Annotated in this window: 44 protein-coding genes, 3 pseudogenes and 1 riboswitch; of the genes and pseudogenes, 24 read left to right on the top strand and 23 right to left on the bottom strand. The window is 68.5% G+C overall.

The annotated features are described in order from the left end of the window. The 4 genes from A5787_RS07870 to A5787_RS07855 form a co-directional block, all read right to left on the bottom strand. Window positions 1-496: transglycosylase family protein (locus A5787_RS07870; RefSeq protein WP_197506984.1), on the bottom strand; the 496-nt coding region annotated here is incomplete at its 3' end. Between the two features lie 11 nt (window positions 497-507). Continuing rightward, a riboswitch (cyclic di-AMP (ydaO/yuaA leader) is annotated at window positions 508-722 on the bottom strand. Window positions 723-927: 205 nt separating this feature from the next. Continuing rightward, complete coding sequence (locus tag A5787_RS07865) at window positions 928-1,203, bottom strand: MoaD/ThiS family protein (RefSeq protein ID WP_066964162.1); 276 nt, start codon at window positions 1,201-1,203, stop codon at window positions 928-930. 4 nt (window positions 1,204-1,207) lie between these two features. Beyond that, on the bottom strand, window positions 1,208-2,287 hold the full coding sequence (gene moaA, locus A5787_RS07860) for a GTP 3',8-cyclase MoaA (RefSeq protein WP_066964159.1): 1,080 nt from the start codon (window positions 2,285-2,287) through the stop codon (window positions 1,208-1,210). Then, window positions 2,284-2,676 (bottom strand): YccF domain-containing protein, encoded by a 393-nt coding sequence (locus A5787_RS07855; protein WP_066964156.1) that lies wholly within the window; start codon window positions 2,674-2,676, stop codon window positions 2,284-2,286. Before A5787_RS07855 ends, moaA begins: the two co-directional genes overlap by 4 nt. Before the next feature lie 161 nt (window positions 2,677-2,837). Here A5787_RS07855 and A5787_RS07850 point away from each other — a divergent pair, with 161 nt between their 5' ends. The 3 genes from A5787_RS07850 to A5787_RS07840 all read left to right on the top strand — a co-directional run bounded on the left by A5787_RS07850 (window position 2,838) and on the right by A5787_RS07840 (window position 6,330). Continuing rightward, window positions 2,838-3,245, top strand: coding sequence for a cold-shock protein (locus A5787_RS07850; protein WP_066964153.1), 408 nt, complete (start codon window positions 2,838-2,840; stop codon window positions 3,243-3,245). A gap of 132 nt (window positions 3,246-3,377) precedes the next feature. Next, window positions 3,378-5,303, top strand: coding sequence for an acyl-CoA dehydrogenase family protein (locus A5787_RS07845; protein WP_066964150.1), 1,926 nt, complete (start codon window positions 3,378-3,380; stop codon window positions 5,301-5,303). Window positions 5,304-5,325: 22 nt separating this feature from the next. Beyond that, complete coding sequence (locus tag A5787_RS07840) at window positions 5,326-6,330, top strand: glutathione S-transferase family protein (protein ID WP_066964147.1); 1,005 nt, start codon at window positions 5,326-5,328, stop codon at window positions 6,328-6,330. Window positions 6,331-6,405: 75 nt separating this feature from the next. Here the strand turns inward: A5787_RS07840 and A5787_RS07835 are convergent, their stop codons facing one another. From A5787_RS07835 to A5787_RS07825, 3 genes are all read right to left on the bottom strand, one after another. Further along, entirely contained in the window at window positions 6,406-7,272 is an 867-nt protein-coding gene (locus tag A5787_RS07835) for an endonuclease domain-containing protein (RefSeq protein WP_066964144.1), read from the bottom strand. Between the two features lie 105 nt (window positions 7,273-7,377). Beyond that, a complete protein-coding gene (locus A5787_RS07830) occupies window positions 7,378-7,881 on the bottom strand; it encodes a DUF2771 domain-containing protein (protein ID WP_369829091.1) in 504 nt (167 codons plus the stop codon). Then, window positions 7,878-9,545: an MFS transporter gene (locus A5787_RS07825; protein ID WP_066964141.1), complete on the bottom strand. Its 1,668-nt coding sequence runs from the start codon at window positions 9,543-9,545 to the stop codon at window positions 7,878-7,880. Before A5787_RS07825 ends, A5787_RS07830 begins: the two co-directional genes overlap by 4 nt. Before the next feature lie 119 nt (window positions 9,546-9,664). Here A5787_RS07825 and A5787_RS07820 point away from each other — a divergent pair, with 119 nt between their 5' ends. Continuing rightward, a complete protein-coding gene (locus tag A5787_RS07820) occupies window positions 9,665-10,558 on the top strand; it encodes a DUF3027 domain-containing protein (RefSeq protein ID WP_066964139.1) in 894 nt (297 codons plus the stop codon). Here A5787_RS07820 and A5787_RS07815 read toward each other — a convergent pair. Next, the gene (locus A5787_RS07815) at window positions 10,555-11,010 is read right to left on the bottom strand and encodes an SRPBCC family protein (protein WP_066964136.1); all 456 of its coding nucleotides are present in this window, start codon (window positions 11,008-11,010) and stop codon (window positions 10,555-10,557) included. The two genes, A5787_RS07820 and A5787_RS07815, sit on opposite strands and share 4 nt — an antisense overlap. A gap of 23 nt (window positions 11,011-11,033) precedes the next feature. Continuing rightward, entirely contained in the window at window positions 11,034-11,309 is a 276-nt protein-coding gene (locus A5787_RS07810) for a DUF2530 domain-containing protein (protein WP_066964167.1), read from the bottom strand. Window positions 11,310-11,430: 121 nt separating this feature from the next. Between A5787_RS07810 and A5787_RS07805 the strand changes: the two genes are divergently transcribed. The 3 genes from A5787_RS07805 to A5787_RS07795 are packed head-to-tail and all read left to right on the top strand — an operon-like array spanning window position 11,431 to window position 12,949. Further along, complete coding sequence (locus A5787_RS07805) at window positions 11,431-11,862, top strand: MarR family transcriptional regulator (RefSeq protein WP_066964133.1); 432 nt, start codon at window positions 11,431-11,433, stop codon at window positions 11,860-11,862. Beyond that, window positions 11,859-12,683 (top strand): RNA methyltransferase, encoded by an 825-nt coding sequence (locus A5787_RS07800; RefSeq protein ID WP_066964130.1) that lies wholly within the window; start codon window positions 11,859-11,861, stop codon window positions 12,681-12,683. The genes A5787_RS07805 and A5787_RS07800 overlap by 4 nt, the downstream gene beginning before the upstream one ends. Further along, window positions 12,680-12,949, top strand: coding sequence for a DUF2537 domain-containing protein (locus A5787_RS07795; RefSeq protein ID WP_066964164.1), 270 nt, complete (start codon window positions 12,680-12,682; stop codon window positions 12,947-12,949). The genes A5787_RS07800 and A5787_RS07795 overlap by 4 nt, the downstream gene beginning before the upstream one ends. A gap of 4 nt (window positions 12,950-12,953) precedes the next feature. On the opposite strand, the gene sepH is transcribed toward A5787_RS07795, so the two are convergent. Beyond that, window positions 12,954-13,739: a septation protein SepH gene (gene sepH / locus A5787_RS07790; protein ID WP_066964127.1), complete on the bottom strand. Its 786-nt coding sequence runs from the start codon at window positions 13,737-13,739 to the stop codon at window positions 12,954-12,956. 121 nt (window positions 13,740-13,860) lie between these two features. Then, window positions 13,861-14,979: a phosphoserine transaminase gene (gene serC / locus A5787_RS07785; protein ID WP_066964125.1), complete on the bottom strand. Its 1,119-nt coding sequence runs from the start codon at window positions 14,977-14,979 to the stop codon at window positions 13,861-13,863. 199 nt (window positions 14,980-15,178) lie between these two features. On the opposite strand from serC, the gene A5787_RS07780 reads away from it, so the two are divergent. Further along, the gene (locus A5787_RS07780; RefSeq protein ID WP_066964122.1) at window positions 15,179-16,204 is read left to right on the top strand and encodes a diiron oxygenase; all 1,026 of its coding nucleotides are present in this window, start codon (window positions 15,179-15,181) and stop codon (window positions 16,202-16,204) included. An 18-nt stretch (window positions 16,205-16,222) separates the two neighbouring features. Next, the gene (locus tag A5787_RS07775; RefSeq protein ID WP_066964120.1) at window positions 16,223-17,911 is read left to right on the top strand and encodes an FAD-dependent oxidoreductase; all 1,689 of its coding nucleotides are present in this window, start codon (window positions 16,223-16,225) and stop codon (window positions 17,909-17,911) included. Here the strand turns inward: A5787_RS07775 and A5787_RS07770 are convergent. Beyond that, window positions 17,908-18,363 carry a VOC family protein gene (locus A5787_RS07770; protein ID WP_066964117.1) on the bottom strand — a complete coding sequence of 152 codons (456 nt, stop codon included), beginning with the start codon at window positions 18,361-18,363 and terminating at the stop codon, window positions 17,908-17,910. The genes A5787_RS07775 and A5787_RS07770 overlap by 4 nt on opposite strands. 190 nt (window positions 18,364-18,553) lie before the next feature. After that, a complete protein-coding gene (locus tag A5787_RS07765; protein WP_066964114.1) occupies window positions 18,554-19,672 on the bottom strand; it encodes a citrate synthase 2 in 1,119 nt (372 codons plus the stop codon). A gap of 116 nt (window positions 19,673-19,788) precedes the next feature. On the opposite strand from A5787_RS07765, the gene pdxH reads away from it, so the two are divergent. Both pdxH and A5787_RS07755 read left to right on the top strand, forming a co-directional pair. Beyond that, window positions 19,789-20,415: a pyridoxamine 5'-phosphate oxidase gene (gene pdxH / locus A5787_RS07760; RefSeq protein WP_066964112.1), complete on the top strand. Its 627-nt coding sequence runs from the start codon at window positions 19,789-19,791 to the stop codon at window positions 20,413-20,415. Window positions 20,416-20,613: 198 nt separating this feature from the next. Beyond that, a complete protein-coding gene (locus tag A5787_RS07755; protein ID WP_066964110.1) occupies window positions 20,614-21,909 on the top strand; it encodes a citrate synthase in 1,296 nt (431 codons plus the stop codon). Here the strand turns inward: A5787_RS07755 and A5787_RS07750 are convergent. Further along, the gene (locus A5787_RS07750; RefSeq protein ID WP_156763815.1) at window positions 21,896-23,464 is read right to left on the bottom strand and encodes an NAD(P)/FAD-dependent oxidoreductase; all 1,569 of its coding nucleotides are present in this window, start codon (window positions 23,462-23,464) and stop codon (window positions 21,896-21,898) included. The two genes, A5787_RS07755 and A5787_RS07750, sit on opposite strands and share 14 nt — an antisense overlap. Further along, on the bottom strand, window positions 23,461-23,724 hold the full coding sequence (locus A5787_RS07745) for a DUF2630 family protein (RefSeq protein WP_066964104.1): 264 nt from the start codon (window positions 23,722-23,724) through the stop codon (window positions 23,461-23,463). Before A5787_RS07745 ends, A5787_RS07750 begins: the two co-directional genes overlap by 4 nt. Before the next feature lie 104 nt (window positions 23,725-23,828). On the opposite strand from A5787_RS07745, the gene A5787_RS07740 reads away from it, so the two are divergent. The 3 genes and pseudogenes from A5787_RS07740 to A5787_RS26480 form a co-directional block, all read left to right on the top strand. Further along, the gene (locus A5787_RS07740) at window positions 23,829-24,800 is read left to right on the top strand and encodes an OmpA family protein (RefSeq protein ID WP_369829092.1); all 972 of its coding nucleotides are present in this window, start codon (window positions 23,829-23,831) and stop codon (window positions 24,798-24,800) included. A 10-nt stretch (window positions 24,801-24,810) separates the two neighbouring features. Next, entirely contained in the window at window positions 24,811-24,960 is a 150-nt protein-coding gene (locus tag A5787_RS27655) for a hypothetical protein (RefSeq protein ID WP_197506983.1), read from the top strand. Between the two features lie 1,508 nt (window positions 24,961-26,468). Then, window positions 26,469-26,690, top strand: a pseudogene (locus A5787_RS26480) (hypothetical protein); the annotation flags it as partial. A gap of 73 nt (window positions 26,691-26,763) precedes the next feature. On the opposite strand, the gene A5787_RS07730 reads toward A5787_RS26480, so the two are convergent. From A5787_RS07730 to A5787_RS07720, 3 genes are all read right to left on the bottom strand, one after another. After that, a complete protein-coding gene (locus A5787_RS07730) occupies window positions 26,764-28,104 on the bottom strand; it encodes a HAMP domain-containing sensor histidine kinase (RefSeq protein ID WP_066964095.1) in 1,341 nt (446 codons plus the stop codon). Between the two features lie 26 nt (window positions 28,105-28,130). After that, window positions 28,131-28,841: a two-component system response regulator PrrA gene (gene prrA / locus A5787_RS07725; RefSeq protein ID WP_156763814.1), complete on the bottom strand. Its 711-nt coding sequence runs from the start codon at window positions 28,839-28,841 to the stop codon at window positions 28,131-28,133. Between the two features lie 108 nt (window positions 28,842-28,949). Beyond that, a complete protein-coding gene (locus A5787_RS07720) occupies window positions 28,950-30,089 on the bottom strand; it encodes an NAD(P)/FAD-dependent oxidoreductase (protein WP_066964089.1) in 1,140 nt (379 codons plus the stop codon). Between the two features lie 99 nt (window positions 30,090-30,188). Here A5787_RS07720 and A5787_RS07715 point away from each other — a divergent pair, with 99 nt between their 5' ends. Next, the gene (locus tag A5787_RS07715) at window positions 30,189-30,755 is read left to right on the top strand and encodes a TetR/AcrR family transcriptional regulator (protein WP_066964085.1); all 567 of its coding nucleotides are present in this window, start codon (window positions 30,189-30,191) and stop codon (window positions 30,753-30,755) included. Window positions 30,756-30,816: 61 nt separating this feature from the next. Here A5787_RS07715 and A5787_RS07710 read toward each other — a convergent pair whose 3' ends face one another. Beyond that, entirely contained in the window at window positions 30,817-32,289 is a 1,473-nt protein-coding gene (locus A5787_RS07710) for a carboxyl transferase domain-containing protein (RefSeq protein WP_066964082.1), read from the bottom strand. A gap of 26 nt (window positions 32,290-32,315) precedes the next feature. Here A5787_RS07710 and A5787_RS07705 point away from each other — a divergent pair, with 26 nt between their 5' ends. Beyond that, on the top strand, window positions 32,316-33,050 hold the full coding sequence (locus A5787_RS07705) for an enoyl-CoA hydratase (RefSeq protein WP_066964079.1): 735 nt from the start codon (window positions 32,316-32,318) through the stop codon (window positions 33,048-33,050). 5 nt (window positions 33,051-33,055) lie between these two features. Then, window positions 33,056-34,174: an MBL fold metallo-hydrolase gene (locus tag A5787_RS07700; protein WP_066964076.1), complete on the top strand. Its 1,119-nt coding sequence runs from the start codon at window positions 33,056-33,058 to the stop codon at window positions 34,172-34,174. Here A5787_RS07700 and A5787_RS07695 read toward each other — a convergent pair. Further along, window positions 34,152-34,724, bottom strand: a complete 573-nt coding sequence (locus A5787_RS07695; protein ID WP_066964073.1) for a hypothetical protein — start codon at window positions 34,722-34,724, stop codon at window positions 34,152-34,154. The two genes, A5787_RS07700 and A5787_RS07695, sit on opposite strands and share 23 nt — an antisense overlap. 236 nt (window positions 34,725-34,960) lie before the next feature. Between A5787_RS07695 and A5787_RS07690 the strand changes: the two genes are divergently transcribed. The 6 genes from A5787_RS07690 to A5787_RS07665 all read left to right on the top strand — a co-directional run bounded on the left by A5787_RS07690 (window position 34,961) and on the right by A5787_RS07665 (window position 40,993). Then, window positions 34,961-36,544, top strand: coding sequence for a serine hydrolase (locus tag A5787_RS07690; protein ID WP_066964070.1), 1,584 nt, complete (start codon window positions 34,961-34,963; stop codon window positions 36,542-36,544). Then, entirely contained in the window at window positions 36,541-38,934 is a 2,394-nt protein-coding gene (locus A5787_RS07685; RefSeq protein ID WP_066964066.1) for a cation-translocating P-type ATPase, read from the top strand. The genes A5787_RS07690 and A5787_RS07685 overlap by 4 nt, the downstream gene beginning before the upstream one ends. 35 nt (window positions 38,935-38,969) lie before the next feature. After that, complete coding sequence (locus tag A5787_RS07680; RefSeq protein WP_066964063.1) at window positions 38,970-39,158, top strand: antitoxin; 189 nt, start codon at window positions 38,970-38,972, stop codon at window positions 39,156-39,158. 4 nt (window positions 39,159-39,162) lie between these two features. After that, window positions 39,163-39,636 (top strand): SRPBCC family protein, encoded by a 474-nt coding sequence (locus A5787_RS07675; protein ID WP_066964060.1) that lies wholly within the window; start codon window positions 39,163-39,165, stop codon window positions 39,634-39,636. A gap of 93 nt (window positions 39,637-39,729) precedes the next feature. Beyond that, window positions 39,730-40,503 carry a VOC family protein gene (locus A5787_RS07670; protein WP_066964057.1) on the top strand — a complete coding sequence of 258 codons (774 nt, stop codon included), beginning with the start codon at window positions 39,730-39,732 and terminating at the stop codon, window positions 40,501-40,503. A 55-nt stretch (window positions 40,504-40,558) separates the two neighbouring features. Beyond that, window positions 40,559-40,993: a hypothetical protein gene (locus A5787_RS07665; protein ID WP_066964053.1), complete on the top strand. Its 435-nt coding sequence runs from the start codon at window positions 40,559-40,561 to the stop codon at window positions 40,991-40,993. Between the two features lie 4 nt (window positions 40,994-40,997). Here the strand turns inward: A5787_RS07665 and A5787_RS07660 are convergent, their stop codons facing one another. The 3 genes and pseudogenes from A5787_RS07660 to A5787_RS07650 all read right to left on the bottom strand — a co-directional run bounded on the left by A5787_RS07660 (window position 40,998) and on the right by A5787_RS07650 (window position 44,227). Then, on the bottom strand, window positions 40,998-41,480 hold the full coding sequence (locus A5787_RS07660) for a VOC family protein (protein WP_066964050.1): 483 nt from the start codon (window positions 41,478-41,480) through the stop codon (window positions 40,998-41,000). 2 nt (window positions 41,481-41,482) lie between these two features. After that, entirely contained in the window at window positions 41,483-42,997 is a 1,515-nt protein-coding gene (locus A5787_RS07655; protein WP_066964047.1) for a carotenoid oxygenase family protein, read from the bottom strand. Between the two features lie 2 nt (window positions 42,998-42,999). Then, window positions 43,000-44,227, bottom strand: a pseudogene (locus A5787_RS07650) (acetyl-CoA acetyltransferase). Between the two features lie 191 nt (window positions 44,228-44,418). Between A5787_RS07650 and A5787_RS07645 the strand changes: the two are divergent. Beyond that, a pseudogene (locus A5787_RS07645) lies at window positions 44,419-44,730 on the top strand (MFS transporter); the annotation flags it as partial. Between the last annotated feature and the right edge of the window lie 97 nt (window positions 44,731-44,827).

The raw sequence follows: 44,827 nt of genomic DNA, 5'->3' as shown, positions 1-44,827 counted from the left end.
GCGGAGGAGCGTCCGGCGGGGGCGCATCCGCGGGCGGCGGCGGTGCCAGCGGCCCAGGACCACCGTTGAGCCACGGCGCGTCCAGCGGGGCGTCCATGCCCGCCGGCGTGGGGGCGGGCACCTCGCGCGGTGTGGCGCCCGACAGGGGGCCGCCGCACACGGGCCAGGCGCCCTTACCCTGGGTCGCCAGGACCCGCTCGGCGACCGCGATCTGCTGGTCCTTGGTGGCCAGTTCGGCCGACGGGGCGTACTGGCCACCGCCGTGCGCGGCCCAGGTGCTTGAGCTGAATTGCACACCGCCGTGGTAGCCGTTGCCGGTGTTGATGCCCCAGTTGCCGCCCGACTCGCAACGGGCTACTTGATCCCACTCGCCGTCGGTGGCCGCGGCCGCCTGCCCGGCAAGGGCGATGCTGCCGCCACCAAGTACCGCCCCCGTGAAGGCGATCTTGGCGACGCTGATGCTGGATGTGGTGGGCTTACGATGACGTCCACTCATACGCGCCGAAATATTCCTCTCGTGTGACGCGCCTGCGAGGTCAGCTGTCGGGTTCGGGTTGGAGAGGCTACCCGGCCAACGCCGTACTCCCGTGGGAGCCGGCGCCGGCTTCACCCCAAGGAGCCGCAAGCGGCTCCAGTCCGATCACGGTGGACCGGTGGGTCCCCCGCCTCCATCCACTTTCGGTTTCGCCCGCCTACTGGATGGAGCTCGGCGCGGTAGGCGGGAGGGAACGCCACTCGGTGGATTGACGAACCGTCGGAGACGCTAGCGGGTTCTGTTCGTCCCGTCACGTCTAGTGAAACCCGGCGTTTCCCTCACGGCCATCTGCGAAAAGCCCAGGAGCGAAAGGGATTTGCGCAGGTCATTCCACCCGAGATCGGAGCGTGATTGTGTCGTTATCGTTTCGTTACGTGAGCTATCTCACAGTTTCATCCGCCCGCGAAGGGCGGCAGAACATCGACCGTGTCACCGGGCCGTAACTCCGCGGTCTCGTCGCGAACGGCCATTCCGTCGCGCAGATACGAGCATCGGTTCAGCACGGTGGCGAGGCGGGATCCGCGAACGGCGAGCCGCTCAACCAGCCCGGCGACCGTGGTCCCGGGGCGCACCACCACCGTCTCCGCCTCGACCCCGGCAGCCGCGCGCGCGGCGGCGAAGTAGCGGACGGTCACCTGGATTCCCTCCGCTTCGGCCGGAGCTTCCATCGGCCTAGCCACCGATCGCGCTCATCGGGCGATCGGGCTGGACGAAGTCGGGATCGTTGATGCCGTGGCCGGCGGGCTTGCTCCACATCGCGCCGCGCCACGCCGCCTCGATCGCGTCGTCGTGCGCGCCGCCACGCAACAGGCCCCGGAGGTCGGTTTCGTCAGCGGAGAACAAGCAGCTGCGGATCTGGCCGTCGGCCGTGAGCCGGGTGCGATCACACGTCGAGCAGAAAGCGTGCGACACGGACGCGACGATGCCGAACTTTCCGCTCGGGGTGTTCGGCCCGGTGTCGACGAGCCAGAGCTCGGCCGGAGCCGAACCGCGCGGAGCCGGATCCGGCCGCAGCCGGAAGTGTGGCCGCAGCGTCGCCATGACATCGTCGGCGGTCATTGCGGCGCCACGGCGCCACTGATGCCCGGCGTCCAGCGGCATCTGCTCGATGACGCGCAGCTGATAGCCGCGCTCGAGGCAGAAGCGCAACAGCCCGACAATGTCGTCGCGTCCGGTCGCGGGGTCGAGCACCGCGTTGACCTTGACCGGCGTCAGGCCCGCCTCCTTGGCGGCCTCCAGGCCGTCCAGCACGTCGGCGAGCCGGTCCCGCCGGGTGATCGCCGCGAAGTGGTCCCGGTCCACGCTGTCCATCGACACGTTGACCCGATCCAGGCCCGCCTCGGCGAGCGCGGCCGCCCGCCGCGCCAGCCCCACCCCATTGGTGGTCAGCGAGATCTCGGGGCGGGGTTGCAGGCCTGCCGCCGCGGCGACGACCTCTTCGAGGTGGCGTGACAGCAAGGGCTCGCCACCGGTGAACCGCACGCTGGTGATGCCGAGCCGGGTGACGGCGATGTGCAACAGCCGCGCCAGTTCGTCGGGCCGCAGCAGTTGCTCTCCGGGCAGCCAGTCCAGGCCCTCGGCGGGCATGCAGTAGCTGCACCGCAGGTTGCAGCGATCGGTCAGCGAGACCCGCAGGTCGGTGGCGGCGCGCCCGTAGGTGTCCACCAGTGGGCCACTGGCCGGAACGTGTCGCGCCGCGGCGCCGCTGGTGCGGCCCGGCATCGTCGGTAGACCCAACGCCGTCAGCGTCATGCGGGCACCGCCCCGAAGCGGGCCGGAACGATCTCCTTGCCCAGCGGCATCAACGACACGGGGATCATCTTGAGGTTGGCCAGCGCCAGCGGAATACCGACGAGCGTGATCGCCATCGCCGCCGCGCTCGCCAGGTGACCGATCGCCAGCCACAGCCCAAAGAGCACTATCCAGACGACATTTCCGATGAGGGCGCCCGTCCCGGCGGTCGGCTTGTCGACGATCGTCCGGCCGAAAGGCCACAACGCGTACGACGCGATGCGCAGCGAGGCGAAGCCGAAGGGGATGGTGACGATGAGCAGGAAGCTGACAAGCGCCGCCAGCACGTATCCGGCGGCCATCCACAGGCCGCCGAACACGAGCCAGATGACGTTCAGGATCAGGCGCATATTTCCTCCAGCGGTACTGCCAGGGTACCGAGTGCCGGGTAACGGGGGTGCTCGGCAGGCGACCACCCGAGTAAGATCAGAATCCAACATGCGTCCTGCGCAGGCGGGACGCTTCTTGCGTTGCCCAACGTAGTGATCCGTCAGACAAGCAGGTGAGACCAGTGCCGACCGGCAAGGTTAAGTGGTACGACGCCGACAAGGGGTTTGGCTTTCTGTCGCAGGAGGACGGCGAGGACGTGTACGTCCGCTCGTCGGCGTTGCCCGAGGGGGTCGAGGGGCTCAAGGCCGGACAACGGGTGGAATTCGGCGTGGCGTCGGGCCGGCGCGGACCACAGGCGTTGACCCTCAAGCTGATCGATCCCCCGCCCAGCCTTTCCAAGACGCGGCGCGAGGCGCCGGTCGAGCACAAGCACAGCCCCGACGAGCTGCACGGGATGGTCGAAGACATGATCACGCTGCTGGAGGGCGCCGTGCAGCCGGAGTTGCGCAAAGGCCGCTACCCGGATCGCAAGACCGCCCGTCGGGTCTCCGAGGTGGTCAAGGCGGTGGCCCGGGAGCTCGACTCCTAACTGGGCGGTCGCCCGGAACGTACCCCTACGCGGCGAAGCTACCGGGTGGTAACTTCGACATTCATAGGCCACGGTATTCGGGCCGGCGCCGGGTACTCAAGCCTCGATGTGGGTCGTAGCGAGGAGGCGGCGATGGCACAGCAAGCGCAGGTCACCGAGGAGCAAGCCAGGGCCCTCGCCGAGGAATCTCGCGAAAGTGGTTGGGAAAAACCGTCGTTCGCCAAAGAACTCTTTCTTGGCCACTTTCCGCTCGAGCTCATTCATCCGTTTCCCAAGCCATCCCAGGCCGACGAAGAGCGCATCGGGGCCTTCCTCGGCCGGCTGCGCGAGTTGCTCGACGGCGTCGACGGCAGCGTCATCGAACGCGACGCGCAGATCCCGGATGAATACGTCAAGGGCCTGGCCCAACTGGGCTGCTTCGGGATGAAGATCCCCACCGAGTACGGCGGACTGGGCCTGTCGCAGGTCGCCTACAACCGGGCACTGGTGATGGTTTCGTCGGTGCACCCCAGCCTCGGAGCGCTGTTGTCGGCCCATCAGTCGATCGGAGTGCCCGAGCCGCTCAAACTCGCCGGGACCACCGAACAAAAGCAGAAGTTCCTGCCGCGCTGCGCCGCCGGTGCCGTCTCGGCGTTTCTGCTCACCGAGCCCGACGTCGGTTCCGACCCCGCGCGCCTGGCGTCGACGGCGACACCGGTCGAGGACGGGAAGGCGTACGAACTCGAGGGCGTGAAGCTGTGGACGACCAACGGTGTGGTCGCCGAGTTGCTGGTCGTCATGGCCCGCGTGCCCAAGAGCGACGGGCATCGCGGCGGCATCAGCGCGTTCGTCGTCGAGGCCGATTCGCCCGGGATCACCGTCGAGCGGCGCAACAAGTTCATGGGATTGCGCGGCATCGAGAACGGTGTGACCAGGCTGCACGGAGTCCGGGTTCCCGCCGAGAACCTGATCGGCCGGGAAGGCGACGGCCTGAAGATCGCACTGACCACGCTCAACGCCGGGCGGCTGTCGATCCCGGCCAGCGCGACGGGCTCGTCGAAGTGGGCGCTGAAGATAGCCCGCGAATGGTCCGGCGAGCGCGTGCAGTGGGGCAAGCCGCTCGCCAAACACGAAGCGGTGGCGAGCAAGATCTCGTTCATCGCCGCCACCACTTACGCGCTCGACGCGGTGCTCGAGCTGTCCGCCCAAATGTCCGACGAAGACCGCAACGACATCCGGATCGAGGCGGCGCTGGCCAAGTTGTGGTCCAGCGAAATGGCGTGTCGCATCGCCGACGAGCTCTTGCAGATCCGCGGCGGACGGGGCTACGAGACCGCGGAGTCCCTGGCCGCGCGCGGGGAGCGCGCGGTGCCCGCCGAGCAGGTGGTGCGCGACCTGCGGATCAACCGCATCTTCGAGGGATCCAGCGAGATCATGCGGCTGCTCATCGCGCGGGAGGCGGTCGATGCCCACCTGACCGCGGCGGGTGACCTCGCCAAGGCCGACACAGGCCTGCGGCAGAAGGCCGCCGCGGCCGTCGGCGCAAGCGGATTCTACGCAAAGTGGTTGCCACAGCTGGTGTTCGGCGAAGGCCAGCGGCCCACCGCGTACAGCGAGTTCGGGCCATTGGCGTCGCACCTGCGGTTCGTCGAACGCTCGACGCGCAAGCTGGCCCGCAACACCTTTTACGGGATGGCGCGCTGGCAGGCAAGGCTCGAGCAACGGCAGGGGTTCCTGGGCCGGATCGTCGACATCGGCGCGGAGCTGTTCGCGATGTCCGCGGCGTGCGTGCGCGCCGAGGGGCAACGGGCCGCGGACCCGATCGTCGGCCGACAGGCGTACGAGTTGGCCGAAACGTTCTGTGAGCAAGCGACGTTACGGGTGGAGGCGTTGTTCCAGGCCTTGTGGTCGAACACCGACAGCAGCGATGTCCGGCTGACCCACGACGTGCAGGAAGGCCACTACACCTGGCTGGAGGACGGCATCATCGATCAGTCGGAGGGCACCGGACCGTGGATCGCGAACTGGGAACCCGCCGCGTCGACCGAGGCGAATCTGGCCCGCCGATTCGTGACCTGAGTTCCCGGGCAGAATTGTCGCCATGGCCCCCTATGTAGCCCCGGCGGGCGAATTCACCCGCGACACCAACTACATCACCACCCGGATCACCGCCGACGGACGTGACGGCTACCCGGTGGAGCCCGGCCGGTATCGGCTTGTCGTGGCCCGCGCCTGCCCGTGGGCCAACCGCGCGATCATCGTGCGGCGGTTGCTGGGCCTGGAAAACGCTCTCTCCATTGGCTTTTGCGGCCCTACGCACGACGAACGCAGCTGGACGTTCGACTTGGACCCGGGTGGCGTCGACCCGGTGCTGCAGATCCCGCGGCTGCAGGACGCGTACTTCAAGCGCTTCCCCGACTACCCGAAGGGGATCACGGTCCCCGCGATCGTCGACGTGTCGACCGGCGCGGTGGTCACCAACGACTTCGCGCAAATGACCCTGGATCTCTCGACGGAGTGGACCGCCTACCATCGCGACGGCGCGCCCCAGCTATACCCCGAACCGCTGCGGGCCGAAATCGACGAGGTGAGCAAGAGGATCTACACCGAGATCAACAACGGCGTCTACCGTTGCGGCTTCGCCGGCTCGCAGCAGGCGTACGAGGCGGCGTACGACCGGCTGTTCACTGCGCTGGATTGGGTGAGCGATCGCCTCGCCGACCAGCGATACCTGGTGGGCGACACCATTACCGAGGCGGACGTGCGGCTGTTCACCACCCTGGCCCGGTTCGACCCGGTCTACCAGGGGCACTTCAAGTGCAATCGAAGCAAACTGTCCGAGATGCCGGTGCTATGGGCCTACGCGCGCGACCTGTTCCAGACGCCGGGCTTCGGCGACACCGTCGACTTCGTACAGATCAAGCAGCACTACTACATCGTGCACGCCGACATCAACCCCACGCGCATCGTGCCCAAGGGCCCGGACCTGTCCGGCTGGCTGACCCCGCACGGGCGAGAGGCTTTGGGCGGCAGGCCTTTCGGGGATGGCAGCCCGCCGGGGCGCCCCGTCGACGGCGAGCGGGTGCCCGCCGGCCACGGCGCTTGAGCTCTTTTTGTGCCGAGCGTCGACTTGTGGCGAGAAATCACGCGGTTTCGGCGCAACAACTCCACGTTCGGTCCGTCATACCGGGCCGCCCGCCGCGAGCAAGGCGCGATGGACGCGCGCAACGACGACGTCGGGTCGGTTACGGATCATCTCGGCGCTGACGCGGACCATCGCCCAGCTATGCGCCTCGAGGTCGGCCATTCGATCGATGTCCCGGCTTCGCTGCGCGGGATCGGTCCAATGGTGCGCGCCGTCGAATTCGACGCCGACCTTCCACTCCTCCCATCCCATATCAATGCGGGCCATCACCCAACCCCACTCGTTGAGCACCTCGATCTGGGTCTGGGGCCGTGGCAACCCGGCGCCTACGAGGGCTAGGCGGGTCTTCGTCTCGTACGGGGACTCCGAGCCCGCGTCGGCTAGGTGCAACGCTCGTCGTAACTGAATCAACCCGCGCGCGCCGCGATGCCGGTCGGCGACCAGCTCGATGTCAGCCGCCTTCACCCCGGTCGCATGCATGAGCGCGTCCAGCCTATTCACGGCCGCAGTCAGGCCTTTTCGTCTTCCGAGGTCGAATGCCGTGCGGGCCGGCGTGGTCATGCGAATGCCGTCGCGCACAGACGTTTCGTCGTCGTCCAGGGTGTCGCTGTGCACAATGATGCCGCGCGCTGTATCGCGGCTGGGACGGTTCAGCTCGGCCGGCAGCCAGTCGTCGATCCAAGCCGTGCGGTGCAACGCCGCAGCGGATAGCCCCGCCATGGCCGCGGTCCGCGCAGACCACAGCCAGGCGGCCACCGCGCGGGTTACGGGCGTCAACTTCTGGCCGCGACGGATGTAGACGTTGCGATGGACCATCTCGAAATCGGTCCGCAACCGATGCCGGTTGAGGACTCCGGCCGCGAGCGCGTCGGTGCCTCTGAATGGCCACTCCAAGATCTCCATGCGCACACGGTGCCGGTCGCCACCGACATCCGCGGTCCAACGTCGACTTGTGGCGAGAAATCACGCGGTTTCAGCGCAACAACTCCACGTTCGGCCGGCAATAAGTCAGGACGTCAGGCGCACTGACCATTCCGCGTGCGGGACGGCGCGGACCATGCTGGTGTCATTCGATTGGCCTTCGTCGACCACCAACGTCAGCAACTGCACGACGATCCCGGTCAGCCGCCCGCGCTGCGGGTCGACCGTAGGAATGGTCACCGCGAAGCGGCTGCCCGGCCGGAAAATGGTCATGGCGGTGTTGGCGGGATCCTCGTAAACCTGCAACAGCCGCCACGGCGCGCGCGCGATGGCCTCGGGGACCGAAAGTTGCACCGGGTAGCGCTCATTGAACGGGAGCTCGCCCTGGGTCTGCGGGGTCTGGCAGTCGTTGAGGTTGAGCACATTGCAGTACAGGTACGGCCCGACCCGGGTCAGGTGTCCGTGCGAGTAGGCGCTGATCTCGGGCTGCTGCGCGCCATGCTGCCGTACCAGCAGCCACGCTCCGACCCCGGCCCCGACGCACGCCAGCGCCACCAAGGCCGCGACGAGCATGACCGCACCGCGTTTCACTCAGGCACCGCCGCCGGCCTTCCGGAGCCCTGGCGCATGCCCTCCTGTTCGACCATGACGGGCCGATTGCCGCCGAGGCCGGGGATCAACGAGTTGCCGCGGAAGCTGACCAGAGTCTGCGCCAGGCCGAGGATGAGCAGGGCGCTGACGGCGGTGAAGCCGACCCACAGTTCGGTGTAGACAAGCACACCCAGCGCCCCGCCCAGCACCCACGCCAGCTGCAGCGTGGATTCGGATCTCCCGAATCCCGATGCGCGCGATTCCTCGGGCAGATCGTGTTGCAGCGAGGCATCGAGCGAGGCCTTGGCGATCGCACTGGACCCGGACGTGACCAGGGTGGCGATCACGGCCGCCATCAGGGTGCCCGCCACCGAAGCCGCCAGCGCGACCGCGCTCACCGCGACCGTGCAGCGCACCACCAGCACGGCCGGCCTGCCCAGCTTCAGGCGGGCGCTGGTGAAATTGCCCGCGAAGTTGCCGATCGCCGCTGCGGCGCCGATCACGCCCAGCATGGCCAGTTGTGCCCACCCGTTGGATTGATGCGCCTTGGCCACAAACGCGGGATACAAGAACAGGAAGCCGACCATCACCTTGATGGTGCAATTGCCCCAGAGCGAGGTGATGATGTTGCGGCCCAACGGTTGCCGAAGCGTCCCGCCCACCTTCTTGACCTCTTCGGGCCAGCCTCGCCGCGTCGGGCCGCTGTCGTTGCGATAGCTCAGGGTGGCCGGCACCTCACCGGCGGTCACCTCGACCCAGCGCGGGATCCGCATCGACAGCAGGGCGCCGGCGATGGTGACGGCGATGACGACGAACAACGCGCCGGGCAGCTTGAACAAATGGGTGCAGACGAATTCGACGCCGCCCGCGATCGCGCCGCCCGCGATCGTGCCGCCGAGGAGGCCGAACACGGTCAGCCGGGAGTTCACCCGCACCAGGTCGATGGTCGGCGGCATCACCCTCGGTGTCACCGCGCTGCGCAGCACGCTGAAGGACTTGGAGAGCACCATCATGGCCAGCGCGCACGGGTAGAGCACCATCGACGGGTAGCTGCCGGTGGTGCTGTCGTAGTTCGTGATCAGCAACACCGCCAGCGCGGTGCGCAGCGCGAAGGACAGCGCGAGGGCGACGCGCCGGCCGTGCTGGAGCCGGTCCAGCGCCGGACCGATGAGCGGCGCGATCACCGCGAACGGCGCGATGGTGATCAACAGGTACAGCGCCACCTTGGACTTGCTCTCCCCGCTGGCCGCGGCGAAGAACAGCGTGTTCGCCAGCGCGACGGCCATCGCGGCATCCACCGCGAAGTTGGCGACCACCGGCCACGTCAGGGCGGTCAGGCCGGACTTGTCGGCGCCGTCGGCGGTGGCGGCGCGCTGCACCATCCAGTACATGCGAGAACCCATTTCGCGGCTCCGCATCGCCGCGGCGCGGGTGACCGTGATGCGTTCACCGGCGGCGGGACCACGCGGGGGTGCGCCGCCACCGCGGTCGGGCTCGGGCTGCTCGCCCAGCGGCGGCAGGTAGCGGTTCGCGCTCGGCATCGACGGCGGACGGCGCGACCGGCCCCGGCCGGCGTCGTCGGCCGGGTAGTTGGCCATCCCCGGGTGCTGATTGGCCGATGCCGTGCCGTTCGGGCGGGGGTGGCGGCCCGGGTTGGAGGCCACCCGACCCCGAGCATTACGCCGCCGTCCGGACACGAATCAATTCTGTCTTATGCCGGCAGGCAACCGGGCGTGGCTCGCCAACCTTAGTATTAGAGACGCAGCGCAAGAGAGGGGACAGTGTGACAGGACCCGGGGAAGGGCTGGCGGAACCCGCCGCGACGACCGTGGCCGAGTCGCCCGACGAGTTGGCGGCGGTGCTCACGGGTGCCGCCGACCGGGCCAGGGCGGCCGTCGAGGAGTTCGCCGGCGCGGAGGCCGTCGGCGACTACCTGGGCGTCAGCCTCGAGGATCCCAACGCCGCGACCCACCGCTTCCTGGCGCATCTGCCCGGCTACCAGGGGTGGCAATGGGCGGCCGTCGTCGCCGCGCACCCGGGCGCCGACCACGCCACGATCAGCGAAGTGGTGCTGATCCCCGGACCGACGGCGCTGCTGGCGCCGGAGTGGGTGCCCTGGGACCAACGGGTGCGACCGGGCGACCTGAGCCCCGGGGACCTGCTGGCGCCCGTGGCGGACGACCCACGTTTGGTTCCGGGCTACACCGCCAGCGGTGACCCCGAGGTGGACGAGACCGCCGCCGAGATCGGGTTGGGCCGGCGCTGGGTCATGAGCGCGTGGGGCCGCGCCGAGGCGGCCGAGCGGTGGCACACCGGGGACCACGGTCCGGACTCGACGATGGCCCGGTCCACCAAGCGGATGTGCCGCGATTGTGGTTTTTTCCTGCCGCTGGCCGGTTCGCTGGGCGCGATGTTCGGGGTGTGCGGCAACGAATTGTCGGCCGACGGGCAGATCGTCGACAAGCAGTACGGTTGCGGCGCCCACTCGGACACACCCACCCCGGCCGGCACCGGCTCGCCCGCGTATGAGCCCTACGACGACGGCGTGCTCGACATCGCGGACAACCCGTCGCCGCCCGAACCACCCGAGCCGGAGGCTGCGGAGCCGGAGTCGCCGGAACCGGAGGCCGTGGAGCCGGAGGCCGTGGAGCCGGAGTCGCCGGAACCGGCCGACTAGCCGCGTTCGGCGGCGGCTTTGATGCTTGCGAGCGAGGCGTTCATCCCGTCGAGCAACTCGCGTTCGAAGTTCGCGGTCCCGCCCAGGAGCGCGTTCACCGTCAGGTTCGACAACGCGGTCACGCCGTTCTCGGCGTGACGGCTCTCGATCACCCGCGTGCCCTGGCCGCTGGGCTCGAGCTCGTAACTCCAAATGGTGTGGTTGAGGTCGACCCGGAACGCGAGCCTCTTCTCGGGGACGACTTCGACAACCGTGCAGGTGGTGGGCCAGAACATGCGGTTGCGACGGTTGAGGTTCAGGGTGCGGGTGCCCGCGCGGAGCCGCCCCAAGGGCCTCATCCACCGACACTGCGGGCTCCACTCCGGCATCCGCCGGAAATCGGATATCAAAGCCCAGACTTTCGATGTGGGCGCGTCGATGTCGATTTGCGTCTGCAGAAGCGGGGCGACCATGGTTTCCTCCCGGGGCGGCGAATCTATTGGCGGTCGAGGTACGTTTCCAGCCCGGTCTGCGCGCCGCGGGCGCCCCGGCGGGCGGCGGCAAGCTGCAGCACGAAGATGCTGGTCCCGATCACCCCGACCCCCAGCCCGCCCAGCGTCACCGGGCGCCAACTGTGCAGGGCGGGCACGAGGAACGCGAGCGCCGCGCCGATCAGCCAGCCCAGGAACCCGACCACGACGACGGGCCAGACCTCGAGCAGCGCCCGCGGCAGGGGTGGCGCCTCGGGGCCCGGGCCGGGTTGGACAGACATCGCGACCAACATAACCCGGTGGCGCGGAGCCCCGAAAGCTGCCCGAACGCAGGTAAGGACCAAAGTCCGCGGATGGCGGCTTGGTATCCCGCATCCGTTGCGTTCCGTGTAACCTCGCGCCATGCCTGACAGCGACGCCCGGCTGGCCAGCGACCTGTCGCTGGCGGTGATGCGGCTGGCCCGCCAACTGCGGTTCCGCAACCCGTCATCGCCGGTGTCGCTGTCCCAGCTGTCGGCGCTGGCGACCCTGGCCAACGAGGGCGCGATGACCCCCGGCGCCCTGGCGATTCGCGAGCGTGTGCGACCGCCATCGATGACCCGGGTGATCGCCTCGCTGGCCGAGATGGGTTTGGTAGACCGCGTCCCGCACCCGGTCGACGGAAGGCAGGTCCTCGTCTCGGTCTCCGAGTCCGGCGCCGAGCTGGTCAAGGCGAACCGTCGCGCGCGCCAGGAGTGGCTGGCCAAGCGCCTGGCGACACTGGACGGCGAGCAGCGGGAAACCCTGCGCGAGGCCGCCGATCTGATGCTGGCGCTGGTCGACGAAAGCCCGTGACCGGCGGCTTGGATGTTCAGGACATCACCGATCCCGGCGACCCGCGCCTCGACGATTTCCGCGACCTGAACAGTGTCGATCGCCGTCCCGATCTGCCGACCGGCAAAGGGCTGGTGATCGCCGAAGGCGTACTGGTCGTGCAGCGCATGCTGACCTCCCGATTCACCCCGCACGCCCTACTGGGCACCGACCGCCGGCTGTCCGAGCTCAAGGACGATTTGACCGGTTCTGCGGCGCCGTTCTACCGAACGTCGGCCGAGGTGATGGCGCAAGTGGTCGGCTTCCACCTCAATCGCGGCGTGCTCGCTGCGGCCAGGAGGGTGCCGGAACCCAGCGTCGCCCAGGTCGTCGAGTCCGCCCGCACCGTCGTCGTCCTCGAGGGGGTCAACGACCACGAGAACCTGGGCTCGATTTTTCGCAACGCAGCCGGGCTGGCCGTGGACGCGGTGGTATTCGGCAGCGGGTGCGCCGACCCGCTCTACCGTCGCGCCGTGCGGGTGTCGATGGGGCACGCGTTGCTGGTGCCCTACGCGCGGGCAGCCAGCTGGCCTCACGACCTTCTGTTGTTGAAGGAGACCGGATTTCGGCTCATGGCGATGACGCCGCAGCGCGAGGCGTATGCGCTGGCGGAGGCGATGGCCGCGGCCGTCGACGAGCGTGTCGCGGTGCTGGTAGGCGCCGAGGGGCCCGGGCTGACGACGGCGACCCTGCGGCTCAGCGATGTGCCGGTGCGCGTGCCGATGTCGCGCGGCACCGACTCGCTGAACGTCGCCACCGCAGCGGCCCTGGCGTTCTACGAGCGGGCTAGGCTCACGTGGTGAGCGACGAGTCCGTCCCCTGGGCAACGGGTTTGACCGTCTCCGCGTTCGTCGCCGCCGTGACCGGCGCCGCGGTCGTGGTGCTCAGCCTCGGCCTGATCCGAGTGCATCCGCTGCTGGCGGTCGGCCTCAACGCCGTGGCGGCGGGCGGTCTGGCGCCGACGTTGTGGGGCTGGCGGCGCACCCTGGTGCTGCGGTGGTTTGTACTGGGCGCGGCCGTGGGGGTCGCCGGCGCGTGGCTGACGCTGCTGGCGATGACGGTCGGGTAGCTGGCTAGCGATGCCCGCCTGAGCGCACCCCGAGCAGCACGTCCTCCCAGGCCGGAATGACCGGCTTGCCCCGCCGGGTGTGCACCGGCTGTTCGGGTGGCGCGCCGGCTGGCGCCGGTTCCGTAGTTTCGGCTGCGGAAGCGGGCGCTTCCGCAGGCTCGAAGTCGAGGCGGGCCACCCGGGCGAGAGGCCGCAGCGGGCGCTCGAACTCCGGGTCGATCAGCTCGCTGGCCGCATCGTCGATCGCCGTGACCGTTCCGCCGTGGGCGCCGGGGGCGAAGCTGAAGTGCGCGATGTTGTCCGAGCGCCCGGCCTTCCAGGCGAGCTGCACCGTCCAGCGGCCGTCTTCGGTGCGCCACGCGTCCCAGCTGAGCCGGTCGGGTTCGAGGCCGCGTGCCACCAGTGCGGTGCTGACGGTCTCCAGCAGCGTGAGCACGGCGGGCCCGTCGGCGAGCATCGGGTGCGCGGCGGTTGCCAGTTCGGCGGCGCGAGCGCGCTCCAGCAACACCGGGTGAGCAAAGCGGCGGATCCGGGAAATGTCGGAGCCCGACGCCGTGGCCACCTGATCGACGGACGCACCCGCGCGAATCCGGGCCTGAATCTCTTTGGGGCTCAACATATTGGTGACTTGCATGTCGAGTGGCGGCTGCTCCGGCTGTCGCGAGTCGTCGCGGAGGGCGGCCCGGAGTTTGTCGTCGGCCACCAGCTTGAACCGCTCTGCGGGGTCATCACCCTCGCAGATGATGTATTTGCTCTCGTCATCGAGACCAACCACTTTGAGTTCCCGCATGGCTTCTCCTCGGAGGCTCCGCGCCGGTCAGCGACGGACCCCTCGGGTCCGCACTCTAGTGCAGCTAACCCCGGTAACCCGCTCTGACACGCTGGCGGGTTGCGGGCTGATGACGCGGAAGTTAAAGCCGCTCGACGACCCAGTCGACGCACTGGGTCAGGGCGCTGATGTCGTCGGGGTCGACGGCGGGGAACATCGCCACCCGCAACTGGTTGCGGCCCAGTTTGCGGTAGGGCTCGGTGTCGACGATGCCGTTGGCCCGGAGCGTCTTGGCGACGGTCGCGGCGTCGACCTCGTCGACGAAGTCGATCGTGCCCACCACCTGAGACCGCAACGCGGGATCGGCGACGAACGGCGTGGTGTACGGCCGCTCCTCGGCCCACGAGTACAACCGCTGCGAGGAGTCCGCCGTGCGCTTGACCGCCCAGTCGAGGCCGCCGTTGCCCAGCATCCAGTCCAGCTGTTCGGCCATCAGCGCCAGGGTGCCGATCGCCGGGGTGTTGTACGTCTGATTCTTCACGCTGTTTTCCACGGCTATCGGCAGCGACAGAAAGTCGGGAACCCAGCGACCGGAGGACGCGATGGACTCGACGCGGGCCAGCGCGGCCGGGCTCATGACGGCCAGCCACAGCCCGCCGTCACTGGCGAAGTTCTTCTGCGGCGAGAAGTAATAGGCGTCCGCCTGGGTGATGTCGACCGGCAGGCCGCCTGCGCCCGAGGTCGCGTCGATGAGGACCAGCGCGTCATCCGAGCCGGCGGGGCGGTGGATCGGCACCGCGACCCCGGTCGATGTCTCGTTGTGCGCCCACGCGATCGCATCGACCGACGGGTCCGCTTGCGGTTCCGGGGCGGTGCCGGGATCCGACTTGATGACGATGGGGTCGCCGACGAACGGGTTCTTGGCGACCGAGGAGGCGAACTTGGCGCTGAACTCGCCGAAGGAGAGGTGCAGCGACCGCTTGTCGATCAGCCCGAACGCGGCGGCATCCCAGAACGCCGTCGCGCCGCCGTTGCCCAGAATGACCTCATACCCGTCGGGCACGGAGAACAGCTCGGCAATCCCCGAGCGAACCCGGCCCACCAGATCCTTGACCGGAGCTTGGCGGTGCGACGTGCCGAACAACGGCGCGGCGGTGGTGGTCAACGCTTTCAGCTGTTCGGGCCTGACCTTGGAGGGGCCGCAGCCGAAGCGGCCGTCGCGGGGTTTGATGTCGGAGGGGATGTCGAGCCGGTCAGCCATGTCAGCCAGCCTAGTGAGCGATCCGGGCGCGGCGGCGCCGTGGGCTGATGTGGGCGGCCGGGGTGTGAGCCGCGCCACACGGATCGCGTGACCACCGGTCAGGCCACAGTGCCTCTTACGGGTCTAGAAAATATCCGGTACCTGCGGTACTGTCTGGACATTGCACGTCCAAATGTAAACCTCGGTGGGGAGGCTTGGAATGGACAAGACGCGAATAGTCCGGCGCTGGCGACGCAACATGGAAGTGCGCGACGACGCCGAGTACATGAACATGCTTGCCACACTGTCCGAGGGGTCGGTGCGGCGAAACTTCAATCCCTACACCGACATCGACTGGGAGTCACCGGAATTCGCGGTCACCGAGGACGACCCGCGGTGGATCCTGCCGCTGACTGACCCGCTGGGGCGGCATCCCTGGTACCAGGCCCAGTCCGACGAGCGCAAGATCAAGATCGGCATGTGGCGCCAGGCCAACGTGGCCAAGGTGGGGCTGCACTTCGAGTCGATCCTGATCCGCGGCCTGATGAACTACACGTTCTGGGTGCCCAACGGGTCGCCCGAATACCGCTACTGCCTGCACGAATCGGTCGAAGAGTGCAACCACACCATGATGTTCCAGGAGATGGTGAACCGCATCGGCGCCGACGTCCCGGGCATGCCGCGGATGCTCAAGTGGCTCTCGCCGCTGGTTCCGCTGGTCGCGGGCCCGCTGCCGGTGGCGTTTTTCATCGGTGTGCTCGCCGGCGAGGAGCCCATCGACCACACGCAGAAAAACGTGCTGCGCGAAGGCAAGTCGCTGCACCCGATCATGGAGCGGGTGATGGCCATCCACGTGGCCGAGGAGGCCCGACACATCTCGTTCGCGCACGAATTCCTGCGCAGGCGATTGCCGGAGCTGACTGCGCGGCAACGGTTCTGGACGGCGCTGTACCTGCCGCTGACCATGAAGATGTTGTGCCGGGCAATTGTGGTGCCGCCCAAGGCTTTCTGGCGCGAGTTCGACATTCCGCGCGAGGTCAAGAAGGAACTTTTCTTCCGATCCCCGGAATCGCGCAAGTGGTTGAGCGACATGTTTGGTGATGTCCGGATGCTGGCCAACGACACCGGCCTGATGGAAACGCGGTCCGCCCGGTTGATGTGGCGCCTCTGCAAGATCAATGGCAAGCCGTCGCGCTACCGCAGCGAGCCGCAGCGCCAGCACCTCGCCGCCGCCCCGGCCGCATAGGACTGCGCGGGTTTCTTTATGCCGCACGTTATTACCCAGTCGTGCTGCAACGACGGGTCCTGTGTTTTCGCGTGCCCGGTGAATTGCATCCACCCGTCACCGGACGAGCCGGGGTTTGCGACATCGGAGATGCTCTACATCGATCCCGTGGCGTGCGTGGACTGCGGCGCGTGCGTGAGCGCGTGCCCAGTCGGCGCCATCGCGCCCGACACCCGGCTGGACAGCAAGCAGCTGCCGTTCGTCGAGATCAACGCGTCCTTCTACCCGGCGCGGCCCGAGGGCGAGAAGCTGCCGCCCACCTCGAAGCTGGCCCCGGTGATCCCCGCCGCCGAGGTGCGCGCCCGCCGTCGGCCATTGACCGTGGCGATTGTCGGCTCGGGCCCCGCGGCGATGTACGCGGCCGACGAGCTGCTCACCCAACATGGCGTGCGGGTCAACGTCTTTGAGAAGCTGCCGACGCCCTACGGCCTGGTGCGCGCCGGGGTGGCGCCCGACCACCAGAACACCAAAAGGGTCACCCGGCTTTTCGACCGGATATCCGGCCACCGGCACTTCCGCTTCTACCTGAACGTCGAGATCGGCAGGCACCTGAGTCACGCGGATCTGCTGGCCCACCATCACGCCGTGGTGTATGCGGTGGGTGCACCCGATGATCGGCGCCTGGGCATCGACGGCATGGGTCTGCCTGGCACCGGCACAGCCACCGAGTTGGTCGCGTGGCTCAACGGGCATCCCGAGTTCACCGATCTGCCAGTCGATCTCGGTCATGAACGGGTGGTGATCATCGGCAACGGCAACGTCGCTCTCGATGTGGCCCGCGTCCTGACGGCGGACCCCGACGACCTGGCCGGCACCGACATCTCCGACCATGCGCTCGAGGCGTTGCGGCGCTCCGCGGTGCGCGAAGTGGTGATCGCGGCCCGGCGCGGGCCGGCCCATTCGGCCTTCACGCTGCCCGAACTGATCGGGCTCACCGGCGCATCCGACGTCGTGCTCGACGCCGGCGACCATCTGCGGGTCGCAAGCGATCTCGCCGGCGTGTCCGACCAGCTGACCAAGAACAAGCTGGAGATCCTGAGCAAAGTGGGCGACGGTTCGGCGGCGGCGTCGGGCCCGCGTATCCGGCTGGCCTACGAGCTCACGCCGGAACGCGTGCTGGGGGAGACGCGCGCCACCGGCGTGGAGTTCACCGTCACCGGCACCGAGGAGGTGCGCCGCCTCGAGGCCGGCGTGGTGCTGACGTCGATCGGCTATCGCGGCAAGGAGATTCGTGGTCTCCCGTTCGACGAATCGGCGGCCGTCGTGCCCAACGGCGGCGGCCGTGTCGTGGACCCCGGCTCCGGGCGTCCGGTGCCCGGCGCCTACGTCGCGGGTTGGATCAAGCGCGGGCCGACCGGGTTCATCGGCACCAACAAGTCCTGCTCGCTGCAAACCGTCCAGGCCCTAGTGGCTGATTTCAATGCCGGCGATCTGACCGACCCGGCCGCCACGCCGGGCGCACTGGACGAGCTGGTGCGCGGGCGCCAGCCCGATGTCGTCGACTCCGCGGGATGGCGGGCGATCGACGCCGCGGAGATCGAGCGGGGCGGCCATGACGGGCGGCCGCGCAACAAATTCACCGATGTCGCCGACATGCTCGCGGTCGCCGCGGCGCCGCCGGCGCCGCCGCGGCGACACCGGCTGCTGGCCCGGCTGCTGGACTCTTAGCCCGGCTGCCCGGACATCGCGGCCGAGATCTCCTCCATGCTGACCTCGCGCACGGGCTGCCCCAGCGACCAGTGGTGGCCAAACGGGTCTGCGACGACGCCGTAACGGTCACCCCAGAACTGGTCGTCCAGCGGGGCCACCACCGTGGCGCCCGCCTCCAGCGCCTGCTGAAACTTCGCGTCGACGTCGGTGACCGTCAGGTGGATGGTGACGGGGGTGCCGCCCAGGGACTTGGGTGTCATCGACTTGCCGCCGCATGTTTCCGGGAAGTCGTCGTTGAGCATCACGGTGGAGCCGTTGATGTTCAGCGCGGCGTGGACCAACCTGCCGTCGGGACCGGGCACGCGGCCGAGCTCGACGGCGCCAAAGGCCTTGACGTAGAAGTCGATCGCGGCGGCGGCGTTGTCCACCACCAGGTGCGGGGACAGGGCGGGTTCGACGTTGATTGCCATGGTTCTCTCCTTGTCGGTGTCGGATGCCAGCCAGGCGGCAGCTGGCCCACGGTTATTGACTCGGCCCGCGACCCAAACTCATCGCGGCCGTCATCATTCAATCGCGGGGCACCGACAACGAGCGGACGCGAGCGTGACCGCAGTGCGAAATATTGAGCCGAACTTCGCGGCGGCGTTACGCTCGCGCGAATCAGGCGTCGGTGAGAACCCGGTCCCAGCCCTCGACGGCTTCCGGGCTGCGCGGGCTCGGGCCCACATAGATGGCCGAGGGGCGGACCAGCTTGCCGAGCCGTTTCTGCTCGAGGATGTGGGCGCACCACCCCGCCGTGCGTCCACAGGTGAACATCGCCGGCATCATGTTGGCCGGCACCCGCGCGAAGTCCAGGATGACCGCGGCCCAGAACTCGACGTTGGTCTCGATGGCCCGGTCCGGGCGCCGCTCGCGCAGCTCTGCCAGCGCGGCCTGCTCGAGCGCGACGGCGACCTCGTGGCGCGGGGCGCCCAGGCGCTCCGCGGCCGCCCGCAGCACGCGCGCCCGCGGGTCCTCGGCGCGGTAGACGCGGTGGCCGAATCCCATCAGCTTGTCGCCGCGGTCCAGGATTCCCTTGACCAGGCCGCGGGCGTCGCCGGTGCGCTCGACCTCTTCGAGCATCGGCAGCACCCTGGCCGGCGCCCCGCCGTGCAGCGGGCCGCTCATCGCCCCGATCGCCCCCGACAGCGAGGCGGCGACGTCCGCGCCGGTCGAGGCGATCACCCGCGCGGTGAACGTCGAGGCGTTCATGCCGTGCTCGGCGGCCGACACCCAGTAGGCGTCGATGGCCTCGACGTGCCGAGGGTCGGGCTCGCCCTGCCAGCGGGTCATGAATCGCGCTGTGACGGTTGGGCATTCGTCGATGACCCGCTGCGGCACGGCGGGCTGGTAGATGCCGCGGGCCGACTGTGCGACATAGGACAGGGCCATCACCGAGGCCCGGGCCAGCTGATCGCGGGCGGTGGCCTCGTCGGTGTCCAGCAGCGGCTTGTAGCCCCAGATGGGCGCCAGCATCGCCAGGCCCGCCTGCACGTCGACCCGCACGTCGCCGGTGTGGATGGGCAGTGGGAAGGGCTCGGCGGGCGGCAGCCCGTGACCGAACCTGCCGTCGACCAGCAACGCCCACACGTCACCGAAGGTGACCTGCTGAGTGACCAGGTCCTCGATATCCACGCCGCGGTAGCGCAGCGCACCGCCGTCTTTATCCGGTTCGGCAATTTCGGTGGTGAACGCCACCACGCCCTCCAGGCCGGGGACAAAGTTCTCGGGCACAGTCATACGGAAATTCTTGCACCCCGCCGCCGGGCGGACGCTACCGGCCGGTAGCAACCCCCGGTAGCGTTGGCGTAATGGCATTACCGGGCCCCGGAGCAGGCAAAGAGCACCTCGAGAGAATGCGCGTGGAGTACGGGTCGGTCGAGAAGGACGGCAGCCCGGACCTGGACGCGGACTGGCTGGCCGACGGGTGGCTCGCGCTGTTCCGTAGGTGGCTCGACGACGCCGAGCGCGCCGGCGTGGCCGAGCCCAACGCCATGGTGCTGGCAACCGTCTCCGGCGGCCGGCCGGTCAGCCGATCGGTGTTGTGCAAGAGCGCTGATGAGACCGGAATCACTTTCTTCACCAACTACGACTCCGACAAGGGCGCCGAGCTGGCCGCGACGCCGTACGCGTCGGCGACCTTCCCCTGGTTCCTGCTCGGACGGCAGATCCACATCCGCGGCCCGGTGAGCAAGGTGCACCCCCAGGTGACCCAGGACTACTGGGACATGCGGCCGCGCGGCTCCCAACTGGGCGCCTGGGCGTCGCACCAATCGCGGCCGATCGCGTCGCGCGCGGCGCTGCTGGACCAGCTCGCCGAGGTCACCGCGCGCTTCGCCGAATCGGAATCCGTCCCGGTGCCGCCCAACTGGGGCGGATACCTGCTCGCGCCCGAGGTGGTCGAATTCTGGCAGGGCCGGGAGAACCGGGTGCACAACCGGATTCGCGTCACCGACGCCCGGGTCGAGCGCCTCCAGCCCTGAACGCGCGGCGCGCGGCGCGGTGCTGCGGGCCGCGGTATGACACCCGTCACGTCGCAAATTCAGTGTCGCTTAACCGGCCGATGGCCGCGAGACCGGCGGACCCGACCCCGGGCAGGCGCGCCGTCCCGATAACGACTACCTTCACCTATAAGCACCGAGTCAGGGCAGCTAAGCCAGCCAGAGCGCAAAGGGGTTCTCGTGGCCGACACCGACGACACCGCAACTCTGAAGTACCCAGGGGGCGAGATCGACCTTGAGGTCGTGCACGCCACCGAAGGAGCCGACGGGATTGCGCTCGGCCCCCTGTTGTCCAAGACCGGCTATACGACGTTCGACAACGGCTTCGTCAACACCGCCTCGTGCAAGAGCTCCATCACCTACATCGACGGCGACGCCGGCATCCTGCGCTACCGCGGCTATCCGATCGAGCAGCTCGCCGAGAAGTCGACCTTCATCGAGGTCAGCTACCTGCTCATCTACGGCGAGTTGCCGAACAAGGAGCAGCTCGACGAGTTCACCAACCGGATCCAGCGGCACACCATGCTGCACGAGGATCTGAAGCGCTTCTTCGACGGCTTCCCGCCCAACGCCCACCCGATGCCGGTGTTGTCCAGTGTGGTGAACGCCCTGAGTTCCTACTACCCCGATGCCCTGGACCCGGTGGACAACGGTCAGGTCGAGCTGTCGACCACCCGCCTGCTGGCCAAGCTGCCCACGATCGCCGCGTACGCCTACAAGAAGTCGATCGGGCAACCGTTCCTCTACCCGGACAATTCGCTGAGCCTGGTGGAGAACTTCCTGCGGATGACGTTCGGCTTGCCGGCCGAGCCGTACCACGCCGATCCCGAGATCGTCCGGGCGCTGGACATGCTGTTCATCCTGCACGCCGACCACGAACAGAACTGCTCGACGTCGACGGTGCGGTTGGTGGGCTCGTCGCGGGCCAACCTGTTCACCTCCATCTCCGGCGGCATCAACGCGCTGTGGGGTCCGCTGCACGGCGGCGCCAACCAGGCGGTGCTGGAAATGCTCGAGCAGATTCGCGAGAGCGACGACGACGTCGGCGAATTCGTCCGCAAGGTGAAGAACCGCGAGGCCGGCGTCAAACTGATGGGCTTCGGTCACCGCGTCTACAAGAATTACGACCCGCGGGCGCGGATCGTCAAGGAACAGGCCGACAAGATCCTGGGCAAGCTCGGCGGCGACGACGACCTGCTGGACATCGCCAAGCATCTCGAAGAGGCCGCGCTCACCGACGACTACTTCGTCGAGCGCAAGCTCTACCCCAACGTCGACTTCTACACCGGCCTGATCTACCGGGCCCTGGGTTTCCCGACCCGGATGTTCACGGTGCTGTTCGCGCTGGGGCGGCTGCCCGGGTGGATCGCGCACTGGCGTGAGATGCACGACGAGGGCGACAGCAAGATCGGCCGCCCGCGCCAGATCTACACCGGGTACACCGAGCGCGACTACGCCACCATCAACGACCGCTAGCCAGCACCGCCATCGCGGCGTTGTGGCCGCCGATGCCCGAGACCGCTCCGCCGCGGCGGGCGCCCGAGCCGCACAACATGATTCGATCATGCGCGGTGGCGACCCCCCATTGCCGCGCCGGTGTGTCCAGGGGGTCGTCGTCGTCGGCGAACGGCCACGTCAGGCCGCCGTGGAAGATGTTGCCCGCGGTCATGCCCAGGTTGCGGTGCAAGTCCAGGGTGGTCGTCGTCTCGATGCACGGCCGGCCCTGCGCATCGTTCATCAGAACATCCTGAATCGGCTCCGCCAGAACGGAATTCAGTGACGCCAGCACCGATTCCGTCAGTCGGTCACGCAGGGCGCCGGAGTAGCTGCCGTCGAACAGCGAGTGCGGGGTGTGCAGGCCGAACACCGTCATCGTGTGGGCGCCGGACCGGGCCAGCTCCGCCGACAGGATGCTCGGATCGGTCAGCGAATGGCAATACGCTTCGCAGGGCAGCGGATTCGGGATGTGCCCGCCGAGCGCGCGCGAGTACGCGCTGCCCAGTTGGGTCCAGGTCTCGTTCGCGTGAAACGTCCCGGCGAACGCCTGCTCGGGTGTGACGCCGCCGTCGCGCAACCGGGGCAGGCGGCGCAGCACCATGTTCACCTTCACCTGTGCGCCCTGGGCCGGGGGTGCCGGCCGCTCGCCGAGCAGGCCGGACAGGACCGTCGGTGTGACGCCGGCCAACACGAACCGGCCCCGGACCGCGTGCTCTTTCTCGCCGCAGCGGTAGTGCACCCGACCGTCGGGATCGACCGCGAAAACGTCTGCGCCGGTGATTATTTCGGCGCCGTTACCGCAGTTCGCCGACGCCAGGGCCGCGGTCAGCGCGCCCATCCCGCCGACGGGCACGTCCCAGTCCCCGGTGCCGCCACCCAGCACGTGATAGAGGAAGCAGATGTTCTGCCGCAGCGAAGGGTCGCCGAGGGGGGCGAATGTGCCGATCAGCGCGTCGGTCGCGATGACGCCGCGGACCAGGTCGTTGCCCACCGCGTCGGTGATGGCGCGGCCGATCGGCTCGTCAACCATGGCACGCCACGCGGCCGCCGCGTCGGCATCGCCGCCGTCGATCACGTGCCGGCGGGCCTGCTCGCGGGTGCGCAGCGGCTGGAGCAGCGTCGGCCAGAGCCGTTCGGTCACCACCCGGCAGCGTTGGTAAAAGGCGGCGAAACGGCCCTCGTCTTCGGCGGCGCCGATGGCGCCGAACGTCCCGGGGCGCCCGACCAGCAGCCCGCTGCGGCCGCCGGTGCCGGGATCAGGTGTGTATGACGAATACGGGCGGCGGGCCAGCCGCACCGCGGCGCCCAGATCGTCGAGGATGCGGGCCGGCAGCAGGCTGATCAGGTAGGAGTAGCGCGACAACCGAACCCCGACGCCGTCGAAGGCCTGCGCCGAAACCGCGGCCCCGCCGAGCCGGTCCAGCCGCTCCAGCAACCGCACCCGCAGGCCCGCCCGGGCCAGATAGCCGGCCGCGACCAGCCCGTTGTGGCCGCCACCGACGACTATGGCATCGAAGGCGTCGACGTCGCTCAGTTCAGGTAGCCCTCGACCTCGTCGGGCGGGCGCACCTGCGCCTCGCGCGGGTCACCGCCGGTTTCGCGCAGCGCGCGGCGCTGCCGCAGCAGGTCCCAGCACTGGTCGAGCTCGACTTCGACTCGGCGCAGGCGATCCTGCTCCTCCGACGTGCTGATCTCGCCCTGCTGCAGCTGCGACCGCAGCGTTTTCTCCTCGTCGACGAGGCTGCGGATGTAAGCCAGGGTTTCGCTGTCGGTCGGTTTTCTGCCGTTTCCCATCGCTCCAGTGTGCCCGACCCTGCGGGCGCCGCCGCGTCGAATCGGTAGGCTGCATATCGCCTGCAAAACGAAAGTGCGGGTGGCTAATGACCGAGGGGGCCATAGTGGGGTTAGGGGTGGATTTGCGGCAAGCGCCCGCAGATACCGACTTGGGATCGGATCCGGAATTGCGCGAGCACTCGCTCGGCCTTCCATGGATGATTGCTGTCATGGTTATTCCGTTGCTGATTGCGGCAATCGGTTACGGCGGGTTCGAGCGACCCCGATCCGCTCATGGCCCGGCCGGTGCGGCGCCGACGAGCAGGGCCGCCGCTCCGAAGCTGTCCCTGGCGCCGCTCTCAATTACCCGCAACGGCAATAGCTTTACCCTCAGCGGGGATTTCCCCGACGACTCCGCGAAAGCCGCGTTGCTGAGGGCTCTTAATGGGGCGCTGCCGCCGGGCGTCAACATCGTCGACCAAATACGCATCAATCCCAATATCGACGCGCTCGACTTCGCAAAAGCGGGACCATTTTTCAAAGACAGCGCCCCGATTCCCGATTTCAGTCTCACGGTGAGCGGGGACACCATCACCTTGGCCGGCACCGCCGCATCGCAAGACCAAAACAACACCGTCCACCTGGAAGCGGTGCGCATCTGGTCCAATCTCAACGTCGTTGACAAGCTTGTCATTAACGGCCAGGCCCCGCCCCCCGCGGCGCCCGCCGCCATGCAGTGCAACGACCTGCAAGTGGCGATCACCGCTGTGATGGGCGGTCCGATTACGTTCGCAAATGACGGATTCAGCCTGACCGCGGCCGAGGAGCCGATACTGGCCCAGGTGTCGGACAAGCTCAAGGCGTGTCCGGCCGCGCATGTGACGCTCAACGGCTACGCCGACAATTCGGGCGTCGAGGCGATCAACATTCCATTGAGCACCCAGCGGGCCCAAAAGGTCGCCGATTTTCTTGTCGCCCATGGCGTCGCAGGCCCCCAGCTTGTCGTCAAGGGCCTTGGTTCGGTGAACCCCATCGCGTCCAACGACACGGCGGAGGGCCGAGCCAAGAACCGTCGCGTCGAAATCGTTGTCAGTTAAGGAGACCGGCATGGATTTCGTGATCCAGTGGTTGTGGTACCTCGTCGCTTTCGTGGCGGGTTCGGCCGTTGCGCGGGTGATCGCCAACATCATGAACAAACGCGTCGACGTTGACGAAGTTCCTGCCGCCTCGGGTCGCGGAACAGGTCGCGAGCGATGAGCCACGTGCACTGGTTGCTCTTCGGCCTGTCGTTCGTGATGGGTTTGGCGTTGACGCTCGCGCTCGCGGTGCGCCCCGTCAAACGTCCGATACCGGCGGCGGCCCGGGCGGATGGGTTGGCAGCCGCCGCGGATGTCGAGCCCGAGCCCCCCACGACGAGGATTCCGGCCCCGTATGAGTTCTTCGCGATCGATGTCCCGGCCGACGACGACCCGCTGACAACCACGATCCCCGTCGAGCAGGACTCGCCGACGGCTGTGATTCCCGTCGAGGAACCCCCGACGACCGCGATCCCGGTGGAGCAAGAGCCGGCGGCGGAGCTTCCAGTCACGGATGAGTCACTGGCGGGGGAGACTCCCGTCGAGCAAGAACAACCCGTGACGATGATCCCGGTTGAGGAACACCCGACGCTCGCAATCCCGGTGGAGCAAAAGCCGCCGGCCGCGGAGCCTCCTGTCGAGGACGAGCCTTCGGCTGCCGAGGTCCCCGTCGCCAAAGCATCGCCGGTCATGGACCTCCTCGCTGTGCGAAAACACCCGACGCCAATCATTCCGGTGGAGCAAGAGCCGCCTGCCGCGGAGCTTCCGGTCGTGGATGAGCCATCGGCTGCGGAGCTTCCGATCGTGGAGGAACGACCGGCCACTGAGATCTCCGTCGCCGAAAAGTTGCCGGTCACGGATCTCCCCGCGGAGCGAGAACACCCGACGATTGCAATCCCGGTGGAGCCAGAGCCGCCGGCCGCGGAGCTTCCCGTCGCGGAAGAACCCACGGCCGCTGAGCTTCCGGTCGCGGAGGAGCCTTCGGCCGCGGAGCTTCCGGTCGTGGTGGAGCCAGAGCCGCCGGCCGCGGAGCTTCCGGTCGTGGATGAGCCTTCGGCCGCGGAGCTTCCCGTCGCGGAGGAGCCTTCGACTGCCGAGGTCTCCGTCGCTGAAGAGTTGAGGGCCCAGGAGATTCCTGCGGAGCAAGAACAACCGACGCCAATCATTCCGGTCGAGCAAGAGCCGCCGACGGAGCTTCCCGTCGCGGAAGAACCCACGGCCGTTGAGCTTTCCGACGCGGACGAGTCGCTGACCACTGAGATCCCCGTCGCGGAAGAATCGGCGGCCGCTGAGCCTCCCGACGCGGACGAGTCGCTGACCACTGAGATCCCCGTCGTGGACGAGCCCACGACGCCTCTGGAAGCGGAAAAGCCGCCCAAGACTAGGTTCTCGTTCATCAGGCGGTTCCTGGCCAAGAGGGCCGCGGCGGCCCAAGAGGTGAAGGCCGAGCGCCCGGCCCCGAAGAAGGCCGCGCCGAAGAAGGCACGCCCGCCGGCCAAAGGGGTACCGCCAAAGAGGGTTCCGGGAGCGCGGAAGGCGCCGCCGCGGAAGGTCCCACCCGGCAAGAGGATTCCGCCCGGCAAGAGGGATCCGGGCGTCAAGGGGCGCCCGGTGAAAAAGGCGCCGGCCGGCATGCGTCCGCCGCCGAAGAAGCTGCCGGCCGCCGCGGAGTCGCCCAGCTCGTGGACGCCAGTCTTGCCGTACGAGCCCTACGGCCCGGGTTCGGCCCGCGCCACCCCGGACGGCGGCGGACCGGCGGGTTGGCTGGTGAAGGGGCGTTCGGACACCCGGCTTTACTACACGCCCGAGGACGAGACCTACGACCCGACCGTCGCCCAGGTCTGGTTCAAGGACGAAGAGTCCGCGGCGCGGGCCTGTTTCACGCCGTGGCGCAAGAGTTCGAGGAAGTGACCCGCGGCCGAACGTGGAGTTATTGCGCCAAAAGGGCGTGATTTCGCGCAACAACTCGACGTTCGGCGCAGCGTCAGCTCGGCGCGGGGATGCGCAGCAGCAGGCGCGCGCCGCCCAGGGGGCTGTCCTCCAGCGAGGCCGTCCCGCCGTGCAGGTGGGCCTGCTGGGCCACCAACGCCAGCCCCAGGCCCGAGCCCGAATGCGAGGCGGTCGACCCCCGCGAGAACCGCTCGAACACCACGTGGCGCTCGGCCTCCGGAACCCCGCTGCCGTTGTCGTCCACTGCGATTTCCACCCCGGCCCGCGAGCTGACCGCCGACAGCTGAACCCGGGTCGCGCCACCGTGTTTGACGGCGTTGGCGATCGCGTTGTCGACCGCCAGCCGCAACCCGGCCGGCAGCCCCACGATGATGCAGGTCGGCGACGGCACCAGCGACACTTCGAGTTCCGGATAGACGCGCATGGCGTCGTGCGCGGCGCGGTCGAGCAACTCAGTGATGTCGACCGGCACCTGATCGTCCGACGTCGACAGCTGGCCCTGGGCCAACCGCTCCAGCGCGCTCAGGGTGGCCTCGATGCGCGACTGGGTGCGGATGACGTCGTTGAGCACTTCCTTGCGCTGGTCATCGGCCAGGTCCAGGGTGGACAGCACCTCGAGGTTGGTGCGCATCGCCGTGAGCGGGGTGCGCAGCTCGTGGGAGGACACCGCAGCGAAGTCGCGCGCCGATTCGAGCGCCTCCTTGGTCCGGATCTGCTCGTCCCAGATGCGCTGCAGCATGCCTCGCATCGCCTCGGCGATCTCGACGGCCTCGCTGGCACCGTGCACTTCGACGCGCGGCGCCTCGTCTCCGGCGTCGATCAATCGGGTCTGCTGGGCGAGCTGTTTGAACGGGCGCACCGCGAACACGGCCAGCAGCCACGCGAACACCGCCGCCGCGCCGATCGCGAATCCGCAGATCAGCATCACGCGGCGGTGCAGGTTATTGGTCTCGGCCATGGTGGCGTCGTACGTCGCGCCGACGGCGAGCGAACTCGGCCCGGGTCCGGGAATCTCCACCGTCCGGACCCGGTAACGCACCCCGTTGACGTAGGTGTCGCCATAGTCGACGTCCAGCTTGGGCAGCGTGACGTCGGAATTCGACTTGACCAGGTTGCCGCGGCGAATCGTCATGATGGCGTCGCGATCGTTGGGCGAACGCGGGATTTCGTCGAGGCCGCGGGGCAGGAAGGGGATCGCGAAACCGGCCGCCTCGTCGAGCCGGCGGTCGAGCCGTTCCTTACGGTCGTTGGTGATTCCAACCCAGACCACGGCGCCGACGATGAGCACCGGAATCGCGGCGCCGATGGCCGTCGCGAGTACCACCCGGGTCCGCAGCGAGGGCGTACGGGCGAAAATCCGGGACAGGATCTTCATGACGGTGTCACCTGTTCACTGCATGGCTACTGCATTCGCAGCACAAACCCGACTCCGCGGACGGTGTGCAGCAGCCGCGGGCCGCCGTTTGCCTCCAGCTTGCGGCGCAGGTAGCCGATGAACACGTCGACGACGTTGGTGTCGGCGGCGAAGTCGTACCCCCACACCAGCTCCAGCAGCTGCGCGCGGGACAGCACCGCGGTCTTGTGCTCGGCCAGCACCGCCAGCAGGTCGAACTCCCGCTTGGTCAGGTCGACGTCGACGCCGTTGACGCGGGCCCGGCGGCCGGGGATGTCCACCTCCAGGGGCCCGACGGTGATGGTTTCCGAGGACGACGACGCGGTGGACCCGCGGCGGCGCAACAGCGCCTTGACCCGCGCGACCAGCTCGGCCAGCACGAAGGGCTTGACCAGGTAGTCGTCGGCGCCGGCCTCGAGCCCCGCCACCCGGTCGTCGACTGAGCTGCGGGCGGACAGCACACAGACAGGCACATCGTTGTCCATCGCTCTCAGCGCCGTGACGACGCTGACGCCGTCCAGGACGGGCATGTTGATGTCGAGCACGATCGCGTCTGGGCGCGTCTCGGTGGCGCTGCGCAAGGCCTCGGCGCCGTCGACCGCCGTCGACACCTCGAAACCGGAGAGGCGCAGGCCACGTTCCAGCGAGGCGAGCACGTCGGAGTCGTCGTCAACGACCAACACCCGAGGCGAGGTGGCACCAGTGTCCATGCGGCCCATTGTGCCGGATCGCTGCTTTCGGCGGTGGGAGGCGCGACTTGGCGCGAGCGGACGCAACTGCCCCCTAAAGCGGTCCCGATTAGGGACTTTTGCGCCAGCTCGCCGTTGTCAACGGCGCCCCAGGCCGCTCAGCTGCACTGCCAGCTGGCGTCGCACGCCGGGGACGCGAGCGGCCAGGCGCATTCCCGAATTGCGGATCGGCCGCAGGGGGCGGGGCAGGGTGGAGATGCGGGTCAGCCTCCCGGTCAGTTTGAGCACCTGCTCGGCCCGCCCGCGCTGGGCGGCGGCGTAGGCGTCCAGCGCGGCGTCGGAACCCCCGCGCAGGACCTCCGCGAGCGCGCCGGCCAACGAAATCGCGTCGGCGATGCCAAGGTTCATGCCCTGGCCGCCGGCGGGGCTGTGCACGTGGGCGGCGTCGCCGGCAAGCAGCAGTCGGCCGGCCCGGTAGCTGTCGGCGACGCGGTGGTGGATGTGGAACCGCGTCCCCCACAGCAACTCGGTGACCTTCAACTCGCCGGGCCCGAAGCCCCGGGTGTCCAGCAGGCCCTGGACGAATTCCGCCGAGGGTTCCTTCGGTGCGTCCGCGATCGGAGCGACGATGCGGAAGATGTCGCCGGGCAGCGGCGCCAGCACGTTCAGGCCTTCCCGGGCGTAGAACAGGATCACCTCGTCGCGGGGCGCCTCGCCGGCCAGCCGGACGTCGGCGAGTGCGAACGATTCGGTGAATTCGCCGCCGGTGAAACCGATTCCGGCGTGTTCGCGGACCGTGCTGTGCATGCCGTCGGCCCCGACGACATAGCCGGCCCGGATGGTCTCGCCGTCCTCGAATGTGGCGGTGACGCCGTCGGTAACCGGGGTGAGGCGGCTCAAGGTCTTGGGCCGGATCACCTCGCCGCCCAGTTCGTGCAGGCGCTCGAGCAGCAGCCGTTCGGTGTCGGCCTGCGAGAGCATCAAGGTGTACGGATGCTTCGTCGGCAGCTCGCTGAAGTCGACGGGCATGAGGATGCCCCGGCCCTGCCGGATCGTGAATCGCGGCGCGATCAGCCCCGCGTTGACCATGCGCCGGGCCACGTCGAGATCCTCGAGCACCTCCAGGGTGCGGGCGTTCACCGCGGCCGCGCGGGTGGTGTTCTGCCCCTCGGCCAGCCTGTCCACCAGGACCGTGCGCACCCCGCGGGCGATCAGCGAAGCGCCGAGCGCGAGGCCGGTGGGCCCGGCGCCGACCACCAGGACGTCGGTGTCTTTCATGGTGGGCTCCTCTCGTTTCAAGTCAACGCTTGTTGGCATAACTTCATGCTGGCGCGGCCTAGCGCAAAAGTCAACAGTTGTTGGCCTACAATCGTTGACATGAGGAGATCGTCGGAAGAAACCAAGGCGGCCATCCTGACGGCGGCCCGCGAGCGGTTCGGCGCGTCCGGGTTCCAGGCCGCCACCATCCGGGCCATCGCCGCCGACGCGGGCGTCGACCCCGCGATGGTGATGCGGTACTACGGCAGCAAGGACAAGCTGTTCGCCGCGGCGGCGGACTTCGACCTGAGGTTTCCGGACTTGGCCGCGGCCGACCGGACGCAGGTCGGGCGGACCGTGGTTCGGCACTTCCTCGAACGCTGGGAGGGCGACGAGGCGCTGGTCATCCTGCTGCGCTCCAGCGCCACCAACGGCGAAGCCGCACAACGGATGCACGAGATCTTCGGGGCCCAACTACAGCCGCTGGTCGCCAACCTGGTGCCCGCCGGGGAATCCGGTGTGCGGGCCGGGCTGATCGCCACCCAGATCCTCGGTATGGCACTGTGCCGCTTCGTGTTACGGCTGCCTCCGGTCGTCGAGATGACGCGCGACGAGATCGTCGAATGGCTCGGGCCGACGATCCAGCGCTACCTCGGGCTGCCCGACGACGGCACCGCCGAGACATAAACCATTGCAACGGTTTTCGGCGTGTCGTGTGCGTGGCTTATGTGTCGCGGGCGCAGCGGATTCAGGGCAGCCCGATACGACGGTAGCGCCGCAACCGGGCGTCCAAACGCTCGGCCGGCGGCGTCTCGCGCAGCGACTGTACCTCCGCGGCGATGGCGCGCGACAGTCGTTGGCTGAACTCGACCGGCTCGTCTGCGGCGTCGGGATGCTCGGGCACGATGGCGTCGACGATTCCGGACGCCAGCAGGTCCGCCGACCGAATCCCTTGTGCCCCAGCAAGTTCGGGAGCGTGGGCGATGTCGCGGAAGACGATCGCGCTGGCTCCCTCCGGCGGCAGCGGCGCCAGCCACCCGTGCAGCGCGGCCAGCACCCGATCGGCGGGCACCATCGCCAGCGCCGGTCCGCCGCTGCCCTGGCCCAGCAGGACCGACACCGTCGGGGTCTCCAGCGTGACGAGCTCGGCCAGGCACTGGGCGATCTGGCCGGCCAGCCCGCCCTCCTCGGCCTCGGCCGACAGCGCCGGTCCGGCCGCGTCGATCAGCAGCACCAGCGGCAGGCGCAGCCCGGCGGCCAGGGCCATGCCGCGCCGGGCCTCGCGCAGCGCCGCGGGCCCGACGAGCCCGCCCGTGACGCGCTGCTGCCCGAGGACCACGGCGGGCTGGCCGTTGAAGCGGGCCAGCGCCAGCAGGGTGGTCGCGGCCTCCCCGCCGCCGGTGCCGGACAGCAGCACGCAGTCGGTGGCGCCGTGTCGCAGCAGAACGCCGACACCCGGCCGGTCCGGCCGTCGGGACGCCACGACGGAGTCCCACGCCGGCACCTCGGGCGTCGGCTCGGGCGGCTCCGGATCGGGCAGCGGCTCGGGCGCGTCGGCGATCACCCGCAGCGCGCGATCCAGCGTGCGGCGCAGCTCCTCGAGCGCGACGACGCCGTCGATCACCCCGTGGCGCTGCAAGTTCTCCGCGGTCTGGATGCCGGCCGGGAAGGGTTCGCCGTAAAGCAGCTCGTACACCCGGGGCCCGAGAAAGCCGATCAGGGCGCCCGGTTCGGCGACGGTGATGTGGCCGAGCGACCCCCACGAGGCGAACACCCCGCCGGTGGTCGGGTGGCGCAGGTAGACCAGGTAGGGCAAGTGCGCGCGCTTGTGCAGCGTGACGGCCGCCGCGATCTTCACCATCTGCAAAAACGCGACCGTGCCCTCCTGCATGCGGGTGCCGCCGGAGCTCGGCGACGCCAGCAGCGGCAGCCGCTCGGCCGTCGCCCGTTCCACGGCGGCGGTGATTCGCTCGGCCGCGGCCACGCCGATCGAGCCGCCGAGGAAGTCGAACTCGCACACCACTACCGCCACGCGGCGCCCGGAGATGCGGCCCTCGCCGGTGAGCACCGCTTCGTCCAGGCCGGTGGCGGCGCGCGCGTCGGCGAGCTCCCGCGCGTAGGAATCCGAGACCGGGACGGCCATCGGATCCCTGTCCCAATTGACGAAAGAGCCCTTGTCGAGCACGGCATCCAGCAGCTGTCCGGTCGTGGTGCGAGTCACGAAACGAGGCTATATACAGTGGGTTAATGATCGGCGTGACCCAAACCGAAGCCGTTATGACCATCGAGCTGCAGCGCCCCGAGCGCCGCAATGCCCTGAATTCCCAGCTCGTCGACGAGCTGCGGGAGGCCATCCAGAAGGCCGGCGACGACGGATCGACCCGCGCGATCGTGCTGACCGGCCAGGGCACCGTGTTCTGCGCCGGCGCGGACCTGTCCGGGGACGCGTTCGCCGCCGACTATCCCGACCGGCTCATCGAGTTGCACAAGGTGATGGATGCGGCGCCCATCGTGGTGATCGGGGCCATCAACGGCCCCGCCATCGGCGCCGGTTTGCAGCTGGCCATGCAATGCGACCTGCGGGTCGCCGCGCCGGACGCGTTCTTCCAGTTTCCGACCGCGAAATACGGCCTGGCCCTGGACAACTGGAGCATCCGTCGGCTGTCCTCGCTGGTCGGCCACGGACGGGCCCGCGCGATGCTGCTGACCGCGGAGAAGCTCACCACCGAGGTGGCGCTGCAAACCGGAATGGTCAACCGCATCGGGACGCTGGCCGACGCCCAGGCCTGGGCCGCCGAGGTCGCGGGCCTGGCGCCGCTGGCGATACAGCACGCCAAGCGGGTGCTCAACGACGACGGTGCTATTCAGGAAGCCTGGCCGGAGCACAAGGAGCTCTTCGATAGGGCGTGGGCCAGCCAGGACGTCATCGAGGCGCAGGTCGCGCGAATCGAGAAGCGACCACCGAAGTTTCAGGGAGCCTGACAGTAATGCCGCGGGGGGCGCTACGACTGGCTGCCGGCTCGGCCTCGCTGGCGGCCGGCGGTTGGTTGGTGCGCGCGCTGCACGGCGCCCCGGCCGCCCTCGGCGCGTCTCCCGCCGCGATCCGGGCGGTGGCGGAGGCGTCGCCCCATTACTCAGACGGGGAGTTCGTCAACCTCGACCCCGCCTCGATCTACAAGATGGACCGCGAGGAGTTGCGGCTCATCGTGTGGGAGCTGCTGGCCGGGCGCGGCGGCAGCCGGCCGAAAGCACCGATCCCGTTGGCCGCGCCGGAAATCTTCGGCGGCGCCGCCAGCCGGCTGGCCGTCAGCTGGTTCGGCCACTCGACGGCGCTGGTGGAGATCGATGGTTACCGGGTGCTCACCGATCCGGTATGGAGCGACCGATGCTCGCCGTCGGACGTCGTCGGGCCGCAGCGGCTGCATCCGCCGCCGGTGCAATTGGAGGGGCTGCCCGCCGTCGATGCGGTGGTGATCAGCCACGACCACTACGACCACCTCGACATCGACACGGTCATCGCGCTGGCACACACCCAGCGGGCCCCCTTTTTCGTGCCGCTCGGGGTCGGCGCCCACCTGCGCGCGTGGGGAATTCCCGAGCACCGCATCATCGAGCTCGACTGGCATCAGGGCGCCAAGCTGGACGAGCTCACCGTGATTTGCATGCCGGCGCGGCACTTTTCGGGTCGTTTCTTCGACCGCAATACGACTCTCTGGGCTTCCTGGGCTTTCATCGGCCCGAGTCATCGCGCGTATTTCGGCGGCGACACCGGTTACACCAAGAGCTTCGCCCAGATCGGGGCCGACCACGGCCCGTTCGACCTGACCCTGCTGCCCATCGGGGCGTACAACACGGCGTGGCCGGACATCCACATGAACCCGGAGGAGGCGGTTCGGGCGCACCTGGACGTCACCGACTCGGGCTCGGGACTGCTGGTTCCCATTCATTGGGGAACGTTCCGGCTGGCCCCCCACCCCTGGGCCGAGCCCGTCGAGCGGGTGTTGAAGGCGGCTGAGCCCGTGCACGTGGAGGTGGCGGTGCCCGTGCCGGGCCAACGCATCGATCCCGCCGCGCCCCGCAGATTCAACCCGTGGTGGCGGCTCTGAGTTCCTCACCGTCCGGGGGTGCAGGCTGCCTGCGCTCGTAGAGCGTCACGCAATCGTGTTGACCCCACCACTGGACCGGCTGACGGCAATTGACCGCAGTCCAATGTGTGTCGAGTATGAGGTGCATTTGATCATCGCCGGTGGCGCCGCCCCGGGCGTCGCCGACGTAAATCACGCGACTCCCTCGGTAGGCCAGCAAGGTGCGCGCGCCGACGTCCTCGCCAAGGGGTGGCCAGGAAAGGAACAGCGTCCTGTCGGGGTGCAATGCCATCGCTTCTGCGCAATCCTTCGCGCTGATCCTGACGTAGGCGTGGTCGCCATGCCACTTGTCGCTGCCTGCGTTCACGTCATAACAGACGACATCGACGCCCAGCTGCTCGAGCAGGTAGGCCCAATAACCCGTGCCCGCGATCGGATCGACCAGGCCGCCGTTGGCGTGCTTGGCCACGAACGCCACCGTCTCGGGGTCGGGGATGGTCCAGCAGTACTGTTTGACGAGCCTTTGCCGATTGGGGGTGCGGGCAATGCTCTCTTCGACGCTTCGGTCCAAACGGTATTCACCGACTACCGGGTTCCCCCGGAAACTGTCGGCCTCGACGCGATCTTTGACGGCTTCCCAGTAGGGATTGTCGATGTCGAATACCTTTCGGCGCCCTTCCCTGTAAATAATGTGGCTCCGTGTCGTGTCGGCGGCAGGTCGAAGAGGTTAAATCGATTGTCATTCCGAGCTGGGTCATTGTCACGCGCCGTACGCGCCGCGCTTCGTCGCCGCGCTAAAGTCCGGCCATGGTGAAACACGCGGCGACGGCCGCTCTGGCGCTGGCCTTCTTCGCGTTGACGGGGTGCCGGTCCGCCCCACCGGCGCCCGCGCCACCGCCCGCGCCGTCTGGCGCGCCGCCCAACGAGGTGTCGGGTGTTGAGATACCCGCCGGGCGCATCGACGACACCATCACGAAGGTCGACGGCCTGGTCGGCGACCTGATGAAGCGCACCGGCATCCCCGGCATGGCCGTGGCGATCGTCCATGGCGGAAAGACGGTATATGCCAAAGGGTTTGGTGTCAGGGATGCGGGCAAGGGCGACGCACAAGACAACAAGGTCGACGCCGACACCGTCTTTCAGCTCGCGTCGGTGTCGAAATCGGTCGGTGCGACGGTGGTGGCACACGAAGTCAGCGGCAACGTCGCCGCCTGGGACACGCCCTTGGTATCCAAGCTGCCGTGGTTCGCGCTGAGTGATCCCTATGTCACCGGCCACGCGACGATCGCCGACCTGTATTCGCATCGTTCCGGGTTGCCCGACCACGCCGGTGACAAGCTCGAGGATCTCGGCTACGACCGCCGGCAGGTGCTCGAACGGCTGAAGTACTTGCCGCTCGCACCGTTTCGGAACAGCTACGCCTACACCAACTTCGGCGTCACCGCCGCCGCCGAGGCGGTGGCGGCCGCCGCGGGCAAACCGTGGGAGGACCTCTCCGACGAGGTGCTGTACCGACCGCTGGGTATGGCGGCCACGAGTTCGCGCTTCGCTGATTTCATCGCCAGGCCGAACCGCGTGGCCAACCACGTCAAGGTTGGCGACAAGTGGGAGCCGCGGTTTCAACGCGATCCGGATCCCCAGTCGGCCGCGGGCGGGGTGAGTTCGTCGGTCAATGACATGGCGCACTGGCTGATCATGTTGCTGGGCAACGGAACTTATCAAGGTCAGCGCATCGTGTCACCCGAAGCGCTGCTGCCCGCCACCACTGCGCAGGTCGTGTCGGCGCCCGCGACCACACCCACGGCGCGCTCCGGGTTCTACGGGTACGGTTTCAACGTCTCGGTTGCCTCGTCGGGCCGCACGGAGTACAGCCATTCCGGCGCTTTCTCGTTGGGGGAGGCGACGAACTTCGTGGTGATGCCGTCCGCAGACCTGGGCATCATCGCGCTCACCAACGCCGCACCCATCGGCGCGCCGGAGACGCTGACCGCCGAGTTCATGGACCTGGTGCAGTACGGCCAGATTCGCGAGGACTGGGCCGAGAAGTACGGGCAGGCGATGGGTTGGATGAACAACCCCGAAGGCTCGCTGGTCGGCAAGCAGCCCCCGGCCGACCCCGCGCCGCCCAGACCGCTCAGCGACTACGCGGGCGTCTACGCCAGCGACTACTGGGGCCCGGCCGTCGTGACCGCACACGACGGCGCGCTGCAGCTGTCGCTGGGGCCGAAGAATCGGACGTTCCCGTTGGCGCACTGGGACGGTGACACGTTCACCTTCCCGGTGACCGGCGAAAACGCGCCGCCGGGAACCATGTCCACAGCCGTCTTCGCGGGCAATACCCTGAACCTGGAATACTTCGACTCCGACAAGCTGGGGACCTTCACCCGATGATCGCGGGCCTGACCGATGCCGGGGTGGCACAGCGGGTAGCCGCGGGTAAGAGCAACGCCGTCCCGGAACGTGCCACCCGCAGTGTCGCGGCGATCGTTCGGGCCAACGTCTTCACCCGGATCAACGCGATCCTGGGCGTACTGCTGGCGATCGTGCTGGTGACGGGCTCGGTCATCAACGGGCTGTTCGGTCTGCTCATCGTCGCCAACAGCGTCATCGGCATGGTCCAAGAGATCCGCGCCAAGCAGACGCTGGACAAGCTCGCGATCGTCGGGCAGGCGAAACCCTTGGTGCGCAGGGAATCCGGCACTCGAACGCTGCCGCCAAGCGACGTCGTGCTCGACGACATCATCGAGTTGGGCCCCGGGGACCAGGTCGTCGTCGACGGCGAGATCGTCGAGGGGGAGAACCTCGAGGTCGACGAGTCGCTGCTGACCGGCGAAGCGGACCCGATCATCAAGGCCCCGGGCGACGCGGTGATGTCGGGCAGCTTCGTCGTCACCGGCATCGGCGCCTACCGCGCCACCAAGGTCGGCCCGGAGGCCTACGCCGCCAAGCTCGCCGAGGAGGCCAGGAAGTTCAGCCTGGTGAAATCCGAACTGCGCAATGGGATCAACCGCATTCTGCAGTTCGTCACCTACCTGTTGGTGCCGGCCGGCCTGCTGACGATCTACACGCAGTTCTTCACCACGCACGCCGGCTGGCGGCAGTCGGTGCTGCGGACGGTCGGTGCGCTGGTGCCGATGGTGCCCGAGGGCCTGGTGCTGCTGACGTCGGTGGCGTTCGCGGTCGGGGTCATCCGGCTGGGGCAACGCCAATGCCTCGTGCAGGAACTGCCCGCCATCGAGGGCCTGGCGCGGGTCGACGTGGTGTGCGCCGACAAGACCGGCACCCTCACCGAAAGCGGTATGCGGGTCGCCGAGGTCGTCGAGGTTGGCGACCCGCCCTCCGAGGCGGTCGCCGACGCGCTGGCCGCGCTGGCCGCGCAAGACGCCCGCCCCAACGCGAGCATGCAGGCCATCGCCGCGACGTATGACCGGCCACCCGGGTGGACGCCCACCGCCGCCGCGCCGTTCAAATCGACCACCAAGTGGAGCGGCGTTTCCTTCGGCGAGCACGGCGACTGGGTGCTCGGCGCGCCCGACGTGCTGCTCGATCCGGCGTCGGCCGAAGCCGAACGGGCGGAGGAGATCGGGGCGCAGGGGCTGCGGGTCCTGCTGTTGGCTCGATCCGAGTCGGCGGTGGATGATCCCGCGGCGCCGGGCCGGGTCACGCCGGTCGCGCTGGTGGTGCTCGAGCAGAAGGTGCGCCCCGACGCCCGCGACACGCTGGACTATTTTGCAGCCCAAGATGTTTCGGTCAAGGTGATCTCCGGCGACAACGCGGTTTCGGTTAGTGCCGTCGCGGGCAAGCTCGGGCTGCGGGGCGACGCGGTGGACGCGCGCCGATTGCCCACCGAACCGGCGGAACTGGCCGACGCGCTGGACGACCACACCACCTTCGGCCGGGTGCGGCCCGACCAGAAGCGCGCCATCGTGCGCGCCCTGCAATCACACGGCCACACCGTCGCGATGACCGGCGACGGCGTCAACGATGTGCTGGCCCTCAAGGACGCCGATATCGGTGTCGCGATGGGCGCCGGCAGCCCTGCGTCGCGCGCGGTTGCCCAGATCATCTTGCTGGACAACAGATTTGCCACGCTGCCGTATGTGGTCGGCGAGGGCCGGCGGGTGATTGGCAACATCGAGCGGGTCGCCACCCTGTTCCTGACCAAGACGGTGTACTCGGTGCTGCTGGCGCTGCTGGTGGGCATCGAATGCCTGCTCGCCAAACCCCTCCACGCCGACCCGCTGCTTTACCCGTTCCAGCCGATCCACGTGACTATCGCCGCGTGGTTCACCATCGGGATCCCGTCGTTCATCCTGTCGCTGGCGCCCAACAACGAACGCGCCTACCCGGGCTTCGTGCGCCGGGTGTTGACCTCGGCGCTGCCGTCCGGACTTGTCGTCGGCGTCGCGACTTTCGTCTCCTACCTGTTGGCCTACCACGGCCGCCACGCCACGTTCCGACAGCAGGACCAGGCGTCGACCGCGGCGCTGATCACGTTGCTGGTGTGCGCGCTCTGGGTGCTCGCGGTGGCGGCGCGTCCCTACCAGTGGTGGCGGGTGGCGCTGGTCGTCTTCTCCGGCCTGGCGTACGTGGTGATCTTCAGCATCCCGCTGGCCCAGCAGAAGTTCCTGCTCGACCCGTCCAATCTGGCGGTGACGTCGACCGCGCTGGGGCTCGGGGTGCTGGGCGCCGCCGCGATCGAGGCGACGTGGTGGATCCGGGCCAGGATGCTGGGGGTGCAGCCGCGGCTGTGGTGCGAGCCGGTGACGGCCGCCAAGTAAAATTCCGGGCGAATCCTCGGGGAAGGGACACGCAGATGGGATTCCTGGACAAGGCCAAAGACCTGTTGTCGCAAAACGCCGACAAGGTCGAGACGGCGATAGACAAGGCGGGCGAATTCGTCGACGACAAGACGCAGGGCAAGTACTCCGACACCATCCACAAGGTGGCCGAAGAGGCCAAGAAGGCGGCCGATGCTGCCGCCGACAACGACCCGCAGAACTGAGCGCATGGCGAAACTATCTGGATCCATCGACGTACCGCTGCCACCCGAGGTGGCCTGGAAGCACGCCTCCGATCTCTCGCGGTACAAGGACTGGCTGACCATTCATAAGGTGTGGCGCAGCACGCTGCCCGACGACATCGACAAGGGGACGGTCGTCGAGTCGATCGTCGAGGTCAAGGGCATGTACAACCGGATCAAGTGGACGGTGGTGCGCTACAAGCCACCGGAAGGGATGACCCTGAACGGGGATGGCGTCGGCGGCGTCAAGGTCAAGCTGATGGCCAAAGTGCGGCCCACCGACGACGGCTCCATCGTCGGATTCGACGTGCACCTCGGCGGTCCGGCGCTGTTCGGGCCGATCGGCATGATCGTCGCCGCTGCGCTGCGCAGCGACATCAACCAATCGCTGCGCAACTTCGTCAGGGTGTTCACGGCGCCCGATCCGGGCATGAACGGCCACGGGGGCGCCCGCCGCTGACCTCCCCGCCGATGAGTTTCCGCATCGGCTCCAGTCGATATGTGCGAACCCCACAGACGGGGCCAGGACACCCGACAATAAGGAGAGGTCATCGTGCCCATCCGTGACGGCGCGCCATTGGGCGCGCCCTGCTGGATCGATTTGACGACATCGGATCTCGACCGCGCCCAGGACTTCTACGGCACGGTCTTCGGCTGGACGTTCGAGTCCCCCGGACCCGAGTACGGCGGATACATCAACGCCGCCGAGGACGGCCACCAGGTCGCCGGCCTGATGGCCAACCGGCCCGAGTTTGGCTCGCCGGACAGATGGGTCACCTACTTCCACACCGCCGACATCGACACGAGCATGTCGGCGGCGACCGCGGCGGGGGGCGCGGCGTGCATGGGGCCGATGGAGATTCCGGCCAAGGGCCACATGGGCCTGGCGACCGACCCGGCCGGCGCGCTCTTCGGGCTGTGGCAGCCGTTGGAGCACCGCGGCTTCGAGGTGATCGGCGAGGCCGGCTCCCCGGTGTGGCACCAGTTGACCACCCGCGAATTCGCCGCCGCGGTCGACTTCTACGGCGGGTTGTTCGGGTGGCGCACCGAGGGAGTTTCCGACACCGACGAATTCCGTTACAGCACCGCGTTGTTCGGCGGCCAGCAATTGCTCGGCGTGATGGACGGCGCGCGCTGCCTGCCGGACGGCGTCCCGTCGAATTGGACGATTTTCTTCGGTGCCGAGGATGTGGACAAGACGCTGCGGGTTATCGCCGACAACGGCGGCGCGGTGGTGCAGGCGGCCGAGGACACCCCCTACGGCCGGTTGGCCGCGGCGACCGACCCGACGGGCGTCATCTTCAACCTGTCTTCGCTGCAGAGCTAGCGCGGCCGGGCGTTGGTCACACCGGCGCGGCGGCGAGTCAGCTAATCTCCCAACCATGACTCGCCGCCTGCGCCCTGGTTGGCTGGTGGCGTTTTTCGCCCTGCTCATTTCGGCCAGCGCCTGGCTGCCGTGGCTCACGACGGCGGCGGGCGGCGGCGGCTGGGCCAACGCCATCGGGGGCGCCCACGGCAACCTGGAACTGCCGAGGGGCTTCGGTGCGGGACAGCTCATCGTGCTGCTGTCTTCGACGCTGCTGGTGGCCGGGGCGATGGTGGGACGTGGCCTGTCGGTAAAGCTGGCTTCTGTTGCCGCGCTGGTGATTTCGCTGCTCATAGTGGCGCTGACGGCGTGGTACTACAAGCTCAACGTCAACCCGCCGGTGTCGGCCGAGTATGGACTCTACGTCGGCGCCGTCGGCGCCGGCTTTGCGGTGGCGTGCTCCGTGATTGCGGTGATCGCGGCGCTGGCCTCCGGGCGACCGGACCGCTGAGGCATCACGCAGACGGGAACTGGTGCTTACCCGAGCCGGTGCTGTCCTCGGGCTCGTTGACGCCGAACACGAAGGGCGCGAACACGACTTCGCGGCCGTCCGGGTCGCGATAGGTGACCGCACCCGTCGCCGCCCAGTACGGGTGCTGGTCCACCGGTGCCAGGCCCGCGGCCTGCAGGGGCGCGACCGCCGCCCGCTGCGACTCCCGGTCGGGGAAGTACAGGCACAACTGTTCGTGGGGATCGACGGCGACGGGCTCGACCGACTCGACGATCTCCAGCGTCAGGTTCCAGCTGGGCAGGCCGAAGATGGCGCCGTTGCTGCCGTAGCTGGCCTCGAACGTTTCGTAGAGCGGCAGCCCGACCAGCTCACGGTAAAACCGCACTGTCTCTTCGAAGTTCGACGAGCGCCGGGCGAAGCGAATGGAGCCGAGCGGCGCCAAGTGCGGGGGCCAGTGCGTTGCCCGATGGTTGGATCCGGGATACATCGTCACAGCCCCAGCCCGCTGGCCGCCGACTCCGCAGTGTGCCACCGCCGCAGCTGATCGCCGGGCGCCCACGTGGAATGCGTGCCGCTGGAAATGCGTTCGGGGAGTTGGAGTTTGCACACCGGGCCGTCACCGATGCGGGCGGCGTCGAAGACCACGCAGTAGGAGGCATCGGCATTCATGTCGGTGGTCAGCGTGACGAGGTAGCCGTCGTCCTCACCGGTTGCGCCGATCCGCGGCGCCATGGCGGTCTCGCTGCCGTAGACACCCTCGCCGAAGGAGATGCGCTCCTGGCTCCCGGTGTGCAGATCGTGTTTGACCAGGCCGTCGAACAGGAACCAGCCCGGTCTGCCTGTGGCGGCGTAGGTGTACCGGTAGTCGCGCGCGGCGTAGCCGGGATTGATGGTGCCGAACTCGGTGATCGATTCCGACAGTTGCTCTTCTTTCACCGCGCCGGTCACCAGGTTGAAGCGCCACCGGTGCAGCCGGGCCTGCAGGCGATCCAGCGCCAGGAAGCGAAAGAGCTTGTCCCACTTGGCTCCGCCGGTGTCGAGCGGCTGGGGATCGCCTTCGAAGAAGCCGTCGAGCACGATCTCGTCGCCGTCCTCGTAGGCGTTGACGAAGTGCAGCACAAAGGTCGGGTCCGCCTCGAACCATCGGATGTCGTCCGTCGAGCCCCGGCGGGGCAGCACGGCGAAGCGCGACGGAATGTCGGGATGGAAGCGCGGCAGGTGCACGTCGTGCTCGAGCAGCCGCGGATCCCAGAACAACGGAAAATCGTTGAGTATCACGTAGTTTTCGGTGAACGCCATGTCGTGCGGCAGCCGCGGGCCGGGCAGCGGGATGTCCACGTAGTGGACCAGCTCGTCGCTCTCGTCGACCACGCCGTAGCGCATGTAGGGCTCTTGCTTGCTGTAGTTGAAGAACAGCAGCTCACCGGTCTCGCTGTCCACCTTCGGATGCGCCGACACGCCCCAGTCGGTGGGGAAGCGCCCGTTCCAGGTCTCCTTGCCGAGGGTGTTGGCGGAGTACGGGTCGAGCCGGTACAGGTCGCCGCACTGGTAGAAGCTGGTCAGCGCGGTACCGCGGTGGACGATCACGTCGGTGCTCGACGCGTCCTTCATCCGGGTGCGAGCCCCCCAGCCGTCCTCCCGTTTGGCCAGTTGCACCGCCTCGGCCAGGCCCGGCCACAGCGGTTCGCCGGCCTCGTTCTCCGCCAGGAATCCATCCGTGCGGACAAAGCGATTGCGGTAGAAGGCCTTTCCGTCGCGAAACCCGACGACGTGCAGCATGCCGTCGCCGTCGAAGGGGTGATAGGTCTTGAGCGCCGGGTGCAACGGGTTCTCGGTGTTGCGCAGGTAGACGCCATCCAAATCGCGGGGGATTTCGCCCTCCACGGCGGTGAGGTCGTCGGCGTCCCACTCCATCGTCTGCGGGCGCCAGGGGCCGGTCCGGTAGGGGTGGTCGTCGTCCTCGGGCAGGGTCGACAGGAACTTGCCGACGATTTCAACATCCATGGTTACGAACCTTCGGTTGCACTCACGACGAAGCTGACGGTGGTGGCGGTGCTGCCGCCGAAGTTCAGGGTGCCGAACGTCCTCGCGTCCTCGACCTGGTAGTCGCCGGCCGCGCCGCTGACCTGCTTGGCCGCGTCGAGCAGCATCCGCACGCCGGAAGCCCCGACGGGGTGACCGCCACCGATCAGTCCGCCGCTGGGGTTGATGGGCAGCCGGCCGCCGATCTCGATCTCGCCGTTTTCGATGGCCTTCCACGACTCGCCCGGGCCGGTCAGCCCGATGTGGTCGATGGCGAGGTATTCGCTGGGCGTGAAGCAATCGTGCACCTCAAACCCGTCGAGGTCGTCGAGCGCCACCCGCGCGCGGCGCAGGGCATCCAGGACCGCCGCCCGCACATGGGGCAGCACGTACGGATCGTCGGCGGAGTGGTCGAGCTTCTGCCGCAGACCCAGCCCGACCGTGCGGTGTCCCCAGCCGTCGATGCGGCCGATCGGGCGCGCGTCCGGGTGGTCGCGCAGATATGCATCGTTGACCAAAACCACCCCCGCGCCGCCGTCGGTCATCTGGCTGCAGTCGAATCGGCGCAGCCGGCCCTCGGTGACGGGGTTGGTCGCGTCGTCGTCGGTGATCGGGTCGGGAACCGTCCATCCGCGCGTTTGGGCGTTGGGGTTGCGCCGCGCGTTGGCGAAGTTGAGCTGCGCGATGGCGCGCAGATGCGTGTCGTCCAAGCCGTAGCGCCGGTCGTACTCATTGGCGATCTCGGCGAACATCGACGGCCACAGGTAGCGCGCGCCGGCCCCTTCGTGACCGGTCCAGGCGGCGGCGCCCAGATGCTGAGCGGCCGTGTCGCCCGGCACCGTCTTCTCCAGCTCGATCCCGATCACCAGCGCGGTGTCGTACGCGCCCGACCGCAAATCGGCCATCGCCGCCAGCGCCGCCACGCTGCCGGACGCGCACGCGGCCTCGTGCCGCGAGGCCGGGGTGTCCCAGAGTTCGTCGCAAACCGTGGCCGGCATCGCCCCCCAGGTGACCCTGGCTCGCGAACATCTCGCCGAAGGCATTGCCGACGTGGACGACGCCGACATCGGCGGCGTCGATTTTCGCGGCGGCGAGCGTGCTGTCTGCGACCTCGGCGGTCAATGAGGCGAAGTCGCGGGCTTCCCTGGTGAGGTTGCGGGCGAAATCGCTTTGGTAGCCGCCCAGGATCCACACACCTGCCGAGCCGTCCATACGCGGAACGCTACTCCGCGGGACCCGTAAACGAGGGCGGCCCCGTCGGCTCTCGGGCTGAACCGACGGGACCTAGACGGGCGCGAAGGCCGGCCGACGCGCACGCCTCTGTTGGATCATTACCAGCCGGAGCGGTTGACAAACATTACGAAATAACGGGACCGCGGACCCGAGAATGCCTGCTGAGCTGGTTCAATTCGCCTTTGCGCTACTCGGGGGTGTCGCTCGGCTATCAGGTCACCTCGATCGTGGCCGGTTCGCTTGCGCCGATCATCGCCGTTCGCCTGCTCGAAACGTACAAGTCCTCGGTGCCGATCGCTTGGTACCTGGCGGCCACCGCGGCGGTGAGCGCGGTCGCCGCCCTGGCCGCCCGCGAGACCAAGGGCATCGACCTGGCGGCCGTCGACCTCGCCGACGCCGCGGCCCTCCAGGGCGACGCGACCACACCCGCGCCGCACGCAGATGGACCGGAACCGACGGAGCTTGTCGAGGGTCCCGTTTAGCCGTGGCGCCGCCCCTGAACAGCGCAAAGGCGAATTGAACCAGCTCAGCAGGCATTCTCGGGTCATCGGTCCCGTTATTTCGTAATGTTTGTCAACC

This window comes from Mycobacterium sp. 852002-50816_SCH5313054-b (assembly GCF_001667185.1).
Taxonomy (GTDB): Bacteria; Actinomycetota; Actinomycetes; order Mycobacteriales; family Mycobacteriaceae; genus Mycobacterium.
This window is presented reverse-complemented; position numbering and strand designations above follow the sequence as displayed.

Excerpts from the sequence above, each read along its gene's own strand:
- A5787_RS07685 (WP_066964066.1), top strand. The coding sequence starts at position 36,541 with ATGATCGCGGGCCTGACCGATGCCGGGGTGGCACAGCGGGTAGCCGCG.
- A5787_RS07715 (WP_066964085.1), top strand. The coding sequence starts at position 30,189 with ATGAGGAGATCGTCGGAAGAAACCAAGGCGGCCATCCTGACGGCGGCC.
- A5787_RS07865 (WP_066964162.1), bottom strand. The coding sequence starts at position 1,203 with ATGGAAGCTCCGGCCGAAGCGGAGGGAATCCAGGTGACCGTCCGCTAC.
- serC (WP_066964125.1), bottom strand. The coding sequence starts at position 14,979 with ATGGCTGACCGGCTCGACATCCCCTCCGACATCAAACCCCGCGACGGC.
- A5787_RS07745 (WP_066964104.1), bottom strand. The coding sequence starts at position 23,724 with ATGGGAAACGGCAGAAAACCGACCGACAGCGAAACCCTGGCTTACATC.
- moaA (WP_066964159.1), bottom strand. The coding sequence starts at position 2,287 with ATGACGCTGACGGCGTTGGGTCTACCGACGATGCCGGGCCGCACCAGC.
- A5787_RS07765 (WP_066964114.1), bottom strand. The coding sequence starts at position 19,672 with ATGACTGTGCCCGAGAACTTTGTCCCCGGCCTGGAGGGCGTGGTGGCG.
- A5787_RS07705 (WP_066964079.1), top strand. The coding sequence starts at position 32,316 with ATGATCGGCGTGACCCAAACCGAAGCCGTTATGACCATCGAGCTGCAG.
- A5787_RS07775 (WP_066964120.1), top strand. The coding sequence starts at position 16,223 with ATGCCGCACGTTATTACCCAGTCGTGCTGCAACGACGGGTCCTGTGTT.
- A5787_RS07730 (WP_066964095.1), bottom strand. The coding sequence starts at position 28,104 with ATGAAGATCCTGTCCCGGATTTTCGCCCGTACGCCCTCGCTGCGGACC.
- prrA (WP_156763814.1), bottom strand. The coding sequence starts at position 28,841 with ATGGGCCGCATGGACACTGGTGCCACCTCGCCTCGGGTGTTGGTCGTT.
- A5787_RS07660 (WP_066964050.1), bottom strand. The coding sequence starts at position 41,480 with ATGTATCCCGGATCCAACCATCGGGCAACGCACTGGCCCCCGCACTTG.
- A5787_RS07675 (WP_066964060.1), top strand. The coding sequence starts at position 39,163 with ATGGCGAAACTATCTGGATCCATCGACGTACCGCTGCCACCCGAGGTG.
- A5787_RS07835 (WP_066964144.1), bottom strand. The coding sequence starts at position 7,272 with ATGGAGATCTTGGAGTGGCCATTCAGAGGCACCGACGCGCTCGCGGCC.
- A5787_RS07690 (WP_066964070.1), top strand. The coding sequence starts at position 34,961 with ATGGTGAAACACGCGGCGACGGCCGCTCTGGCGCTGGCCTTCTTCGCG.
- A5787_RS07770 (WP_066964117.1), bottom strand. The coding sequence starts at position 18,363 with ATGGCAATCAACGTCGAACCCGCCCTGTCCCCGCACCTGGTGGTGGAC.
- A5787_RS07855 (WP_066964156.1), bottom strand. The coding sequence starts at position 2,676 with ATGCGCCTGATCCTGAACGTCATCTGGCTCGTGTTCGGCGGCCTGTGG.
- A5787_RS07780 (WP_066964122.1), top strand. The coding sequence starts at position 15,179 with ATGGACAAGACGCGAATAGTCCGGCGCTGGCGACGCAACATGGAAGTG.
- A5787_RS07805 (WP_066964133.1), top strand. The coding sequence starts at position 11,431 with ATGCCTGACAGCGACGCCCGGCTGGCCAGCGACCTGTCGCTGGCGGTG.
- A5787_RS07810 (WP_066964167.1), bottom strand. The coding sequence starts at position 11,309 with ATGTCTGTCCAACCCGGCCCGGGCCCCGAGGCGCCACCCCTGCCGCGG.
- pdxH (WP_066964112.1), top strand. The coding sequence starts at position 19,789 with ATGCGCGTGGAGTACGGGTCGGTCGAGAAGGACGGCAGCCCGGACCTG.
- A5787_RS07680 (WP_066964063.1), top strand. The coding sequence starts at position 38,970 with ATGGGATTCCTGGACAAGGCCAAAGACCTGTTGTCGCAAAACGCCGAC.
- A5787_RS07845 (WP_066964150.1), top strand. The coding sequence starts at position 3,378 with ATGGCACAGCAAGCGCAGGTCACCGAGGAGCAAGCCAGGGCCCTCGCC.
- A5787_RS07665 (WP_066964053.1), top strand. The coding sequence starts at position 40,559 with ATGACTCGCCGCCTGCGCCCTGGTTGGCTGGTGGCGTTTTTCGCCCTG.
- A5787_RS07700 (WP_066964076.1), top strand. The coding sequence starts at position 33,056 with ATGCCGCGGGGGGCGCTACGACTGGCTGCCGGCTCGGCCTCGCTGGCG.
- A5787_RS07840 (WP_066964147.1), top strand. The coding sequence starts at position 5,326 with ATGGCCCCCTATGTAGCCCCGGCGGGCGAATTCACCCGCGACACCAAC.
- A5787_RS07720 (WP_066964089.1), bottom strand. The coding sequence starts at position 30,089 with ATGAAAGACACCGACGTCCTGGTGGTCGGCGCCGGGCCCACCGGCCTC.
- sepH (WP_066964127.1), bottom strand. The coding sequence starts at position 13,739 with ATGCGGGAACTCAAAGTGGTTGGTCTCGATGACGAGAGCAAATACATC.
- A5787_RS27655 (WP_197506983.1), top strand. The coding sequence starts at position 24,811 with ATGGATTTCGTGATCCAGTGGTTGTGGTACCTCGTCGCTTTCGTGGCG.
- A5787_RS07815 (WP_066964136.1), bottom strand. The coding sequence starts at position 11,010 with ATGGTCGCCCCGCTTCTGCAGACGCAAATCGACATCGACGCGCCCACA.
- A5787_RS07655 (WP_066964047.1), bottom strand. The coding sequence starts at position 42,997 with ATGGATGTTGAAATCGTCGGCAAGTTCCTGTCGACCCTGCCCGAGGAC.